The 54964-nt window shown below is 68.1% G+C and carries 58 protein-coding genes and 2 pseudogenes (1 of these 60 cut by a window edge); 27 read left to right on the forward strand and 33 right to left on the reverse strand.

All coding sequences use genetic code 11. The features are described 5' to 3' along the window. From KIK09_RS39970 to KIK09_RS39980, 3 genes and pseudogenes are all read right to left on the reverse strand, one after another. Positions 1 to 860: pseudogene (locus tag KIK09_RS39970) on the reverse strand (peptidase M28); the annotation flags it as partial. A gap of 566 nt (positions 861 to 1426) precedes the next feature. Further along, positions 1427 to 2053 carry a response regulator gene (locus KIK09_RS39975; protein ID WP_214324704.1) on the reverse strand — a complete coding sequence of 209 codons (627 nt, stop codon included), beginning with the start codon at positions 2051 to 2053 and terminating at the stop codon, positions 1427 to 1429. Beyond that, positions 2050 to 3264: a sensor histidine kinase gene (locus tag KIK09_RS39980; protein ID WP_214324705.1), complete on the reverse strand. Its 1215-nt coding sequence runs from the start codon at positions 3262 to 3264 to the stop codon at positions 2050 to 2052. Before KIK09_RS39980 ends, KIK09_RS39975 begins: the two co-directional genes overlap by 4 nt. Before the next feature lie 166 nt (positions 3265 to 3430). Here KIK09_RS39980 and KIK09_RS39985 point away from each other — a divergent pair, with 166 nt between their 5' ends. The 3 genes and pseudogenes from KIK09_RS39985 to KIK09_RS58360 all read left to right on the forward strand — a co-directional run bounded on the left by KIK09_RS39985 (position 3431) and on the right by KIK09_RS58360 (position 4697). Further along, complete coding sequence (locus KIK09_RS39985; RefSeq protein ID WP_214324706.1) at positions 3431 to 4234, forward strand: class I SAM-dependent methyltransferase; 804 nt, start codon at positions 3431 to 3433, stop codon at positions 4232 to 4234. A 129-nt stretch (positions 4235 to 4363) separates the two neighbouring features. Next, positions 4364 to 4564: pseudogene (locus tag KIK09_RS60745) on the forward strand (transposase); the annotation flags it as partial. Next, on the forward strand, positions 4554 to 4697 hold the full coding sequence (locus KIK09_RS58360) for a M15 family metallopeptidase (protein WP_250574570.1): 144 nt from the start codon (positions 4554 to 4556) through the stop codon (positions 4695 to 4697). The pseudogene KIK09_RS60745 and the gene KIK09_RS58360, both read left to right, overlap by 11 nt. A 128-nt stretch (positions 4698 to 4825) precedes the next feature. On the opposite strand, the gene KIK09_RS39995 is transcribed toward KIK09_RS58360, so the two are convergent. From KIK09_RS39995 to KIK09_RS40010, 4 genes are read right to left on the reverse strand one after another with little or no spacing between them, the layout of a single operon-like run. Then, a complete protein-coding gene (locus KIK09_RS39995) occupies positions 4826 to 5782 on the reverse strand; it encodes a glycoside hydrolase family 130 protein (RefSeq protein ID WP_214324708.1) in 957 nt (318 codons plus the stop codon). Continuing rightward, positions 5779 to 6756 carry a serine hydrolase domain-containing protein gene (locus KIK09_RS40000; protein ID WP_308164604.1) on the reverse strand — a complete coding sequence of 326 codons (978 nt, stop codon included), beginning with the start codon at positions 6754 to 6756 and terminating at the stop codon, positions 5779 to 5781. Before KIK09_RS40000 ends, KIK09_RS39995 begins: the two co-directional genes overlap by 4 nt. Continuing rightward, positions 6708 to 7883, reverse strand: a complete 1176-nt coding sequence (locus tag KIK09_RS40005; RefSeq protein WP_214324710.1) for a glycoside hydrolase family 1 protein — start codon at positions 7881 to 7883, stop codon at positions 6708 to 6710. The genes KIK09_RS40000 and KIK09_RS40005 overlap by 49 nt, the downstream gene beginning before the upstream one ends. Next, positions 7880 to 9106: an MFS transporter gene (locus KIK09_RS40010; protein WP_214324711.1), complete on the reverse strand. Its 1227-nt coding sequence runs from the start codon at positions 9104 to 9106 to the stop codon at positions 7880 to 7882. The genes KIK09_RS40005 and KIK09_RS40010 overlap by 4 nt, the downstream gene beginning before the upstream one ends. Before the next feature lie 89 nt (positions 9107 to 9195). On the opposite strand from KIK09_RS40010, the gene KIK09_RS40015 reads away from it, so the two are divergent. From KIK09_RS40015 to KIK09_RS40025, 3 genes are all read left to right on the forward strand, one after another. Then, positions 9196 to 9798, forward strand: coding sequence for a TetR/AcrR family transcriptional regulator (locus KIK09_RS40015; protein ID WP_214324712.1), 603 nt, complete (start codon positions 9196 to 9198; stop codon positions 9796 to 9798). 44 nt (positions 9799 to 9842) lie between these two features. Further along, the gene (locus KIK09_RS40020) at positions 9843 to 10088 is read left to right on the forward strand and encodes a hypothetical protein (RefSeq protein ID WP_214324713.1); all 246 of its coding nucleotides are present in this window, start codon (positions 9843 to 9845) and stop codon (positions 10086 to 10088) included. A 216-nt stretch (positions 10089 to 10304) separates the two neighbouring features. Beyond that, a complete protein-coding gene (locus KIK09_RS40025; protein WP_214324714.1) occupies positions 10305 to 10493 on the forward strand; it encodes a hypothetical protein in 189 nt (62 codons plus the stop codon). 592 nt (positions 10494 to 11085) lie between these two features. On the opposite strand, the gene KIK09_RS40030 is transcribed toward KIK09_RS40025, so the two are convergent. Next, on the reverse strand, positions 11086 to 11991 hold the full coding sequence (locus KIK09_RS40030) for a LysR family transcriptional regulator (RefSeq protein ID WP_214324715.1): 906 nt from the start codon (positions 11989 to 11991) through the stop codon (positions 11086 to 11088). Positions 11992 to 12058: 67 nt separating this feature from the next. On the opposite strand from KIK09_RS40030, the gene KIK09_RS40035 reads away from it, so the two are divergent. Continuing rightward, complete coding sequence (locus tag KIK09_RS40035; RefSeq protein ID WP_214324716.1) at positions 12059 to 12859, forward strand: inositol monophosphatase family protein; 801 nt, start codon at positions 12059 to 12061, stop codon at positions 12857 to 12859. Positions 12860 to 12872: 13 nt separating this feature from the next. Next, complete coding sequence (locus tag KIK09_RS40040; RefSeq protein ID WP_214324717.1) at positions 12873 to 13457, forward strand: NADPH-dependent F420 reductase; 585 nt, start codon at positions 12873 to 12875, stop codon at positions 13455 to 13457. 1512 nt (positions 13458 to 14969) lie between these two features. Here the strand turns inward: KIK09_RS40040 and KIK09_RS40045 are convergent. Further along, the gene (locus KIK09_RS40045) at positions 14970 to 15755 is read right to left on the reverse strand and encodes a helix-turn-helix domain-containing protein (protein WP_214324718.1); all 786 of its coding nucleotides are present in this window, start codon (positions 15753 to 15755) and stop codon (positions 14970 to 14972) included. Between the two features lie 66 nt (positions 15756 to 15821). Here KIK09_RS40045 and KIK09_RS40050 point away from each other — a divergent pair, with 66 nt between their 5' ends. Then, positions 15822 to 16628, forward strand: a complete 807-nt coding sequence (locus tag KIK09_RS40050; RefSeq protein WP_250574571.1) for an SDR family oxidoreductase — start codon at positions 15822 to 15824, stop codon at positions 16626 to 16628. 239 nt (positions 16629 to 16867) lie between these two features. Here KIK09_RS40050 and KIK09_RS40055 read toward each other — a convergent pair whose 3' ends face one another. After that, the gene (locus KIK09_RS40055) at positions 16868 to 17833 is read right to left on the reverse strand and encodes a HAMP domain-containing protein (protein ID WP_214324719.1); all 966 of its coding nucleotides are present in this window, start codon (positions 17831 to 17833) and stop codon (positions 16868 to 16870) included. Positions 17834 to 18241: 408 nt separating this feature from the next. Next, complete coding sequence (locus KIK09_RS40060; RefSeq protein WP_214324720.1) at positions 18242 to 18973, reverse strand: class I SAM-dependent methyltransferase; 732 nt, start codon at positions 18971 to 18973, stop codon at positions 18242 to 18244. 562 nt (positions 18974 to 19535) lie between these two features. On the opposite strand from KIK09_RS40060, the gene KIK09_RS40065 reads away from it, so the two are divergent. The 5 genes from KIK09_RS40065 (at position 19536) to KIK09_RS40085 (ending at position 23811) form a co-directional block, all read left to right on the forward strand. Continuing rightward, positions 19536 to 19997, forward strand: a complete 462-nt coding sequence (locus KIK09_RS40065) for a hypothetical protein (RefSeq protein WP_214324721.1) — start codon at positions 19536 to 19538, stop codon at positions 19995 to 19997. A 9-nt stretch (positions 19998 to 20006) separates the two neighbouring features. Beyond that, entirely contained in the window at positions 20007 to 20177 is a 171-nt protein-coding gene (locus KIK09_RS40070; protein ID WP_214324722.1) for a hypothetical protein, read from the forward strand. 200 nt (positions 20178 to 20377) lie between these two features. Continuing rightward, positions 20378 to 20965 carry an ArsR/SmtB family transcription factor gene (locus tag KIK09_RS40075; protein ID WP_214324723.1) on the forward strand — a complete coding sequence of 196 codons (588 nt, stop codon included), beginning with the start codon at positions 20378 to 20380 and terminating at the stop codon, positions 20963 to 20965. An 849-nt stretch (positions 20966 to 21814) separates the two neighbouring features. Beyond that, positions 21815 to 22636, forward strand: a complete 822-nt coding sequence (locus KIK09_RS40080) for a YwqG family protein (RefSeq protein ID WP_214324724.1) — start codon at positions 21815 to 21817, stop codon at positions 22634 to 22636. A 437-nt stretch (positions 22637 to 23073) separates the two neighbouring features. Then, complete coding sequence (locus tag KIK09_RS40085) at positions 23074 to 23811, forward strand: GNAT family N-acetyltransferase (protein ID WP_214324725.1); 738 nt, start codon at positions 23074 to 23076, stop codon at positions 23809 to 23811. 283 nt (positions 23812 to 24094) lie between these two features. Here the strand turns inward: KIK09_RS40085 and KIK09_RS40090 are convergent, their stop codons facing one another. Both KIK09_RS40090 and KIK09_RS40095 read right to left on the reverse strand, forming a co-directional pair. Then, the gene (locus KIK09_RS40090; RefSeq protein WP_214324726.1) at positions 24095 to 24709 is read right to left on the reverse strand and encodes a DUF6461 domain-containing protein; all 615 of its coding nucleotides are present in this window, start codon (positions 24707 to 24709) and stop codon (positions 24095 to 24097) included. A 223-nt stretch (positions 24710 to 24932) separates the two neighbouring features. Further along, positions 24933 to 26336 carry an MFS transporter gene (locus KIK09_RS40095; RefSeq protein WP_308164606.1) on the reverse strand — a complete coding sequence of 468 codons (1404 nt, stop codon included), beginning with the start codon at positions 26334 to 26336 and terminating at the stop codon, positions 24933 to 24935. 420 nt (positions 26337 to 26756) lie between these two features. Here KIK09_RS40095 and KIK09_RS40100 point away from each other — a divergent pair, with 420 nt between their 5' ends. Further along, a complete protein-coding gene (locus KIK09_RS40100; protein ID WP_214324728.1) occupies positions 26757 to 27203 on the forward strand; it encodes a winged helix-turn-helix domain-containing protein in 447 nt (148 codons plus the stop codon). Positions 27204 to 27526: 323 nt separating this feature from the next. Here KIK09_RS40100 and KIK09_RS60270 read toward each other — a convergent pair whose 3' ends face one another. The 4 genes from KIK09_RS60270 to KIK09_RS40120 all read right to left on the reverse strand — a co-directional run bounded on the left by KIK09_RS60270 (position 27527) and on the right by KIK09_RS40120 (position 30108). Beyond that, positions 27527 to 28198: an integrase core domain-containing protein gene (locus KIK09_RS60270; RefSeq protein ID WP_214324729.1), complete on the reverse strand. Its 672-nt coding sequence runs from the start codon at positions 28196 to 28198 to the stop codon at positions 27527 to 27529. Between the two features lie 187 nt (positions 28199 to 28385). Continuing rightward, positions 28386 to 28598: a hypothetical protein gene (locus KIK09_RS40110; RefSeq protein WP_214324730.1), complete on the reverse strand. Its 213-nt coding sequence runs from the start codon at positions 28596 to 28598 to the stop codon at positions 28386 to 28388. Between the two features lie 277 nt (positions 28599 to 28875). Further along, positions 28876 to 29127 (reverse strand): hypothetical protein, encoded by a 252-nt coding sequence (locus KIK09_RS40115; RefSeq protein WP_214324731.1) that lies wholly within the window; start codon positions 29125 to 29127, stop codon positions 28876 to 28878. A 363-nt stretch (positions 29128 to 29490) separates the two neighbouring features. Next, positions 29491 to 30108 carry a TetR/AcrR family transcriptional regulator gene (locus KIK09_RS40120; RefSeq protein WP_308164609.1) on the reverse strand — a complete coding sequence of 206 codons (618 nt, stop codon included), beginning with the start codon at positions 30106 to 30108 and terminating at the stop codon, positions 29491 to 29493. Positions 30109 to 30236: 128 nt separating this feature from the next. Here KIK09_RS40120 and KIK09_RS40125 point away from each other — a divergent pair, with 128 nt between their 5' ends. The 3 genes from KIK09_RS40125 to KIK09_RS40135 are packed head-to-tail and all read left to right on the forward strand — an operon-like array spanning position 30237 to position 32647. Next, a complete protein-coding gene (locus KIK09_RS40125; RefSeq protein WP_214324732.1) occupies positions 30237 to 31061 on the forward strand; it encodes an enoyl-CoA hydratase/isomerase family protein in 825 nt (274 codons plus the stop codon). 2 nt (positions 31062 to 31063) lie between these two features. Beyond that, positions 31064 to 31984: an MBL fold metallo-hydrolase gene (locus KIK09_RS40130; RefSeq protein ID WP_214324733.1), complete on the forward strand. Its 921-nt coding sequence runs from the start codon at positions 31064 to 31066 to the stop codon at positions 31982 to 31984. A 51-nt stretch (positions 31985 to 32035) separates the two neighbouring features. Then, on the forward strand, positions 32036 to 32647 hold the full coding sequence (locus KIK09_RS40135; RefSeq protein WP_214324734.1) for a cysteine hydrolase family protein: 612 nt from the start codon (positions 32036 to 32038) through the stop codon (positions 32645 to 32647). A 589-nt stretch (positions 32648 to 33236) separates the two neighbouring features. On the opposite strand, the gene KIK09_RS40140 is transcribed toward KIK09_RS40135, so the two are convergent. Then, positions 33237 to 33731, reverse strand: coding sequence for a hypothetical protein (locus tag KIK09_RS40140; protein WP_214324735.1), 495 nt, complete (start codon positions 33729 to 33731; stop codon positions 33237 to 33239). A gap of 14 nt (positions 33732 to 33745) precedes the next feature. Further along, positions 33746 to 34084, reverse strand: a complete 339-nt coding sequence (locus KIK09_RS40145; protein ID WP_308164610.1) for a tyrosine-type recombinase/integrase — start codon at positions 34082 to 34084, stop codon at positions 33746 to 33748. Positions 34085 to 34099: 15 nt separating this feature from the next. On the opposite strand from KIK09_RS40145, the gene KIK09_RS60750 reads away from it, so the two are divergent. From KIK09_RS60750 to KIK09_RS40165, 4 genes are all read left to right on the forward strand, one after another. Continuing rightward, positions 34100 to 34189 carry a hypothetical protein gene (locus KIK09_RS60750; protein WP_372455746.1) on the forward strand — a complete coding sequence of 30 codons (90 nt, stop codon included), beginning with the start codon at positions 34100 to 34102 and terminating at the stop codon, positions 34187 to 34189. 13 nt (positions 34190 to 34202) lie between these two features. Beyond that, positions 34203 to 34508, forward strand: a complete 306-nt coding sequence (locus KIK09_RS60275) for a Tn3 family transposase (protein ID WP_214324737.1) — start codon at positions 34203 to 34205, stop codon at positions 34506 to 34508. A 303-nt stretch (positions 34509 to 34811) separates the two neighbouring features. After that, positions 34812 to 35030: a hypothetical protein gene (locus KIK09_RS40160; RefSeq protein ID WP_214324738.1), complete on the forward strand. Its 219-nt coding sequence runs from the start codon at positions 34812 to 34814 to the stop codon at positions 35028 to 35030. Then, complete coding sequence (locus KIK09_RS40165) at positions 35027 to 35566, forward strand: TetR/AcrR family transcriptional regulator (protein ID WP_214324739.1); 540 nt, start codon at positions 35027 to 35029, stop codon at positions 35564 to 35566. Before KIK09_RS40160 ends, KIK09_RS40165 begins: the two co-directional genes overlap by 4 nt. 128 nt (positions 35567 to 35694) lie before the next feature. Here KIK09_RS40165 and KIK09_RS40170 read toward each other — a convergent pair whose 3' ends face one another. Beyond that, complete coding sequence (locus KIK09_RS40170) at positions 35695 to 36642, reverse strand: enoyl-CoA hydratase/isomerase family protein (RefSeq protein WP_214324740.1); 948 nt, start codon at positions 36640 to 36642, stop codon at positions 35695 to 35697. Between the two features lie 689 nt (positions 36643 to 37331). Here KIK09_RS40170 and KIK09_RS60755 point away from each other — a divergent pair. Together KIK09_RS60755 and KIK09_RS40180 are read left to right on the forward strand one after the other, a co-directional pair. Beyond that, entirely contained in the window at positions 37332 to 37586 is a 255-nt protein-coding gene (locus KIK09_RS60755; RefSeq protein WP_372455747.1) for a helix-turn-helix domain-containing protein, read from the forward strand. A 40-nt stretch (positions 37587 to 37626) separates the two neighbouring features. After that, on the forward strand, positions 37627 to 37791 hold the full coding sequence (locus tag KIK09_RS40180) for a hypothetical protein (protein WP_214324742.1): 165 nt from the start codon (positions 37627 to 37629) through the stop codon (positions 37789 to 37791). On the opposite strand, the gene KIK09_RS40185 is transcribed toward KIK09_RS40180, so the two are convergent. From KIK09_RS40185 to KIK09_RS40195, 3 genes are all read right to left on the reverse strand, one after another. After that, positions 37788 to 38357 (reverse strand): YceI family protein, encoded by a 570-nt coding sequence (locus tag KIK09_RS40185; RefSeq protein WP_214324743.1) that lies wholly within the window; start codon positions 38355 to 38357, stop codon positions 37788 to 37790. The genes KIK09_RS40180 and KIK09_RS40185 overlap by 4 nt on opposite strands. A gap of 397 nt (positions 38358 to 38754) precedes the next feature. Continuing rightward, positions 38755 to 39363: an ester cyclase gene (locus KIK09_RS40190; RefSeq protein WP_214324744.1), complete on the reverse strand. Its 609-nt coding sequence runs from the start codon at positions 39361 to 39363 to the stop codon at positions 38755 to 38757. A 48-nt stretch (positions 39364 to 39411) separates the two neighbouring features. Then, entirely contained in the window at positions 39412 to 39786 is a 375-nt protein-coding gene (locus tag KIK09_RS40195) for a DoxX family protein (protein WP_214324745.1), read from the reverse strand. Between the two features lie 116 nt (positions 39787 to 39902). Here KIK09_RS40195 and KIK09_RS40200 point away from each other — a divergent pair, with 116 nt between their 5' ends. After that, complete coding sequence (locus KIK09_RS40200; RefSeq protein ID WP_214324746.1) at positions 39903 to 40382, forward strand: MarR family winged helix-turn-helix transcriptional regulator; 480 nt, start codon at positions 39903 to 39905, stop codon at positions 40380 to 40382. A gap of 47 nt (positions 40383 to 40429) precedes the next feature. After that, a complete protein-coding gene (locus KIK09_RS40205) occupies positions 40430 to 41311 on the forward strand; it encodes a dioxygenase family protein (protein ID WP_308164611.1) in 882 nt (293 codons plus the stop codon). A gap of 801 nt (positions 41312 to 42112) precedes the next feature. On the opposite strand, the gene KIK09_RS40210 is transcribed toward KIK09_RS40205, so the two are convergent. Beyond that, positions 42113 to 43018, reverse strand: coding sequence for a transposase (locus KIK09_RS40210; RefSeq protein ID WP_214324747.1), 906 nt, complete (start codon positions 43016 to 43018; stop codon positions 42113 to 42115). Between the two features lie 39 nt (positions 43019 to 43057). Beyond that, complete coding sequence (locus KIK09_RS40215) at positions 43058 to 43756, reverse strand: ISL3 family transposase (RefSeq protein ID WP_214324748.1); 699 nt, start codon at positions 43754 to 43756, stop codon at positions 43058 to 43060. 171 nt (positions 43757 to 43927) lie between these two features. Here KIK09_RS40215 and KIK09_RS40220 point away from each other — a divergent pair, with 171 nt between their 5' ends. Beyond that, the gene (locus KIK09_RS40220; protein ID WP_214324749.1) at positions 43928 to 44449 is read left to right on the forward strand and encodes a hypothetical protein; all 522 of its coding nucleotides are present in this window, start codon (positions 43928 to 43930) and stop codon (positions 44447 to 44449) included. Between the two features lie 717 nt (positions 44450 to 45166). On the opposite strand, the gene KIK09_RS40225 is transcribed toward KIK09_RS40220, so the two are convergent. From KIK09_RS40225 to KIK09_RS40260, 8 genes are all read right to left on the reverse strand, one after another. Then, positions 45167 to 47761, reverse strand: coding sequence for an ATP-binding protein (locus KIK09_RS40225; protein ID WP_214324750.1), 2595 nt, complete (start codon positions 47759 to 47761; stop codon positions 45167 to 45169). Between the two features lie 118 nt (positions 47762 to 47879). Then, a complete protein-coding gene (locus tag KIK09_RS40230) occupies positions 47880 to 48791 on the reverse strand; it encodes a hypothetical protein (RefSeq protein WP_214324751.1) in 912 nt (303 codons plus the stop codon). A gap of 296 nt (positions 48792 to 49087) precedes the next feature. Next, positions 49088 to 51133 (reverse strand): methyltransferase, FxLD system, encoded by a 2046-nt coding sequence (gene fxlM, locus KIK09_RS40235; protein WP_214324752.1) that lies wholly within the window; start codon positions 51131 to 51133, stop codon positions 49088 to 49090. Between the two features lie 39 nt (positions 51134 to 51172). Continuing rightward, on the reverse strand, positions 51173 to 52234 hold the full coding sequence (locus KIK09_RS40240; protein ID WP_214324753.1) for a lanthionine synthetase C family protein: 1062 nt from the start codon (positions 52232 to 52234) through the stop codon (positions 51173 to 51175). Beyond that, positions 52231 to 54258 carry a lantibiotic dehydratase family protein gene (locus KIK09_RS40245; RefSeq protein ID WP_214324754.1) on the reverse strand — a complete coding sequence of 676 codons (2028 nt, stop codon included), beginning with the start codon at positions 54256 to 54258 and terminating at the stop codon, positions 52231 to 52233. Before KIK09_RS40245 ends, KIK09_RS40240 begins: the two co-directional genes overlap by 4 nt. Before the next feature lie 59 nt (positions 54259 to 54317). Continuing rightward, positions 54318 to 54491: an FxLD family lanthipeptide gene (locus KIK09_RS40250; RefSeq protein ID WP_214324755.1), complete on the reverse strand. Its 174-nt coding sequence runs from the start codon at positions 54489 to 54491 to the stop codon at positions 54318 to 54320. Positions 54492 to 54623: 132 nt separating this feature from the next. Further along, on the reverse strand, positions 54624 to 54956 hold the full coding sequence (locus KIK09_RS40255) for a hypothetical protein (RefSeq protein WP_214324756.1): 333 nt from the start codon (positions 54954 to 54956) through the stop codon (positions 54624 to 54626). Beyond that, on the reverse strand, positions 54953 to 54964 hold the final stretch of the coding sequence (locus KIK09_RS40260; RefSeq protein ID WP_214324757.1) for a hypothetical protein. 294 nt of this gene lie beyond the right edge of the window; only the last 12 of its 306 coding nucleotides appear in the window; its start codon lies off the right edge, out of view — the gene reads right to left on this strand; it ends in the stop codon at positions 54953 to 54955. The genes KIK09_RS40255 and KIK09_RS40260 overlap by 4 nt, the downstream gene beginning before the upstream one ends.

Genomic DNA, 54964 nt, shown 5'->3' on the forward strand with positions numbered 1-54964 from the left:
TCGATCCCGTTACGCCCGAGCCAGTCGCGGAGCATGTCCCACTCTTTTTGCACGCTGTAGAGCGCGTCCACGCAGGCCGTCTCCAAGTTGGTGCCGGAGTTGTTGCCCCACACGTCGTCCGGCCCGGTGTAGGGCGAGCCGTTCTGCCCGCCGCACTGGATGCCTGGCCTGGAGGTGTCCACCATGCGGTAGGTGGAGCCCGACTGGCTGGTGGAGATCGTGGAGCTCGGGTAGTAGTAGCCGTTGCCGGTGCCCTCGCGCACCTCGTCGTAGGAGTCGGCCACCTTGCCCGTGCGGGCGTCGACGAACACGTGCTGCTTGCTCGGCGTGCCGCCCTTGGCCAGGCCGGTGACCACGCTCTCCCACGCGAGCCTGGGCCGCTGGCCCCAGGCGAGCACGACCAGCCTCGGCGCGGCGCTGTCATCGACCCGGGTGAGCCTGCCCCTGGCCACCTGCGCCGCGCTGTCGGCGCTCACCTTCGGCTGGATGCCCAGACTCGGGGAGGCCGGCCCTGAGGCCGCGCTGGTGTCACGCACGTGACCCTGGGAGTCGGTGACGACGACCGCGTCGCCGCCGACCACCGGCAGGCCCTTGAAGGTGCGCTCGTAGGCGACGTAGAACATGCCGCTGGCGCCGGCCGTCACGGCTCGGCGCCAGTAGGTCTCCTCGGGTCCCTTGCGTAACTGGTCCAGGCCGCTGGAGACCGCCTGGTCGGCCGCGGCCACGGCGCGGCTTTCCGGGTCGGCGGCAAGGCTGTTGTGCGGGTTCGCGCCGGGGGGTGCGGCGGCGGCCGGTGGGCTCACCAGGGCGGCCGTGACGGCCAGTCCGGCGGCTGCCGCGAGAACGGATCTGCGTCTCACGCCAGGTCCTTTCGTACGGGGGGATGGCGGCTTGACACTAGATCCGGACTCGCTGAAAGAACATCCGTATCGATATCGGTGTACGTACGGAAATATGTCTCTACGTACGGCAGGCGCCCGCGTTAACGGACGGCCGCGGGTGAGGAGGCGTTCCTGGCCACGAGCTGGGGTTGAGACCGAGGCCTACACGGGCAGCCGTCCACACTCCCCAATGTCTGAGGTGTTGCACGCGGAGATACTGGACTCTAGGCAGGTTGAGACTCCGGCGATGATGGCAGCCGCAGCACTGTCGCCTGTTCAGGCAGCCCCGTGGGTGGGTGAGACCGTTCGGCAACTTGGGTGCAGTCGACATCACCACCGGAGAACTTCGCATCGGCGAACGAGACTCTGCTACCGGAGAAGATAGCGTCTGCGAAGATGACGCTCGCGCCGGAGAAGACGAGGTCGTCGCCACCGTGGAACGGCTCGTGGACTCAATGCGGCACGCGCGGTAACTCGACGAATTGCTGGACGAGTTGGAGGAGAGGCGCGGGCGACCGGGGGCACGCCGGCTCGTGTTGCCCGCGTCAGGGCAGCAGCCGTCGCTCCTTGGCCACCGCCACTGCGCCCGCCCGGGTCTCCACCCCCAACTTGCCGTAAATCCTCCCGAGATGGGTCTTCACCGTCGCCTCGCTGATGAACAGAGCCCGCCCGATCGCGCGATTGCTCAGGCCGCGGGCGAGGTGGCCGAGGATCTCGTGCTCACGTTCGGAGAGGGAGGGGCGCGGGCTGCGCATTCGGGCCAGGAGGCGGTCGGCCACGGGGGCCGACAGGGCCGTACGGCCGGACGCCGCGCTGTGGATCGCCGTGAAGAGCTCGTCCGGACGTGCCGCCTTCAGCAGATACCCTGTGGCGCCCGCCTCGATCGCGCGCGTGATGTCGGCGTCGGTGTCGAACATGGTCAGCACCAGGACGCGCGGCCCCTCACCCTCGGTCAGCTTCCTCGTGGCCGTCACGCCGTCCATTCCGTCGCCGAGTTGAAGGTCCATCAGCACGACGTCCGGGTGGGTGCGGGCGGCCATGGCGAGTGCCTCATCGCCGCTGCCGGCCTCGCCCACCACCTCGATGCCGTCGGCGCTCGACAGCAGGGCGCGCAGCCCGGCTCGTACGACAGCGTGGTCGTCGCAGAGAAGGAGACGGATCGGCGTGTTCATGCGACCGGCGCCTTGTGAGGGGCGGGCACCAGAAGGATTGCGACCGATACGACCGTGCCTTCGCCCGGCGTGGATTCCACCGTGAGTGTGCCACCGGACTGCCTGGCCCGGATGCGCATGGCCGGCAGCCCGTGGCCGCGTGCCCGGCCTGCGGCCACGGTCGGCAGGGCGGCCACGTCGAAACCCCGGCCGTTGTCGGCGACGTCCAGCGAGATCTGGTCGTCCAGACAGGTCAGGGTGAGCGCGGCGCGAGTCGCGGTGGCGTGTTCGCGTACGTTGGCCAGCGCGCCTTGGGCGATGCGCAGCAGCGTCGCTTCGGTGTGTTCCGGGAGAGGGGGCGGGTCGCCGTCGAGCCGGAACTCCACCGCCAGGCCCAGGCCGCTCTCCCGCTCGGCGAGCGCGCCCAGGGCTTCGGGGAGGGAAAGCTCGGTGAGGTCGGCCGGCGCCAGGTCGTGCACGAAACGGCGGGCCTCGGCGAGGCTGCGCGAGGTAATCCCGGACGCCTTCCGGATGTGCTCGCGGGCGGTGTTCGGGTCCGTCTGCCACACGCGCTCCGCGGCCTGCAGCAGCATCTGCTGGCTGGACAGGCCCTGCGTGAGGGTGTCGTGGATCTCACTGGACAGCCGCTGCCGCTCCGCCAGGACACCCGCCCGCCGCTCGGTGGCCGCCAGGTCACGGCGGGCGCGGACCAGGTCGTCGATCAGCGCGCGCTGCCGGGCCGCCTGCCGCTGGAGATACACCAGCGCGGCGGTGGCGGCCGCGGCGACGGCGATCGGGGCGACGACCATGTTGGGGTTGAGCGTCCCGGCGGCCATGCGTATCTCGGAGGCGACGACCAGAGCGGTGAGTACGGCGGCCAGCGCCACCGCGATCCGTGAGGGCAGCGCGTGCACACCGGCGAACAGCAGAGGCATCGCACACCAGGTGGCGCTCGGCGCGAGTGCGACGAGAAAGATCCAGACGACGGATACAGAGGCCAGCCAGGCCAGATGGCGGGCGGTGGGCGCGGAGCCCGGTCGCGGCCCTGGAGCCAGGAAGTGCCCGAGGATGTAGAACAGGCAGAAGACCACGAACAGTGCAACCACCAAGCCGGTCAGCGCCCCGCCCTGACCGCGGATCAGGAAGCGGGCGAACGAGGAGCCGAGCAGCAGGAAGAACGCGACGTGCACGGTCGTGACCAGCCAGCGTTCGTCCGGGTCGGTGTGGTCCATCCTCCATGCCTAGCGTGACGGACACGGGACCGCATCATCCGATCGGCTGACATCGGGGTCACCTGAACCACCCCCGAACCTGCTCCAGTTGACCGAACCGGACGCCCTGCCCGCGCCCCGAGGCTGGTAGCAAGGATCCGGCCACCTCGGAAAGGCACCGAACTGCATGCCCGCCAAGAACCTCATCGCCGACCGCTCCACCTTCCGCCACCGCCTCGCCTACGCCCTGCGCCACCCCGCCCGGGTGCCCCGCCATCTGGCTCGCGCCACCCGGGACGCCTGGCTGCGCTACCGTCACCCCGACCACATCTCCTATTACCGCGCTGTGATGCGCTCCGACACCCGCGCGGATCCAGACGCGGCAGTCGGCAGCCGCACCCGGGAGCGCTGGCTGGCGCTCGGCGCGATGCAGTTCGACTACCTCCTCGGCCATGGTCTGCGCCCCGAGCACCGCATGCTGGAGATCGGGTGCGGCAACCTGCGTGGCGGCTGGCGGTTCATCCGGCACCTGGAGCCTGGCCACTACTACGGCATCGACATCTCGCCGGACATCCTCTTCGCTGCGCAGGACACGATCGTGGAGATGGGTCTGGAGAAGCGGCTCCCCATGCTGACGCCCGTGCGCGACCTCACCCTGCGGTTCCTGCCCGACGCCCACTTCAACGTCGTCCACGCGCACAGTGTCTTCTCGCACTCGCCGCTCCCGGTCATCGAGGAGTGCCTGGCCAGCGTCGGCCGGGTGCTCGCGCCGGGCGGCTGGTTCGACTTCACCTACGACCGTACAGAGGGAGAGGAACACCACGTCCTGCGGGAGGACTTCTACTACCGCACCGAGACGCTGGTCGCCCTCGCCGAGAAGCACGGCCTGACCGCACAGTTCATGACAGACTGGGAGGAACTCCCGCACGGCCAGTCCAAGCTCCGGGTCACCAACCGGCGTGAGTACTCCAGTGACACATCGCGATCTTGAAGCGTTGGGGTCGTATGGTGGCGGCCACCGCGTGATCATTCGGAGTTTGTGAGGACAACCAAAGATCGTGTGGTGGCCGCGAGCCACAGCGGAGACCCTGACGGCTGGATAGTCATCTTCAACGAGCTGATGGCCCGGATCGCCGGCCGGTTCGACCGCGTCGAACCGCGCCGCACCGCCAGTGCTCATGTCCGCGGGCTGCTGGCCGACATCGACCGCAAGAACTGCTGGAACCTGGCCGAACACGCCGCCGCGAGCGGCCCGCAAACCCTGCAGCGGCTGCCGCGCACCGCCCGCTGGGACGCCGACGCCGTGCGCGATGACGTCCGTGGCCGCCGCCGGCTTCGTCAATTACCCGACCGAGTGGTGGCACTGGTCCTTCGGCGAGCGCTACTGGGCCTTCACCACGAACGCCCGCCACGCGCTGTACGGCCCTCAGGAGTGGTCGTCCCGCACTCGCTGACCCAGGTCGAGGGGGCGGGTCTTCGGCCTCGGGTAGTAGCGCATGACCTCCGGGCTGCCCAGGAGGGCCGCATGTCGTCGAGGTCGCCAGCGGTCAGTTCGCGGAAGCGGAGTCACGGGGCAGGTGGTTCACCATAGGCCTTTCGCCGGGGGCGCGGTACGAGGGTCGCAGACGGCGACGGCGACGGTGGTGTCGCTCTGGCCGTAGTAGGCGAGCCATCGCCCCTCGAAGTGCACCAGGCCCTCGACGAAGGTGACGTTCGCGACCAGGCCGTGGGTGTCCTCGTAGGTCGTCGGCCGCAGCCACGGCTCCGGGGTGCGGGCCACGACGGTCGCCGGGTCGGCGAGGGAGACGGCGATCTGGCCGCATCGGTAGTCGACGTCCTTCGGCGAAGAGGCGGTCGCGCCGTTGGTCAGGAAGACCAGCAGGCCGTCGGGAGTGAGCACCGGGGGAGCGCCGATCTCGACGAGGGAGGCGTCCCACTGGCCGGGGGTGGGGGAGTGCATGGGGTGCTCGTCGTCCGCGACCGGGGTCCAGCGCAGCAGGTCGGTGGAGGTGGCCGCGTGGACGGTGCCCTCGCCGAACCACATCCAGTACCGGCCGCCGATCGGCTCGTCGTGGATCACGCCGGCCTTGCTCCACGGCTGGTCAGGGCCGTACGGCAGGGTCTTCCAGGTGTTGAAGCCGGGGAAGAGCGGTCCGTGCTTGGTCCAGGAACGCAGGTCGGGTGAGGTGGCCAGGCACAGCTGCGCCCGCGTCCCGTCGAACCCGGTGTACGTCAGGTAGTACGTGCCCGCCACCAGCGCGACGCGTGGGTCCTCGCAGCCGGCCCGCTCGTAGTCGTGCTCGGGCACGAGTACCGGGTCGTCCTCGCGGTCGAACCGGACGCCGTCCTCGCTCCAGGCGAGCCCGATCCGGGAGACGCGGTCGGCGGCGTGCGCGCGGTAGAGCAGCGCGACCCGGTCGCCGGCGACGATCGCGGCCGGGTTGTAGACGTTCGCCGACTCCCAGCCGTCGCCGCGCGGGCGCAGGACCGGGTTGGCGGGGTGCGGCTCGAACGGGCCGAGCGGGAAGGAGGCGGTCATGAGGGCGTCCCGGGGTCGAGGAGGGCCTGGGTGATCTTCTGCAGCGGCGGCGCCGCGTTGGACAGGAGCTGGATCATGCCGAGCGGCCGTGCCATTCGCCCCGATCGAGCAGCAGTTGAGCGAACCGCGCGTAGTCGCCGATCGTCGAGACCAGCCCCATCCCGCTCATCGCGGCGGCGGGCAGGGCACTCCAGTCGGGGGCGAGCGGGTTCGGCACCGGCAGCAGCGGGCCGCCTGTGAAGTACAGCGCGGCGCTTGCCGGGCGGGGTGTGGAACGCGGTGTCGGTCATGCCGAGCGGCTCGACGATGTGCTCGCGGAAGAAGTCCGGCAGCGACTGACCGCTGAGGCGTTCGACGATCGCGCCCTGCAGGTCCATGGAGATGCTGTAGCGCCGGCTCGTACCCGGCTGGTAGGCGAGCGGGAGCCGGCTCACGCGGGCGACCAGGTCGTCGAGGTCGCGGGCGCGCAGCGGCCGCTCCTTCCGGTAGAGCGGCCTGAGAGGGTCGGACCTGTCCCGTCCGTACGTGAAACCCGCGGTGTGCGTCATGAGCTCGCGCATGGTCGGCGGGTGGACGGGGTCGGCCAGAATCGGCGCGCCGCGGTCGTCGAAGCCGGTGACGACGCGGAGGTTCCGGAGCTCGGGCAGGTGGTCGGCGACGGCGTCGTCCGGACGCCACAGGCCGCGGTCGGCGAGGATGCCCATGGCCAGGCCGGTGACCGGTTTCGTCATCGAGAAGATGCGGAAGATCGTGTCGGTGCGGATCGGGGTGCGCGGGAAGCGGCGGTCGAGCCCCATCGCGCTGGTGCGTACGATCTTGCCGTCGCGATGACGCCCTCGTCGATCTTCCGCCGTACGGCGGCGTCGACCCGGTCCAGGCCCTCCGGCGAGAGGCCGACCTCCTCGGGCGCGGCGACTCCGACCGGTCACGCGCCCTCCCCGGGCGTCCGCGTCGGTGCGAGCGAGCCCAGCCACGCCAGCGACGGCTTCGGCAGCCGGGCGAAGGTGGCGCGGTCCACGGCGACCAGGCCGAACGTCGGCCCCCAGTGCCCCCACTCCCAGTTGTCCAGCAGGCTCCAGTGGAAGTAGCCGCGGACGTCGGCGCCGTCGTCCATCGCGGCGCGCAGCGACTCCAGCGCGCCCGTCGTGTACACGATCCTGCGGGCGTCGTCGGCGGTCGCGACCCCGTTCTCCGTGACGACGATCGGCACGTCGGGCAGCACGCGGGCCACCCGGCGCACCGCACCGCCCAGCGCGGCCGGGGTGAACTCCCAGCCGGTCTGCGTGCGCTCGGTCGCCCTGTTCCCGGCCACCGAGCCGTCCGCGAGCACCCGTGCGCCGGTGTACGTCTGCACGCCGACGAAGTCGTCCCCGGCGCTCGCGCGCAGGAACATCTGGTCGCGCGGCTCGGCGTACGCCTCCAGCGCCGCCTCGGCGCCCGGCTCGGCCTGGTAGTCCTGGACCGAGACGCCCCAGCCGACCCGCAGGCCGGGATGGTTCGCGCGCAGCCGGGCGACCGTGGCCCGGTGGACCGCGATCATGGCCTCGGCGGTGGCCTCGTCCGGTACGGGCAGGCCGCGGGCCAGCCCGCCGGAGGCGGCCAGCTTCGGGAAGACGGCGACGATGTTGGGCTCGTTGATCGTCTCCACGTACGCGACGCCGGCGTCGAGGACGGGGGCGAGCGCGTCGACATACCGCAGGAACCGGTCGGAGGCGTCGGGGCGCAGCCAGCCGCCGCCGGCGGCGAACCACAACGGCAGCGTGAAGTGGTGCAGCGTCGCCATCGGCCGCAGCCCGCGCGCCACCGCGCCCTCCACCACGCGCCGGTAGTGCGCGACGGCCGCCGGCGACACGTGGCCGTCGGCGGGCTCGATCCGGGACCACTCGACGCCGAACCGGTAGTCGGTGAACCCGGCTCCGGCGGCGAGGTCGAGGTCCTCCGGCCAGCGGTGGTAACTGTCCACGGCGTCGCCGCAGCGCTCGGCGACGTTCGTGCCGGGCCGGTTCTCGCGGTACCACCAGTCGCTGGCGACGTTGCCGCCCTCGGTCTGGTGCGCGCCGGTCGCGACACCCCACAGGAAGCCGGACGGGAAACGGGTCATCGAACACTCCTGATTCCGAGGACGACGGCGGCCGCCGCCACCGCCAGGACGAGGGCGGCCACGAAGACTGCCAGATAGCCGACCGCCCCGGCGAGCGCGCCGCCCACGACGGGCGCGACGACGCCGGGCAGGGTCGAGCCGATGCTCAGCACCCCGAGGTCGCGGGCGGCGGTCTCGCGATCGGGCAGCACCGCGACCATCAGCGCCTGATCGACCGACAGGTACGCTCCCAGCGTCACCCCCACGATCGCGAAGAAGACCAGGTCGGTGGCCAGGCTGGGCGCGGCGAGCAGCGGGACGAGACCGGCCGCCAGCAGCACCGGCGCGCCCCCGACCACGGGCTTCAGCCGCCCCAGCCGGTCGCTCAGCACGCCCGCGACGACCACCGAGACGGCCGACAGCGCGCCCACGAGCAACGTCGCGAGACCGACGACCCGGCCCGCCTCCTCGATGGGCAGCCGCAGGTAGTCGGTGAGCAGGTAGAGCTGGAACACAGTGATCATCAGGATCGCCAGGATGAACAGGAACCGCCCGGCGAAGGCGAGCCAGAAGTCACGGGACGAGGGCGGCAGCAGGTCGCGCGGCACGATCCGGCCGCCCGGGGGCCGCGGCTCGTCCCGGTTGTCCCGGCCGGGCACGGCGAGCGCGACCACGACCGCGGCCACCACCATGATCCACGGTACGACGATCAGCCCGCGTACGGGCGAGGTCACCAACGCGCCGGCCACGATCCCGCCCGCGGTCTGCCCGAGCAGGAAGCCGAACCCAGCGAACGACGACGCCCGGCCCACCGCCCTGGCCGACACGTGGTCGGGGATCAGCGCCGACAGCGCGGCCGTCCAGGCGCCGACGCCGAGCTGGAACACCGCGTTGCAGACCCCGATCAGCACGAGGTCGGTGGTGAGCCCGGCCGCGGTCAGGGCCGCCGCCGAGAGCAGGGCGGACCCGAGCAGCCAGGGCGAGCGCCGGCCCAGGCGGCTGCGCGTGCGGTCGGACAGCAGCCCGCCGAGCACGGTGCCGATCGCGCTGGTCACCGCCCCCGCCACCGAGTACGCGGTGAAGACCGCCACCTTGTGCTCCGGCGCGGCGGTGGCCAGCAACGCGGCGAGCAGGGTGCCGCTCGCCGCACCCGGCAGCGCCCAGGCGAGCTGGCCGAGCAGCAGGAACGGCCCGAGTCTGCCGAGCGGCACCTCGGCACGGGCGACGGTACGGGTCTCGGCCATCGGCGATCTCCTAGCGCGGGGGGCGTGCCGACACGCTAGCACCAAAACCCAGTGATACTGTGTTTTTGATGGCTAGTACTGTCGGGTCCATGGCCCAGACCACTCGCCGCGGCCCGTACGCCAAGGGGATCGCCAAGCGGCAGCAGATCCTGAAGGAGGCGCTCGCCGCCTACGCCGACAGCGACAGCGCCGGGCCGTCCCTGCGGGCGATCGCGCAACGTGCCGAGCTGAGCGAGCGTGGCCTGCTGCACTACTTCCCGGCCCGCGACGAGCTGTTCGTGGCGATCCTCGCCGAGCGCGACGCCGCCGACCGGGCCACCTTCGACCCCGACGGGCCCGTCGACGACCTCGCCGCGGTGACCGCCCACACCGCCAAGACGCCGGGCCTGGTCCGGCTGTTCCTGGAGATGACCGCGGCCGCCCCTGACCCCGGCCACGCGGCCCACCGGTTCTTCACCCGCCGTTACCCCGAACTGCGCGACCTCCTCACCCGCAAGTTCCGGCGCTCGGCCGAGACGCGGCCCGGCGCGCCCGCGCCGCGGGTCGATCCCGCGTTCGCGGCGCGCATCCTGATCGCCGCCTCCGACGGCCTCCAGGCCCAGTGGCTGCTCGACCCCGACGTCGACCTGGAGGGTGACCTCGACCGCCTGGCCCAGCTCCTCCAGGCGGCGACGGCCGCCGCCGCCCAGTAGGTCCCGCCATGCGACGTGGAGCACCGCGTCGCAGCGCCGTGGCGATGAACGAGTACGGGTCGGACACAGCGGCCATGATCGCGCCGACGCTGGGGAACTCGACGTCCATGTCGCCCATGCCCATCGAGACGGGACGCCGCTGGAGGGTGCAGGTTGTGCGCGAACACGAGGGTCGGGCCGCGGTGCCGCTCGACGCCGCGGATCGCCGGCAGGTTCACGGCCATCAGCGCGTCGCGCACGCGCGCGGCGGGCGCACGGTGTGGGGCTCGAATACTCGGTTCATGCGGTGACCAAATATTTGAGCCCCACAGGTTACTGAACGTCAACCGCGACACCCCAGGAGTAGGGCCCGTGATGCGAGGGTGCATCACAGTGGGAGTTCTGTCGAGGCGTTCCGCGGTTGCACGATGAGTAACTCCAGTCCGTCTTCGGGAGGACGATCAGCGCAGCCACAGTGGTGAGTGCGGTGGCGGCGGGTTCGTAGCAGAGGGCGGGTCGCATCAACCATGACCTCGGCCGTCCAGCGCGACGACCTTTCGCCGCTGGAGGAGGCCCAGGCGATCAAGGACATGATCGCCGAGGAGGACATCACCCAGAAGGCAACGGGGATGGTGCTGCGGCAGGCCCTGCGCGAGTACGAGCAGTTCTACAACCGGCACCGAGCCCATCAAGCTCTCGCGCCGTCCCGGATTTGATCACTGATCCCAAGCTTGACCATCCGCCGGCGAGACCGGCTCGGCGGAGTCCTCCACGAGTACTCACATGCCGCTTGAACTGCATGGATGGAATTTTCGGCAGGCGCAGACCCACTGCTCGGTGGGTGCGCTCCGAGCCCACGACCTGGGCGTCCCGCTCCGCCCAAGCGGCGGCGCCAGCACCCGCAGATCAATGGACGCCGAGGCTGATTCCACAAGTGCCGTCTTTCCGCCGGACGCCGAGGAAATTCCACCCAGCACGGAACGATCAAGGTGACACGGAGCGCGGAACCGCCAAAACGTCCAGCTCACAGAGCCAGCATGCGACACCGAAACACGGAACCTACATACGTGTGGGATCCGATTCTCGCTGTCATTTTCCGAGGGCTCGCACCGGGCTCGCCGTCGCCGTGAAGCCACAGGTTAGACGCGAAGACGCGGCGTGCGGAGTGCGGGTGTTGGCGGTGCGGCTCGCTTCGTTGGTGCACGGCCAGGGCGATCGCGCTTCGGGCCCGCACTCATTGGCATCGCCCGCGAGAGGGGTGTCCCGGCCTACTCGAGGCGATGGGGCTAACCGTTGGCCCGCGACTCGCTACCATGCGGCGGCGCACCGCATCGCGCTGCGGGTGAGGTCTCGTAGCCAGGCGTGGGCCCGGTCGTTCTCGTAGCGCTGATGCCAGGACAGGTACAGCGGGATCGGCGGCATCTCGAGGGGGAGCGGGAGGACCCGGAGGCCTAGGTCGGCCACGGCGGAGCGGGCGACGAGCTCGGGCACGGTGACGACGAGGTCGCTGTCGCGGATGAGTTGGAGCGCGGTGGTCCCGGTGGGCGCCGTCGCCACCACCCGGCGGCTCAGGCCGAGTCGGGCAAGTGCCTCGTCCACCGTATCGCTGAGCCGCCCCCGCCGCGAGACCGTGATGTGGTCGGCGACGGACGCATACCGTTCGGCAGTGAGCTCGCTGTGGGTGAGCGGGTGGCCGGGACGCACCGCCAGCGCGAGACGGTCCTCGGCCACCTGCTCATACCGGATCTCAGGGGACGTCGGCTGGTTCGCGTTGAATTCGAGGTCGACTTCACCGCGCCGCAACTCGGGCGTGTCCGTCATGGACTCGGCGACGAATCGCAGCATTACACCCGGAGCCTGCTCGCGCACGGCCGCGAGTAGGGCGGGGCCGCATGTGCCGACGATGGAGTCGTGCCAGCGCAATGTGAAGGTGCGTTCGAGCGTCGACAGGTCGAGCGCGTGCGAGGGTGAGAGCACCAGGTGCGCCTGTTGCAAGAGCTCGTGGACGTGCGAACGCACGGAGATCGCGTAGGGCGTCGGAGTCATCGTACGGCCGGTGCGTACCAGGATCTGATCTCCCGTCGCGCGCCGGATCCGGCCCAGGGTGCGGCTCATCGCAGGCGATGTGACGTGCAGCCGGTCGGCGGCTCCGGCCACGCTGCCCTCCTCCAGCAGGGCGTCCAGGGCGGCGAGCAGGTTCAAATCCAATTGCATACGAGTAATCCTATAGGTGACTTACATGCATTTGAAGTTAACTACTAAGCCTCCTACCGTCGATGCCATGAGCGAAACGAACCAGTATGTGGACACGCTCGCCCAGACCGCGATCGCCGTCCGCGCGGCCGCGGTCGGGCTGCGCGACCGCTTCTCCGCCGACACCCGCCCCGGGACGCTGGATGCCCTGATGTCGATGCTGCGAGCCAACGACGAAGTCGTGCTCGGGGACCTCAAGCCCCGACTGCTTGCAGCCCGGCCTGGCGCCGGGTGGGTCGATCAGGAACTGGAAGGCGGCTCCGTGCCGCCCGGCGAGTGGTGGGTCGTCGATCCGGCCGAGGGCAACGTCAACCACGTCCATGGCATGACGGACTGGGCGGTCACGGCCACCCTGGTGCGGGACAACCGGCCTGAGTTCACCGTTGTGCACCTGCCGCTGACCGGCGAGACCTACACCGCCCTCGCGGGCCAAGGCGCGTATCTCGACGGGCGCCCGCTGCGGGTCTCGGGCAAGACCAGCCTGGGTCTGGGCCTCGTGGGCACCAGCCAGGCCCGGCCGGGCGAGGACCCGGAGACGCTGCGCCGGATCGGTGCCTCGATCACGGCGATGCTCGGCGCCGCGCTGGTGGTGCGGGTCTCGGTTCCGGCGACGCTGCATCTGCTCAACGTGGCCGCGGGGCGGATGGACGCGTTCTGGCAGTTCGCGGGCGCGCGGGCGGATCTGCTACCCGGCGCGCTGCTGGTCGCCGAGGCGGGTGGCGTGATCACAGACGCGGACGGAAAACCGTGGACGCTGGAGAGCGAGACCTTCCTGGCCGCCGCGCCGGGTTTGCACGCAGAGGCCATCGCGACGCTGTCGAACCAGTGAAGGGATCACCACAATGAACATCGGAATACTCGGGGCGGGTCGTGTCGGTACCAACCTCGCGGCGGCGTTCGAGAAGGCCGGGCACGAGGTGGCCGTCGGTCGCCGCGATGCGCTCGACGCGGCGCTGACCGCGCAGGTTGTGATCAACGCGACCCCGGGCGACAGCTCTCTCGAACAGCTTGGCGACCTGCGCGACCGCCTGGACGGCAAGATCCTCATTGACGTCGCCAACGCGACGGTGGACGGCCCGGAGGGACTTCCCGCAGGGCTCTGCTACCCGGGATCGAGCCTCGCCGAGCAGCTGCAGCGGGCCCTGCCGGGCACCCGCGTGGTCAAGACCCTCAACACGATGCTGTTTCCCGTCATGACCGATCCGCGCGCTCTGACCTACCCTCCGACGGCCTTCGTCTCCGGCGAGGACTCAGCGGCAAAGCACCTCGTTCGCGGCCTGCTCGAGGATCTGGGCTGGCCCGGCGAGTGGATCATGGACCTTGGCGGGATCGAGACGGCACGGGCCACAGAGGCGGCGATGCTGTTCGTCCCCCACGTGATCCGTGCCCAGGGATTCCGGCCTTTCGCAGTCTCGATCGCCCGCTGAACCAGGCTCTGGCGATCTTTCTGTCGTGACGTCACCGCTGGCGACGGGCCGCACGCATGCGACTTGCATCGGTATCTGGCGTGATTCGTGCGGCGCTATCTGTCGTGCCTGGTGAGGGCTCTTTGCTTTGGGTGTAGCTCGTTCTCAGACAGTTCGAGTGTGCATAGACCAGTTTCCGGGTCTCATCCGAATGTGCCGGCCCGAGGCGGCAGCTCGACTGCTTGCTGGTCTTGCTCAAGGTCGACTGTCAGGTAGCAGAAGCAGCAGATGGGATTTCGGCTCGTCAAGGTTTCCCTTGTGCCCGGGTCGGTGGTGCCGAGTTAACCCAATGGTGAGGAATCCCCGGGGATCTTCTTTGTGGCTCCCGTCGCTGCCTGTCCCCGACAGTGGGGGTTGTGTCGGGCCAAGTCGGGAAAAAGCCCCGGATCTGGGAGAGCGATACCGCCACCCCGGTCTTGCGACCGTCCATCGCGTAGACGATGTGGTTGAACCCGTCGCTGTGGACACCTGTCCCACCGTGGTGAAGCCGCAGTCTCCCGGGTCCGGGTCCGTGCATACGAAGACGAACGTATCCGGCAGGTCGGGCTCCGGGGCAGGTGAGACGAGGAAAAGACCCCTCCGTTCCACCTCGCCCCGCACGCGACGATCGATCCTCGACACATCCACTGCCGCCATTGCAAGCACCACCATGCTCACTGGGACCACCCCGTTGGTGGCCGATCACAGTCTGGAGGTGGGACGGATGCAACCTCCTGGCCCACCAACGTCACCCCCGAAGCCGCCGCCGCCACCGCTGACAACAAATCGGCGCTCAACACTGGGACTTGGGGATGGGCTTGGCACACAGGCAGCACGCGATGCGAAACTCGGACGCGGCACGCACAACCTCCCAACGATCCGTCATCCGTCACGCCCATGCTGCCGGCGTGGGCGAACCAGGGCGGGGACATCACGTCGCCTTAGCGGGAATTCTCGGCTGGATATGACCACACCCCCGAAGAGAACTTTGGAAGCCCCCGGGGGTGCGCCCACCAAGGGCACAATTGGAGCTTTTGCGTAGGCTACGGCAGGTGACGAAGGCCTCGCCGAGCATGGGTTCTTTCGGCTGGGCGTCCTGGGAAGAGTCCGGCGCTCGGCGCAGGATCGGCCCAACCCGATACCCGGCTCCTCGGCCTGGTCCCGCCCCGGGCCGCGAGGGCAGGCCAGCGCGCGGTGATCGGCGCCCGGACCGGGCCCAGGGCGGCACTGGGCTCCTGGCCATCCGGCCGGGCGAGCTCGGGCCCTTCGGCTCGGCCGTGGTCAACGTCGAGCGCGACTAGTGGCCGATCATCCTTTGGTCGTGCTCCTCGAACGCTCGCTTCGCGGCCACATGAGCCATGAGCGAGCGTCGCGGACGTTGTCGGCGGCTCAGCGCGAATTCCCTGAGTACAGCCGGATACGGTGATCAGCTGCGGCCCGGTCCCTACTATGACCAGATGTGCGGTGCGTAAACACCGCAACGTCAGTGCCGAGCTAGAGCAGCCTTGCCAGGGCATCGGCCGAGGAACTGCCGGGCTCTGGCTGGTAGACGATGATCACCTGGTCCTCCGCTCCGGCGATGGTGAGGGTCTGCCGGCGCAGGGTCAGGCGGCCGGCGTCGGGGTGATCGAACCGCTTGATCTCGTTGCGGGACGGTCGTACGTCGTGTCGGCCCCACAGGCGGCGAAAACCCTCATGGGACTGCAACTCGGCCACGAGCGCGGCGGTCCGTGGGTCGCGCGGATCGGCTGCCGCCCGCAGGGCCGCGACTGTCTGTTCGGCGATGTCCGACCAGTCCGGGAACAAGCTGCGGGCGGCGGGATCGAGGAACACGTCGCGGACAAGGTTGCGACCAGGGTGGTACATCGGGGAGAGCGCCATGGCCGCCTTGTTGGCCATCAGCACGTCGAAACGGCCGTCGCGGACGTACGCAGGAGTGCTGCCCCACGAGTCGAGCAATTGCTGCACCTCGATACTGACCTCGCGGGCCCTGTGTGGTTCAGATGGTGGGGCGGCCAGGACACGCAGGTGAGCGGCTGCGTCCGGGTCGAGGTCCAGCGCCGTCGCCAACGCCTCCAAGACCTGTGGGGACGGACGCCGGTCGACACCCTGTTCCAGCCTTGTCAGGTACTGGACGGAGACGCCGGCCAGCTGCGCGAGCTCGTCGCGGCGCAGCCCGGGCACTCGGCGCCGGCCGTAGGACGCAAGCCCCACCTCACCCGGCCGCACGCGGGCCCGGCGCGCCTGGAGGAACTCTCCGAGAAGATTGTCGCGTGTCATCGCTTGTCGAGGGTATCCCTGCCTGGGTGCTGGCTGGCGATGCTGCGCCGGGGCATCGTCGAGGCCATGAAGACATGGTTCATCACAGGGGCCTCACGCGGCTTCGGACACACGTGGACAGTCGCGGCACTCGAACGCGGTGACCGGGTCGCCGCGACGGCACGCCGGCCCGAGACGCTCAACGACCTGGCCGAGACCTACGGCGACCGCCTCCTGCCGATCGCGCTCGACGTGACCGACCGGGCTCAGGTCTTCGCCGCGGTTGACCGCGCCGCAGAAGCCTTCGACGGCTTGGACGTGGTCGTCAACAACGCCGGCTACGGCCTGTTCGGCATGATCGAGGAGACTACCGAGGAGCAGGCCCGGGCCCAGATCGAGACCAACCTGTTCGGCCCGCTCTGGGTAACCCAAGCCGCTCTGCCGATCATGCGGACGCAGGGTAGCGGGCACCTCGTCCAGGTCTCCAGCATCGGCGGCATCGCCGCATTCCCGACGCTGGGCCTCTACAACGCCTCCAAGTGGGCCCTTGAGGGGATGAGCGAGGCCCTGGCTCAGGAGGTCGGCCCGCTCGGTATCAAGGTGACGATTGTCGAGCCAGGGCCGTACGGCACCGACTGGGCTGGGGCGTCGGCTGCGCACACCACCCCGATCGCGGCCTACGAGCCGATCCGGCAGGCCCGCCGGGCCGGCGCCACCGCCCGCGCGCCGCGCGACCCGTCGGTCACCGCGGAGGTCATCCTCAGCCTGGTCGACGTGCCCGAGCCGCCGCTGCGGCTGTTCCTCGGCAGCTACCCGTACCCGATCGCCGAGAGGGTCTACCAGCAGCGGCTCGCCACCTGGCAACAGTGGCGCGAACTGGCCGAGACGGCGTGACCCTGTCCGACCGCATCCCCACCCACGGGGCGGGGGATCTGCGGCAGCGGCAGGGCGCTCTCCTCCAAGGGTTGGGTCTGGTCAGCGGGGGTCGTTCTCGGCGGCCGCGGCGGCGTGCTGGGTGTCGGCGAGGGTCTTGTGGACGACGCCGATGGAGACTTTGACTCCGGCCGCTATGGTGCGGATGGATTCGCCCCGCCAAGTAAGCCGGAGGGCTGGGGTGAGCGTTAACGAGCGTGTCACCAGCCGCCACAAGGATGATCACGATGGAGTCCGGCTGGTCGCAGGGTTGAGGCTGCGCGCCAGAGCGCGCTCGCGCGCGTAGGCGCGTACCTGCGCGCGTACGTAGTCCCGCGACTGAGAGGCCGGACGCCAGCGTGTGAGCACCTGCGGCCAGTCAGTGGCGAACCGGGGCGGACGGGCGGCGACGGTCGCCGTCGCAGGGCGCGGCGGCCATCGACGACCACGCCGCCGAGCGGCCCGCGGGCTACGAGTGCGAAGACTGCGGAGCCTGGGTCGTCAACGACAACGCCTGGCACTGGACCATGGAGCGCCAATTGCGGCGCGTCAGCATCCGACGCATCGACAACAACGGCAGCAAGCAAGCCGGTAAGCGCCCTACAGCGCGGGCCCCGCCCGAAGGGTTCGGGCCGTGAAACAGGACGCCAGGCGGTCGGCGTTGGCCTCGCCCTCCAGCTCGGCCAGCACGGCGCGCTCGCTGTTGGCACGGACCCGAGTGGAGTGTCGAGGGGCGGGGATGCCTTGGCCAGCTGCCGCTCCACCAGGGTCTGGGTGCGCCGCGACAGGTTGACGAACATGGAGCTGATGTTGCTGCGGAGGTCGGCCTCCTCGCCCGCCAGCCGTACGGCCTGGCGGTGCACCTGGTCGAAGGCCTTGGCGACCTCGCCGATCTCGTCGTTGCCCTCGACGTCGATCGGGTGGATGTCGGGGGCGGCGTCGCCGGAGACGCGCAGCTTGCGCACCACGTCGGGCAGGCGGAAACCGGCGACCTCGAGCGCCTCGGTGCGCAGGCGGCGCAGCGGCGTGACCATCGAGCGCGCGATCGCGACCGTCAGCAACAGGACGAGCAGCAGCAGCGCGAGGATGGCGATTCCGCCGATGATGGCGTTGCGGGTCTCGGTGTTGCGCAGTTCCTGGCCGCGCAGCGCGACCCGGACCTTGAGCGTCTTCTCGACCGAGGCCATCATGCCGATGGTCGCGGTGTTGTCGTCGAACCACTCCTGCGGCTTGGTGCCTGCACGCCCGCACCGGATTTAAGTGATCGGCACCCGGGAGCGCGTCGGCCGCCATCACGGTCTCTGGCGCGACGTCGTACTCATCGAGCGGCGCAGCGCGGTCATCGTCTGAAGGAACCAGCGCCTTCACCAGCCCACTTGCCTGACATGACTGAACGCCCTTCGCGCAGCCGAGCAGCTAGTTCGCTTGACTACCCCAGATAACGATGGACCTGAGAGGCAGCCATCAGTGCGTCACGGATCCGCTGCCACCTGACTGGTTGGAGTCCGGCCTTCCCGAGAACCGATGACAGCCCGCTCATCGCCTACGCCGCAGCCCTCATCTGGCACCGCCGGCTCATCAAATGAGACGATGCCTTAACCGGCGGCTTGCAGATGGAATTGCAGGTCGGAGGCGCCTGGCGTCTCCAGGACCGACACCGCGATCAGGCCGGCGGCTGCGGCAAGGCTCTCGAATTCTGGGCGGGTATACCAGTGCAGTACCCAGGGGCGGTCCACGATGGTGCTCTCGCCGTCGCGGTACCGCTCGTAACGCAACACCGTCGTCTGCGTCCGCGCGGAATCGCTACGCTCCTCGGACAACACCGAGACACGCAACTCAGCACCGTCGTCCGCCGTAGCGGTGCGCACTCGGCCGATCTGTTCGGCAGGTGTGGGCGATGGGACAAACAACGGCACCAGGGCGGTGCCGCCCCCGGCGAGATGATTGCGGATGCGGTGGAGGGCAGCCAGAGCGATGGAGTCGTCGGGAAGCAGGTTGAAGGTCGGCCCGGCAAGAAAGATCGCACGGTAGCGGCGGGGCAGATCAAGCGCCTCCATGCGCTGGTGGTAGACGACGACATCGACGCCTTGCTTCCGCGCCCGGCGACGGCACCGCTGCAGCATGTCCGCCGAGGAATCAACACCCTCGACGTCCAGACCGCGCCGACGCAGGTCGAGCAATGGATCGCCGTCCCCACACCCCAGCTCCAGAGCCGGGGAACCAGCCTCTTGGACAAACGCCGCATAGGGCTCTGGATCTTGGGCGACAGACTTCAGCGGCCCGTATAACTCGGCGACGATGCCTGTGTAGAAATCAGCAGGAAGCACGCCCGCACCTTACGCTTCAGCCGAAGGCTCGGCGACATCATTTCCACTGCCTCGCCACCCGCTCACCAAGTGAACGACACCCTGACGAGCGCACCGGGCATCCACGCGCTTGACCGGCCTGACCGATCAAGCCCGGCCGGAGTCGAAGAGAGGGAACGGCCGCCGCACCACTGAAGATGATCAATACTCGGATCTCGTCCGAGGAAAGCTTCCAAAGCGGCTCACATCCCCATGCAGGCGACTTCGGAAATTGACACGCGCGACAGCGTTCGCCCAGGTCGATCAGTCCCGAAATCCGTCCCAAAACCTTCCTCATCCTTCTTGAGTTTCGGGACGGTCATTGCCTGGGGCATAGCCGCTCCAGGCGCTCTTGACTTCTGAGGTCAGCCCATGTCGCCGGGGGCATCTCGCGGAGCGTGTAGTGCTTGCGCGTCGGGTAGGTGCGTAGACTCAAGATCGACCGATTCGTCACGAACGGGGAATCACAGTGATCGATCGTCTGGCGCGTGCCGTGATCGCATTCCTGGTGTTACCGGCCCTCGGTGCGTGCTCGGCGCCAACTGTGAACCCACTGCTGAAGAACCCGGCCCAGTGGCCGCTGGTCAAGCTGAAGGGCCTGACCAGCCACGGGAAACTGCCCGATGAGGCCGACCGGGCACTGGCGCAGATCACGGTCGGTTCCTACGACATGATCGCGTGGATCCACTCCTCTGGCCGGTGCGGGCTGTCCGGCTCCGGCTGGAGCATGTACGTCGACATGACCAAGTCCGAGGGGAACCCGCAGCGGGAAGAGGGGTTCTCCGGGCCGGTGGAGCCGGCGGTGGGTATTTCCAGAGAGAGCAAGGTCCGCTTGTTCTGCACCCCCACCAGGATGCTGATCAGGGTCGAGGGGCAGATGTCGGAGCCCTCCGTCTCTGGCGACGCGGTCGCGCAACCCGTCAACGGCGGGCTCAACGCCGTCGTCGGCTCGTGGGAAGCTCAGAAGGAGTCGCTGCCCGGCGCGACCGTGACTCCAGGTGGATAGTGGGTCAGCTTGCCCACGACGGCCCCCTCATGCCCCAGCCCGGCCAGGAACACGTGCCGCCAACGTCCCGCCGACTACCTCACCCATGCCGACCTGCGCGGCCCGCACGACCGCCAAGGCCGAAGGCGCGACATCGAACAGGCCATCACCGCGGCGATCGCGAACACCGTCTCGCTGTGAGCGACGGTCGACGGAGCGTAGCCAGGCCCCAAGTCCGTGAAGCGGTGACGGCGTGTGATGACTAGTAGTGGGTGACGACGTCCTCTTCACGGAGCTGGCCCGGTATCTGACCCAGCCGACCTGATCCCTCGACTCGAGATCCGCAAAACAAATTGCGCAAATTTATTGCGCAATTCTTCTTTCGCTTCTACCTTGGATGCATGGCCCGGAGAAAAGTGCGTCGCGTCAGGGACCTCGAAACGCTCAAGGCGCTGGGGCATCCGCTGCGGATGCAGCTCTACCGTGCGCTCAGCGTGGCCCGTCGCGCCACCGCCTCGCAGCTCGCCGACCAGGTCGACGAGGCGGTCTCGCTGGTCAGCTACCATCTGCGCAAGCTGGCCGCGCACGGGCTGATCGAGGAGGCCAAGCAGGGCGGCAAAGACGGGCGCGAACGCTGGTGGCAGATGGCGGTCGGCGGCTTCAGCGCTCAGGACGAGGACTTCAGGGACGCCCCGGAGAGCGAAGGCGCCTACATCGCGCTGTCACGGTTGCACGCTCGGCAGCGCTTCGAGATGTACCAAAGCTACCTCGACACCAAGTCCGCCTGGCCGGACGACTGGCGCGACGCCTCTTTCACCTCCGAATATCTGATGTCGCTCACCCCGGGGGAGTTCTGCCGCCTTAAGGGGGAGATGAATGAGCTCCTCAAGAAGTGGGAGGCGCACAGCGACGCCGCCTATGAAGCTGGCGACTGCGAGGGGCGCGAGAACGTCGCCGTGCACACGAACGGCTTCCCGTTCCGACCGTGACGACCACCCAGGAGATCACGATGCACCCAGACTTATACCTATTCGTGGAGCGCGTGCGAGGCCGGGAGCTGCGGGAGGAGGCTGACCGGCAGCGCACAGCCCGCCTGGTCGTCCCCGCGTCGGTAATCAGCGCCGTCGAGGAGAGGCTCGGCTGGGCGCTGGTGAGGACGGGACTTCGGCTCGTGGACCGCCACGCCTGCACGCCTGCACGCCGCAGCACTGGTCGCCATCCGTGCCGCCTCAATGATTGACGACCTCAGGGGCGACGTGCCGCAGAACCTGGCGGCTCATCGCCAACCCTCCTGCACGGAATACGGCGACTGCGCCTGCTGAAAACCTCATCCACGCAGCTCAGGCGGCATATGAGTATTCGTGGAGGAACCCCGCTGAGCCGGTCTTGTTCCAGATGCCCCAGTTGGCCGCAGTCGGGCATCTCGACATAGCGGCAGCGCGGGATGGCCGCGGCCACCTCTCGGCCCAGCTTCGGCGGGCAGACCCGGTCGTCGCGGAAGGCGAGCACCAGGCAGGGCGGCCACATTCCGCTCAGCGCCCGTCGCCGGTCGGTGAAAGCGCCCATCTGGGCCACAGCGCCTGCCACGTCCTCGGAGCCGTACTCCAATAGGTCCAGCCACATGCGCGCCGACCAGTCGTCGTCCCAGCGTCACCGGCGACAGCGACTCCATCGCCCCGTTCACGGCACGGAACGGCTTGTGCAACTCGAAGCAGGACTCCGCGAGGTCGAGCGCCGCCTGGAACTGCGCCCGGCGTGCCGCGTTGAACCTGGTCCGGCTGTGCGCCTGCGGGCGCGCTGCTCGTGCGCTGTTCCGGTCGAGATCAGATTCGGGCAGGATGGGCGACATGCAGGACTGGGCGCTTGATTTCGCCGAGTATGTCCGGGAGCTGTTACCCGACGAGTTCGCCGAGCCGTTCATTGCCCTGGCTCGTCCGGCCATCAGGTTGTCGATCGCCGAGGAGGGCGAGACCGTGGTCGGCCGGCTGGGCGGCCTGCCTCGGCTTCCTGAGGGGGTGTCGTGGCCGTGCGCCGACGATGGTGGTCCCGCGATGCGGTTCCTCGCCGAGCTGGACTGCGCGGAGCTCGCGGCCTACGAGTCGGACATCGGCCTGCCCGTCGAGGGCGCGTTGTTGTTCTTCGCCACCTGGGACAGCACGCTCGCGCAGGTGATCCTGCTGCCTGCTGGGGCCAGACGTGTGCCCGATCGCGAGGTGCCCGTCGGCGGGGAGATGCGGGTGTTCCCCGAGGTTCCGCTTGCCGCCGAGACCGTGGCCAGCTGGCCGACGCGTGGCCACGACGACCTGGTCAAGCTGGGCGATGAGTTCTGGGATCGTGTCGTGGGGGAGGATCCTTGGGAGGTGTTCGCCGACATGCTCGCAGAGTTCGCCGAAGCGGAGGGCGGCCGTGCGCACCAGGTGGGCGGCTACTCTGACGCCCTGCACTGGCCAGTCGAAGCCGCGGCCGCTTACGCGGCTGGGCTGAACCCGAAGGATCCCGGCTTCGCGGCGGAGGCCTCCCAATGGGTCAACTTGCTCCAGCTCGACGAGGACAATGGGATGATCTTCGGAGATGGAGCCATCCTGATCTTCGGCATCCGCCGGGACCGGCTTGCCGCCCGCGACTTCAGCCAGATCTTCCCTTACGTCCAAGGGCACTAAATGACTCTCCGCCGGGTGTCCCTCGACTTCGCCGAGGCGGGTTCCCTGCTCGAGTCATCCAACTGCCGGCCTGTGCGCCCGAGCTGAATCCGGTCGAGGGTGTCTGGGCGCACCTGAAGCGATCGCTGGTCAACCTGGCGAAGAAGACCCTCGCCGAGCTCGCCCGGCTGATCAAGACGAGGTTGAGGAGGATGCAGTACCGACCTCAGCTGATCAGCGGCTTCATCGCCAAAACCGACCTCGACCCCGACCCGAAGCCGCCATAACCTCAGCCTTTGAACCTTTCTAATATCTGTTGCGGCGGCGAAACTCGGTTCGCAACGATGCGGGTCGTGAAGCGACAAACGTGTAGCGGCCCGCTCGCGCTGCGAGCTATGCGAGAGCCTCGCAAGCCGGATTGTCCCAGTTACGCACTGGCGACACAGCGGTGATCTCACGTGGGGCTGGTGCCTCAGTCTCACGCGGATCCGACCGCGGTATGGACTGAGGACGGCCTCACCCTCGCGTGGGGATGGCTGGACCAATCGAACGACCTGTCACTCCAGCTCGATCCGGCTTGCCCCGACCTGGCCGACGATGTCCTGGCCTGGGCGGAGCAGGTGGCCGGCGGCCCGGTGACGGTGACGATCTCCGAAGCCGAACAACATGTGGCGGACGCCCTTGTCCGACGCGGTTTCGTCCCCGCGCACGAGGGCCCGTTCTTCGCCTGCCTCACCCGTGCCCTTGAGGATGTGCCGGACGTTCCACCGATGCCGCCCGGCTACACGATCCGTGCCCAGTACAACGACGTCGACGTTGCCCGACGTGTTGCGGTGCACCGAGCGGCCTGGAGTTCAGAGGACATCACCGTCGAACGCCACATGCGGATGCGGGAGACCTGGCCATATCGGGGTGAGTTCGACCTGATGGCGGTGTCTCCGGAGGGCCAGGCCGTCGCCTACTGCCAAGGCTGGTACGACGAGACCAACGGCATAGGGCTGTTCGAACCAGTAGGCACCCACCCCGACCACCGCCGTCTGGGCTTGGCCCGCGCGGTGGGCACCGCTGTACTGCGCGCGTTTGCAGCCGCCGGCGGTCGCTCCGCGATGGTCTGTCCCCGCGGCGACGCGGACTACCCAGTCCCCAAGCTCATTTACGAGTCTCTGGGCGTCCGATCAGCGCCAAGGCCGAGCTGATGCTGTCCTTCAGTTCCACGCGATCATCCGGGTTATCTGAATCAGTGATCTGGAAGCGCAGTCTGGCCATCAGGTGATCGAGTGCGTGCGGATCGTCGCCGAACGGCTCTACGTTCGCCGACCCCGACCTGGTGGGCGTGACCTGGACTTGCCTGACCCACAGCCATCCAGAGCATGATCTGCGGGTCGCTGATCTGCAATGGCATGCAACGGCGGGCTACCGGCTGCTGGCGGTTATGTAGGGCCGGGGGTCAGTCGAGCTCTCGCGCCGATCGAGAACCGGTCAACGCGTGCGAGGGATCACGAACCGCTCGTGCCGGGAGTCCAGCCAATCCGCGTTGATCTCCTCGCCGGTCAATCGGCCCGCCAGCACGAACGCCGAAGAGATGCTCTCCTCGATCGATTCACCGTTCTCGTCCAGACGGAACCTCAGCCCGTTCATGACGGGGTCCAGAACGGTGACGTCGGCTCCTGTCCGGGACTCGGGGAAGGTGAAGGACAAGCGCACCATCAACTCGCCGTCCGCCGCGTAGCCGATCTCCTCGTTGCCGCCTATGTCCCAGCTCACGCTTAGCGCCCGGTGCCCGTCCCGAGAGAGTCTCATAAGGCTGTCTTCGAGCACGGCGTTGTGGCCTTCCACCTGGATGACCAGGCTCCATCCGCCGGCTGGCCCGGCCAGGATCACGCCGTCACCGGGCTGGACGTGCAGGTCCTCGCCAATCTGGGTGAGCGTGCATGGTCGGGCGGACGTGAGGTCGGCGCCGAGCAGGGCGGCGGTCGCACGAGGATCTCGGCCCTCGCACCACAGGGCGGCGAATCGCTCAAACGGGGTTTCTTCGTCGTCGTATAGCTCTGCGTAGGAGAAGAGCAGGTCGTACAGTCGCGTGCCCGAGTTCATGAAGCCTCTTTCGCTGATAGGGGACGCGTGGCGGAACGACCGGAGCCGCTCCGCCACGCCGCATCAAGGAGCCCTTTCCAACCTGATGATGCGGGTCAGTAGCGGTAGGTGCAGGGCGGGCGGGATAAGAAGACGGTTCCGGTAAGACTGCAGTCGAACATGATCCGATCCCCCATCGGCAGCCTCGTTGCGGCCTTACCCGGTTGCCGTTGCCGCTGCCTCATCACACCGTGGTCCGGGTGGCTGCGTCTGAGGCGTGTGGCAGTCGGCGCACGGCGGCGGAGGCCAGCGGTAGGACGGCCGCGACAGCGTAGATGAGGCCGGCAGTCGCGGCTACCTGGAAGCCGCCGAACCTGTCGGCCAGCAATCCCACGCCCAGCTGGCCGATCGGGATCGCGATGTAGGACAGCAGGTCGTCGTAAGACGAGACGCGCGAGAGCATATGCGCGGGGATGTGCTCCTGCAGCGAGGTTTCCCAGCCAACGGCGGCGATCGAGGATCCCAATCCGGCGACCAAGGCGACGGCGATCAGCCAGGGCGCGGGCAGGCGCGCGCCGAGTGCGAGCAGGGGGAGCGCGCCGAGCACACTCATCAGTTGGCCCAGCCGCAGCAGGTGCCTGACCACCAGCCGGTACATCAGGGCGCTCATCACCAGCATGCCGATGCCACGGGCACTGAGCACGAACCCCCAGGCCTCCTCGCCACTGAGCTGCCTGGTCAGCACAGGCCCCAGGATCTGCCAGGTGCCGACCTGCACCAGGTTGATCACGCAGAAGCACAGGGACACCGTCCACACCCAGCGGACATGCCGGAACGCGGTCCAGCCGTCGCGGATGTCAGCCAGCATCCTGGAGGAGGGCCGCGGCGAGGTCGGAGCCGCAGCGAGGGACAATCGAGCGAGGAAGCCCGCAGCCAGGAGGTAGGTCAGCGCGTCGAAGGCGATGGCGGGACCGCCACCGGCAACCGCGACCACGATCCCAGACAGGCTCGGTCCGAGAATCTTCGTGGAGTTTCTCACCGATGCCAGCAAAGCGTTCGCCTGCCGTACCCGAACCCCGGGGACAAGCTGGGGCACGATGCCGCGCAGAGCCGGCGTGGTGAATGCGGCGAGGACGCCGCCGAGGAACGCCAAGGCGGCCACCGGCAGCAGCGCGTACCTCCCGGTGAGCAGGAGAGCGGCAACGCCGCCCCGAGCGAGGGCTGAACCCAGGTGGGCGGCCACCAGGACCGTTCGGCGCGGGAGCCGGTCGGCCACCGCCCCGCCCACCAGGAGGAAGGCCAGCAACGGCACCATGTGAGCGGTCAGGACGACACCGAGGTCGCTGGTGCTACCCGATGCGTCCAGTACCCCGAACGCCAGCGCAACCGGTGCCATGGAACTGCCCAGCAGGGACACCACTTGTGCGGAGAGGAACCAGCGGAAATCGGCCAGTTGCATGAGAGTCGAGCGCATGGGCCGGGAGTGTGCAGGAGCACCGAAGCGGACACTATCGTTTCGGCAGGAGGCGAAAGATAATGCTGTTGCGGTTGAGCACCCTGGCCCTGTCACGGTCCCGGTTCGCGCTGTCCCCGCTCGCCGAGACACTGGGGTCGATGATGGTGCTCGGCAAGCCCTGCACCGATCCATGGCTGGCCTCCTGGCATGCCCGCCACCACGGCACGTTCCGTGCCGCTCTCGAGGCGGACCCCTTCGCCGAGGGCCTGGTCAGGTTGCTGGGTTCGACCAAGTGGCTGCCGAGTTACGTCGTGACCCCGCCGCCGGGCGGCATGCGCACCACCCTGGAAGACGAGCTCGCGCAGGTCAGCCGGGCGCCCGATGAAGAGGTGCGCGCTGAGTTGGATGAATCAGTGGCACGCAGCTGGAAGCAGCACAATCTGGACTGGCTGACCGGACGAGGCTGGGCGGCCCGCACCGCCGACCTGCTCAAGTACACATGGCAGGCCCACGTGGCCTCCGACTGGCCCCGCCGGCGGGCTCTACTGGAACGCGATATCACCTACCGGGCGGGGCTGCTGGCAGCCTACGGCTGGCCGCGCGCTGCAGCACATGAGCCGCCGCAGCGCCTGGGTCGGCAACGACGCCATCCGCTTCAGCGACCAAGCCCTCCCGGACCGCGTCGTCGGCGACGAGGGCATGTTGTTCGTCCCGGTCAGTGTGCTGAGCAGCGGCACGTGGCTGTGCGAGGCACCGCCGACGTCGTATGCACTGGTCTACCCGGCCCGTGGATCCGCCGACGGCGCGGCGCGAACCCGGCTCGCCCGCTCGCTGGAGCGGCTCATGGGTGCCGGCCGCGCGGCCATCCTCCACGAACTCGAACACCCCGCGACCAGCAGCGAACTCGCCGCACACCTGGGCCTGTCACTTGGCACTGTTGGCGGCCACCTGACCATCCTGCGCGATGCGGACCTCGTCGTCGGCACGCGGGTCAGTCGGCGCATGGTCTACCGGCGCACCGAGACCGGTCACCTGCTCGCCGGCCGAGGGGAGGACTGAACAGCTCCCGCAGAGGCAACCGGTATCACGTCCTGTTCGGGGCAGCTCAAGATCTTCGCCGACAGGAAGTACCTGAGCTCGGAGCGGATCGCCGCGATCGTCTACGAGAGGGCCTGGCCGGCATGCTGGTGATGGCCTCGGTCCACAAGGAGATCCGCCGGCCCGCCCCCGGCCGCGGCAGGCACCGGGTCCTGCTCGCCAGCCACGACCACGGACAACTCCACTTCCGCAACCTGTGGGTGCCAAGAACTCTGTGCCTGCCGATAATGTCATCCGTGCAGGTCATTCGGCTTTGCGCTTGCCGAAAACTCCATCCATCCAGGTCAAGCGGCATGTGAGTATTCGTGGAGAACCCCTCCGAGTCGATCTCGCCGGCGTACGCTCAGGTTGGCGATACGGCTCGGATCTGTGATCAGATCCGGGACGGCGCGTAGGGGAGCTGCTTGGGCCAGGCCTTGATGGGCGCGGTGCTGGTTGTAGAACTCTTCGTACTCGCGCAGGGCATGACGCAGGTGGCGTTCGTTCCAGATCAGGCAGCGGTGCACCAGCTCGCGGCGGCACGACTGCACCCATCGCTCCATGACCGAGTTCATCCGCGGCATCCGGATACCGGTGAGCACGGTCTGGATGCCGATTTCTGCGAGGATCTCGTCCATGAGGGCCGGGAACTTCGCATCCCGGTCTCGGATCAGACAGCACGCCCGGCAGCCGGCATCGGACAAGTCCATCAAGAGATTCTTGATCGCCTGGATGACCCAGCTCGCGGACGCGTCTGGTGGAATGCTCGATGACCGACAGAATGTACTGGCGTTGCCCGTCGAGGGTGACGGTTTCGATGAAATCGCAGGCCAGAAGAGCGTCGCCTGCGAGCGCAGAAAGTCGGCCCACGTGGTCGACGCCCGCTCAGGCGCCGGATCAAGCCCTTCCTGCTTGAGGATCTCCCAGACCGTCGACGGAGCCACCTTGATACCGAGCGTGGCGAGCTCGCCATGCACCCGTCGATATCCCCACGACGGATTCTCGCGAGCAAGACGCAGGATGAGGACACGGATGGACCGCAACGTGGGTGGGCGCCCACGCCGGTTCGGCCGGCAGGTACGGGCATGATGCCGCTTCACCAGATCGCGATGCCAGCGCGGAACGGTATCTGGGCGGACGAGGAGCCGCAGTTGGCACAGGACTTCACGAGGCAGTGGTGCCAGGAGCGCGGCGAGAAATGCCCGGGTCCTCGGCGGCGGATCTCACGCGGGCGTCGGCGCCGAGCTGCCGTTGAAGGACGGTGATTTGGTGGCGCAGGTCGAGAATCTCGACGTCCTTGTCCCGATCGCTCATCGGCAGCAACCGCAGCGCGGCGAAGGTGTTCGTGACGGCGAGATAGGCCAGGCGAAGGAGCACGGCTGATCATCATGCCGCACAGGTTGTCTCTCCTGGTGACCGGAGATTGCCCACGCCAGGAGAAGACCTGCAAGGCCAGCGACCTGCCCGGATGACATTTTCGGCAGGCACAATCGAATACAGCGCCGGATCGGCCCCCCGACCTGATTCATGTGTTTTGCCCGAGCTACCTGGTAATGGGGGGATAACGCAGATCAGCACACGCGACGGTTTTGCCGCTGGGGCGGCCTACGCTGGACTCGGCACTCATCAGTCGAGGTCGAGAAATTGATTGACCTTAGATGGCCAATCTTCGGAAGCTAGTCCAGCGGCAACAAGTAGATCGCGCCATCAAGCTCCATGAGATCGACTGCCCCATAAATCGATCCACGCTTCCCTGTGCGATCATAATAACCGCTGCCAGGGTGCGTTCGCTCGCGTTACCGTCGAACACCTTATTGTCGACTTCATGAAGCATCGAGCAGATAGTAGCAGAATCTTCCGGAAAGTCCTGTTTGATTTTCTCTGTCAGACGCTTCGTGACGGGCATCCATGCCTCCAAGGATCCATTAATTACATTGAGAGGCGGGTATGGGAGTGGTGTCTATCTCGAGGGGAACATTGCGCCTGCCGAAAACTCCATCCATGCAGTTCAGCCCCGTGTGAGTACTCGGGGAGGATGCCACCGAGCCGGTCTCGTCGGCGCCTGTTCAAGGCGACGATTCGCGCTGGATCCGTGATTGGTCCGAGGCAGGCCGGACAGGGACGAGCCCGTCACCCTCAACCACCCCTCAGCGTGACAGCCCGGCACCCTCCGTCACCATCGAAAGAGCGACAGAGTCGTTACCTGGACAGACCCGGCTGGCCGCCGGAGCGTCTGGCACGAGCTGGGCTGAGCCTCGGGTTGGGTGCGTCAGGTCGCGGGGGAGAAGCCGGGTGGTGGAGCCGTCTGCATTCGGAGGCCGTCCATGAGCAGTGAAAGTAGCTGGTCGGCTTCGCCTGGCGTGTGTTCGGTAGCCAGGGCGATCGCGTGGGTGAGCCTGAGCAGTTGTGAGGTGCCGACGTCAGGACGGACAGCTCCGGATTGTTGGGCCCGGATGAGCAGGGATTTTCCAGCCGCGCGTATCAACTCCTGGCATGAGGCCGGGGACTGTTCTTGTCCGGTCGCGGTGGACATGAGCCAGGCTGCCAGGCCTCGATAGGTGGTGACGTGTGCGACGAGGGCCCGTAGCCAGGTGACCAGCGCGTCATCGGGTGACTCGCGGCCGAGCAACTCCTCCGCCTGAGCGCACAGCGCCTGGACTCGGTCCCGGAAGACCGCGTCCAGCAGGGCCTCCCGGCTGGGGAAATGCCGGTACAGCGTAGCGTTGCCGACTCCCGCGTCACGGGCGATGTCGTCCAGGGAGGCATCGGCTCCGTAGGCGGCGAAGGCGTCCCTCGCCGCCGCGAGGAGCCGATCGTAGTTGCGGCGTGCATCGGCGCGCATGGGGCGTTGTGCCGCTTCAGGCGCGCCGGTCTCCGGCTTGATCACGTACGGTCCCTCGGTCGATGGTTGCAAATCGGGGAGTATCCCCGTATCGTACCCGTACCGAACCGGGGACAGTCCCCGATTATGCCTCTCGTGTCTGCGAGGGGCGTCGGGTTGGGAGGTGCGAACCGATGTCCAAGGAACTGGATGAGTGGCATAACCGTCTGGGCGGATTCGTCAGGCGGCCGACGTTGGAGGCGTATGCAGATAAGTACTCCGACCATTTCGTCATAGAGCGCAACGGCGGGGTCATAGAGCTACGAATGCACTCCAAGGGCGGCCCCGCCGTCTACTCCCTGGGGCTTCACAACGCTTGGGGCCAGGCGTGGCAGGAGATCGGCAACGACCCCCGCAACGAGGTCGTGATCCTGACGGGAACCGGTAACGCGTGGCTGGCCGGCGTCGACCCTGCCTCCTTCGCCCAGCCGTTTCATGAATGGCCCGGCGATGTCGCCCACGAACTCTACTACGACGCGATGAAGCTCCTGGAGAACCTTGTCTTCGGAGTCGATGTCCCCACCATCGGGGTGGTCAACGGTCCCGGCTTCCACACCGAGCTCGCCCTATTCTGTGACATCACACTCGCCGCCGAGGACGCGGTCTTCTCCGACGGGCACTTCGCCGCTGGGCAGGCGCCGGGCGACGGTCTGCAACTGGCCTTCCAATCCCTGCTGGGGCCCAAACGGGCCGCTCATGCCTTGTACACCAGCGAGCGGATCGATGCTCGCAAGGCGCTGGACCTGGGACTGGTCAACGAGGTGCTGCCCACCGACGAGCTGCTGCCTCGCGCACGACAGATCGCCCAGACGATGATGGACAGGCCCCGATCCACGCGACGCCTGACCCACGCCATCGTGCAGCGCCCCTTCCGGCGGCAATTGCTGGAGGATCATGGATTCGGCATGGCCCATGAGCTCTTCGGCGTCTTTACCGACCGTCCCGGCAACCGGGGTTAGCAGTGGCCGGCAATGACGGCGGCACCGCCGAGACGACCCTGGATTGGTACGGCTGCGCGACCTTCCGCCTGACCATCGGCGAGCTGGTCGTCTTCCTCGATGCCTACATCGATCGGTTTCCCGGTGCGCCGGGACCCGACGTGCGCACCGACGATATCGACAGAGCCGACTGGATCGTGATCGGCCACTCCCATTTCGATCATTTGTGGGGCGCGGAACGCATTGCCCGGCGCACCGGCGCCACGATCATCGGCAGCCACGAAACCATCCGGATCATGGAACGAGAGGGCGTTCCCGACGACCAACTGCTACCGGTCAGCGGAGGCGAACGCATCCGCCTGTCGGCCGACGTGACCGTCGCGGTCTACCCCAGCTTGCATTCCTCGGTCTGGACCCACCAATTCCCCGCATCCGACGAAGCATGCCTGGGCGATCTGTGGCTCACCTACCAGGAACGCCAGGTCCGTCAGGCTGAACGCCCCCCGGCCACCGGGCTGGCCGGCCTCTCTGCCCAGATGCTCGCCCACTTCCAACGCAGCAACCAGCACCCGCGCGGCGATGGCGGCGCACTTGTCTACCTGTTCGAAACCAGCCAAGGCAGCCTGCTGTTCCAAGACACCTCCGGACACTGGAGCGGCATCCTGCGCAACCTACACCCCGACGTGGCCATCCTCGCCGCAACCGGCAGGCCCACCCTCGACGGCGAACCGATCCAGGGCAGCCTCGCCGACTTCATCGCCCTGCAAGCCCAACTCCTCCATCCCGCACGAGTGATTCTCAGCCACCACGACGACTTCCTGCCCGGCCGCACCATCCCCGCCGACATCGGCCCGATCCGCGCCGCACTGGCCCGCGCAGCCCCCCGTACCGAACTGATCGAACTGACCTACACCAGCGGCTACCCGCTGTTCGCCGAATCGTGACAGCAATCCGAACCGGTCGATTGCCAGAATTTGAATGCGTATAGGTGCATTGTGACTTTTCATCACGACCCAGCGAGGACCGGCCTGCTGCTGGTCGACCCCTACAACGACTTCCTCAGCGAGGGCGGCAAACTGTGGCCGCGGCTCAAGGAAGTTGCCGAGGAAGTGCATGCGCTGGGCCATCTGCGCACCATCGTGGACATAGCTCGGCGGGTCGGTGTCCAGGTCTTCTTCGTGCCCCATCACCGCTGGGAACCGGGCGACTACGAGGATTGGAAGTTCCCGACCCCCACCCAGGTGGCCTCTGCCGAGCTTCAGGCCTTCGCCGAGGGCACCTGGGGCGGCGCCTTCCACGACGATTTCCAGGTCCAGCCGGGCGACGTCGTCATCAAGGAGCACTGGGCGCAGAGTGGTTTCGCCAACACTGATCTGGACCACCAACTCAGGCAGCGCGGGATCGACCACGTCGTGACCGTCGGCATGCTCGCCAACACCTGCATCGAGTCCACCTCGCGTTCTGCGACGGAGCTGGGCTACCACACGACCCTGGTCAGGGATGCGACTGCTGCCCTCAGTCGTGAGGCGATGCACACCGCCCACGAGATCAACGGGCCCACCTTCGCACATGCGATCGTGACCACCGACGAACTCGTCACCGCTTGAAGAGTCGGGGGTCGATACTGGCAGGAGCCGTTGATCGAGTGATCTGTGTTCTCTGCGGCCGAGCCTGCACTGGTTACCGTTCGTAATCACTGGGGGCGTAGCGGTTCCCTGTACCGCGTCAAAACGCCGTTGTGGTCCTCTGCGCTGCGGTTTGACTGAGTTTGTTAGGGCGGACAAGATCACGCCTTGTGCCTGTTCGCCCGCTCTATCTGATCACGGTTCGGGTGTTCGGCTGACTGATGTTGCTGGGGCGCAGCCAAGCGTCGAAGAACGTTGAGATCATGGTGCTGTGTCACGAGGTGGCGGTGCTACGGCGTCAGGTCGCGCGCCCGAAGCCGGACTGGGCAGATCGGACCATTCTCGCGGCGCCGGCCCGGTGGTTGCCGACGGTGTCGCGCGCCCATCGGCTTGTCACCCCGGCGACCTTGCTGGCCTGGCATCGTCGTCTACTCCGCCGGACCTGGACCTACCCGCATCGGCTCGGACGTCCAAGGACGAGCCGGGAGATCCGGGACTTGATCATCCGTCTGGCGCGGGGGAACCCCGCGTGGGGCTACCGTCGCGTGCATGGGGAACTGGGGCGGCTCGGCTACCAGGGGTCGTGGTCATTTTCCAACGAGACTTCTCGATAAGCGCTGAGCCGCAGGTCAGCGGGGTTCGTCTCAGGTGGTCCAGCCGTGTTTGGTGATGAGCTTGGCCAGGGCGTGGCGGAGTTGGTTGATGCGGTCGAGATGCCGATGGTGATGGTGGTGTCGGTGGCGTGGTAGACGGTCTGGCGTCCTTCCGCAGCGGTGCGGGCGCCGGCGTGGATGCGGCCGTGCAGCGCAATGAGCTTGCGTGGATCGCTGTGCTCAAGGCCGTCGATGGTGAGGTAGCACAGGAACGGGCCGCACTCGGTGAGCGGTCCTTCGGGCAGCCCGGCTTCGAGGGCTTTGCGGATCTTAGCCCTGTCGTCGCTGGTCATGGGACGTCGTCCGAGCCAGTCCGGCCAGCCGTCGGGCCGGACAGGCACGGTGTGGGTGCTGGGGCCTTGAGCTTGTTGATTCTGCTCGGCGGGTTTGGTGTCGTCCGGGTCGATGGTCATCTCGCCCAAGCTGGCTAGCGGTCAACGGTGAGGTGGCGCAGGGCGGCCCGTTTGTCGTCGTCGGTGGGCCGGCTGTAGATACGCAGCGCGTCGAGGCGGGAGTGGCCGGCCAGTTCAGCGACGGTGACGAGGTCTTCGCCGCCGCGAATCAGCTGGGTGACGAAGGTGTGGCGGCCGATGTGGGCGGTGGTGGGGTCCTCCAAACCGGCGGCCTGGGCGATGGCGGTGAAGATGGCCGAGGCGGCGCGGGTGGACAGGCGCCCGCCGCGGCGGTTGAGGAACAGGGCTCGCTGGGTGGCGGCGCCAGGCCAGGTTAGGCGTTCTTGTCGCGCTTCACCCGCACCGCCTCGCACCCGGCCTACCAGGCGATGTTGGAGATCGGGTGTACGGCGCGCACCACGTTCGTCGCCCGCTACTTACACGACCGCGACCTGCAGCGGAAATCGAGGAAGGGCTGAACGTGGTAGAGGCGTGGAACCGCGCCGACTCGGTGATCTGCTACGGCCGCGGGGCGAGATTTCCACCAACCGGCGCGATGAGGTGGGGATGACGGCGCTGTGTCTTCGGATCTTGCAGGCCTCGCTCGGCATGGTGAATGTCCTCATGCTGCAAGACGTGCTCGCCGATCCCGAGTGGGCCGCCCTGCTGACCCCGGTCGACCGGCGCGGTCTGACCCCGCTGTTCTGGCTGCGCGTCCGCCCGTATGGCGAGGTACGCCTGGACCTGAACACGCGGCTGACTATCGGCAGCCTCGGCTCGCTCGGAGGAGTGGGATGAGCCGTAATGCACAGCATGGCCGAGATGGCAGGGAGTGCCTATGGGATCTTCTTCAGATCGATGGCGATTCGCTCGGCGCTCAGTTCGTAGCTCACCAGTCTGCCGTTGGTGGCGAGCCAGAAAATGGCCAGCGTGCCAGCCGGGCCGTCGTAGTCTACTTGTCGAATGCGGAGTCATCATGGAGGCGGTGTGACCTGGCGGGCGATGCGCTGGCGCGGGGAGCGCGAGTTTCCTCGACGCGCTCTGTACTCCGGCTGGATACGGCGACGACGGGCCGCGCCGGATCCGCGGCAGCATCGGCGGTTGCTCGACGCCGGCTCCACGCTCGTTGATCTGGCCATGTTCGCGTCCCTGCTCGACCAGCGGGTGCCGGACCGGCCCGGCGGGCGGCCGGTGCCGAGTCGCTACGCGATGACGCTATGCGTCACCCGCGTGCACCTCGCCGGCCACCTCATCGGGGACGTTACCGCGATTAGCGACCGCATTGTCGCGCTCGTTGGCGACGCGAAAGCGCCCGCATGACCACGGACCGGCGGGTCCGGCGGACGCGATCGCTGCTGCGCCAGGCGGCCATCGAGGTCATCCGTGAGAAGGGCTTTCGCGCAGCCCGGGTAGGCGACATCACCGAGCGCGCAGACGTCAACCGAGCCACCTTCTACGCGCACTACGCCGACAAGTACGCGTTCGCCGAGGCGATGGTGCGCGATGAGATCCGGCACCGGTTCGCCACCCGGCTCCCGGCTGCGCCTGCGCCGGTCGCCGACCTCGTCCACGCCCTGGCGGTGCTGCTGTGGAAGGATTCCAGCCGGGCGGACGGCTGCCGGCGGAACATCGACGTTCTGCGCCCGCTGATCCAGCGCGCGGTGCGTACCGAGGTGTCTGGCTTGCTCGTCGAACGGTACGCGTACGAGTCGGCCGTGGCGGCGCACATCGTCGGCTCGACGATCGTTGGCGCGGTTTGCTGGTGGCGGGAGAACGGGTTGCCGGACACCCCACCCGACCAGGTGGCCGACGAGGTGACCCGAGCGGTGTTGTACGGGCTAAGGCCGACACCATAGTGACCTGGGTACTTCTGCGGTCATGAGCTGCTCACCGTTCGGCACCATGCTCGCCTGCGGGCGGCGTACAGGATGCCGCTGAACGCCGCCACCTCGCAGCCGCGCACCATGCCCGTCCACCAGCGGGCTCACCACCGAAGCTCCTCCCCGACCGGTGGTCGGCCCGCCCGCGGGCCGTCGAGGAACAGCGCCGCAGCCTGGCTGTGCAGCTGGAATGGAAAGTCATTGACGACCCGCTGCTTCCACGGTCGGCTGACGATGGCGTGCGTCATCCGTCGCGCGCCACGCGGACGTCGCATGATCATGTCAGCGAGCTCCCACGCCCGGTCCACCAGGCGCTCGCGCGGCACGATCTCCGACACCATGCCGTACTCGAGTGCCTGCCGCGCATCCACCGCCTGGCCGGTGTAGATGTGGTACGCGGCTCGCTTGGTGCCCATCAGTTCCTGGAACGTGAGGCTTTGCCCGTCGCCGGGCGCGGTCGACACCAGGAAGTGCGGGTCGAAGAAGCGTGCGTCCTCGGTGCAGATCGTGATGTCACAGGCGAGCGCGATCTCGGTGTGCGGTCCGGGCCCGTTGACAGCGGCGATCGTCGGGACGTCGACGCCGAAGACGAAGTTCTGCACCAGCTTCGCCGCGTCCTCGTACATCTTGGCAATGTCGTCAACCGTCCGATCGAAATGCCCCTCGGCGCTGCGCCGCGCGTCCAGCCAGTGGTCGCCGGTACCCGTGAGGATGAGCACCTCATTCTCCGGATCGTTACCGACCTCCAGCCATGCCTGCCCCCAGGCGTTGTGACCGGCAAACGTCTGGACGTACGAGTCGCCGTCGGTGTGCATGCGGAGCTCGATGATGCCGTCGCGGCGGCGCATCACGAAGAAGTCGCGGTACTTCTCCGCGTACTCGGCGAAGTCGGGGCGGCTGACAAGCCCCGCCCAGCTGGCTGTGTTCAACTGATCGGTCATGCGATCATGCTCCTCGCGTGCCGCAGCCGGCTCAATCCTCAAAAACCGGCCCGTGATGGATACCCGACAAACCACAGAAAACGTCGGATTCGGGCCGAGCGGCTTCGCCATCACACCTCCTTCTCAGCGTTATACCGAGAGCCGCCTCGCGCGGCCTTCAGCACCGACATCTCCCGGTTGACGGTGTCGGCGTCGACGTGCCCCACTCGGATCCATGTCATCAGCCGCAGAGCGCGAGGTTGGTCATCTCGATGTCGAATAACGTTCGATTCTCAACACCCTGGCCGGAGGCCTCTTCATTCCTCGAACTGGAGGAGTCTGCCGCCCGCAACCACGTAGCCCGCTGCCGCGCCTGCAGGCATCGCCTTCGCACACCAGTTTCTCGGTATCGGACCTGGAGCGCGCGTCCCGACTTGGTAGCGCGCCCAAGACCAGACACCCGGATCTCGGGCGTCCCGCGATGGTGGGAGATTGAGGGGCAGGCCGATCTGCCGGAGGACCCCTTATGACCACTCACCGCTGCGACCGCCCAGACTCGGCAACCACCGAGCCATGGAGATGCCCCGAGTGCGGCCTGCTGTGGGAAGCGCTGCCCACCTCACCCGTAAGACAGCTCAGGCAGAAGCTCAAAGTCGGCAAGCTCCGCTTGTTAGGCGTCGTGGCTCAATGCGTCCTAGCGCTGGCCGTGGGCTGGATCATCCGGTCCCCGAGGTTCATGCTCCTCGTGTGCGCGGTGTGCGTCTTAATCCTCGCGTCCTGGTACTGGCAGGAACGCCGGGAGATGAGACGACTGGCCGTGAATGAGGACCAGGCCAACCAAGCAGAGGGCGCATTCGAGGCCTGACAAAGCGACTCCCTCGAAGACCGCAGCACCGCCTCCGCTGGATCAGTTGCAGCTCTACACCATCCCAGAGGCCGCCAGGCTGCTCCGTGTTTCCAGAGCACACGCATACCGCCTGATCGCAGTTGGCGATCTCCGCTCTGTGGACGTCAGCCTTCGCGGCTCAGTGCCACATGATTTCCGCAGGTTGCTGGCCGCCGAGCTGGTCAAATAACGGGCTCCCCATCCACATCGGCGCCGCCCTCCGTGGACATGTGAACCTGCAAACGACTCGGGGATACGTCGCGGCGTTCAACGAAGACCTCGTCCGCCACTACCAGGCCTACCTCGACCGCCGCCGCCAGGCCGATGAGTACCGCCCAGTGACCGAATCCGAATGGCTCGGGTTCGAAGAACACTTCGACGCAAAGTCGAGCTAGGAGGATGCGCCCGGTCCTACGGGACCCCTTGCCAGCATGAACACGCCTGCCTGAGACGCCCCATGATCAACATTAACCCAAAGATGCTGCCCCGACTCGACGAGATCGAACTCGATCTTCTGGCCCGCCGAGCCCGCGCCGAAGCCGCCGACGGAAGCGACGCGGGCGGTGAAGGTGAGCGGGCGGGTCGTCCCGAGCACAGTGAGGCGGCCAGTGACCTTGGCGGTTCCGGCGCCGTCGGCGACGACGCCGGTGGCGGTAAAGGTGAACGTCGGGTACCTCTCGACATCGAAGAAGTCCGCGGAGCGCAGGTGGGTGTCGAGCTTGGCCTGCTTGCTGAGGATCGACGCGGCCTCGATGGTCAGCGTGCCGTGCGCGGAACCGTCGGGGCCGATCTCCCCTTCGCCGCTGAATTCGGTGAAGGCGGCCCTGATCGTGGCCAGCCCCCACATCGACTTGTGGTTGATTTCCACTGAGGACTTGGTCGCGTTCAGGACCCAGGACCCGGCGGTGAGGTCGGACAGTCCGGTGGAGGGCTGGGCGGGGTTGATGGTGTGGTTCGCCATGGCGATCGCCTTTCACGGAGAGACAGGGGGTGAGTAGCTATTTGATAGGGGCGTTCTGCTCGGATTCGGGCGGCGCGATGGAAGGCGTGTTCAAGCTGCTGGGCAGGCCTGGTCGTCGCCTCACTGATGGGCGGGCGGTCCGGCCTCTTCGAGTGCTGTCCGGCCGACTCGCCGAGTTGCCCGCCGAGGGCCTCGTCCTGCGGGGGCGAGGCCTGACCTGACAGAGCAGGGCCAGGCTGCGGCCCGCACTTGTCGAACTCGGACGCTAGGCCGAGACATGCCTGCCCAACCGTTCGATGCCCCGCTCCGGGCTTCGCGGTCCAGCTCACGACCGCGCGGCGCTTCAGGGTGTCTGTGCGTGGCCCGGCGGTTTCCGCACCGCCGGACCACACGCGGGTCAGGCGAGGCCGAGCTGCTGGTAGAAGGTGTTGTTGTCCCAGAAGAGGAACTCCTCCTGCATCACGCCGTCCTTGTTCCAGATGCCGACCGTGACCATGTTGATGGAGAACTTCTTGCCCGTCGGCTGGATGAAGCCGCCCTTGCCGTCCGGCATGGGCTTCGTGAAGGTGCCCTGCATGACGCCGGTCACCGAGGTCAGGTTGCCCTTGGCGATGCGGTTCGGGTGCTCGGTTATGCGCGTGTCCGGCGCCCAGACGAACTGGCTCTTCATGTCGGCGATGTGCTGGGCGAGGCCGTCCGTGTAGTGGCCGTCAGGCCAGTGGACGCGGATGTTCCGCGCGTGGCTCTCACCGATCCGGTCCCACTGCTGACCGGAGTAGACGTCGAAGTCCAGGTCGTCGAAGGTCTCCAGGTTCTTGCGCTCCTCATGGGTCAGGTTGGTCGGCCAGGACGACTCGGCCTGCGAGGTGGCGGCCGGGTTTCCGAGCGGTTCCGGGCTGCTCGTGGCCGAGGCTGCCAGGCCGGTTCCGGTGGCTACCGCGGTGAAGACGAGGGCGCCCAGGGCGACGGCGCCCGCGCCCTTCAGGACGTTGCGGCGGTTGATCATGTCGAAACTCCTTGTCTGCAAGATCACGCTGAGGGGAGGGGATGGGGTTCAGAAGGCGTAGGGGCCGAAGCGGCCCCAGGCCACCTCGGCGGCTAGGACGAACAGGACCAGGGCGACCGGGAGGGCTGTCGCCTCCTTGCGGCGCAGGTGCAACACGATGGCGCCGAGCATGGTCGCCGCGAGTCCGAGGGCGGCCCAGGCCGCCACGGTCGGCGCGATGCCGAGCGCGGCCGGGACGATCAGCCCCATGGCGCCGAGCACCTCGACGGCGCCGACCGTCTTGACGGTCCCCGGGGAGAAGTCCGCGGTCCAGGCCATGCCGGAGGCGGCCAGCTTCTCGCGCGGCTGGCTGATCTTCATCAGCCCGGCCGCCAGAAACACGAGCGCGAGGACGCCGGCAATGACCCACAGGGCGGTGTTCATCAGGGGACTTCCCATCCGTTGACTTGAATCTTCAAGCTCGAAGCTAGCGCGCGACACTTGAAGCGTCAAGTTCGGAGGATTGGATTTGACTTGAAGAATCAAGTTAGGATGCGGTCATGGACGCGCAAGAACCCCGCTGGCTGAACGCCGAGGAGAGGCAGACCTGGCTCTCCCTGACCGCCATGGTCATCAACCTGTCGAACGCGCTGGACACCCAGTTGCAGCGCGACGCCAGCATCAGCCACTTCGAGTACCAGGTCCTCGCCACCCTGTCCGAGGCCACCGAACGCACCATGCGCATGAGCGACCTGGCGATCCTCACCAACGGCTCGCTCTCCCGCCTGTCCCACGTGGTCAAGCGCCTGGAGAAGCAAGGCTGGGTACGCCGCACCCCCGATCCCGACAACGGCCGCTACACCCTGGCCGTCCTCACCGAAGCCGGCTGGGACAAGGTCGTCGCCACCGCCCCGGGCCACGTCGAGGAGGTCCGCCGCCTCGTCTTCGACCCGCTCACCCAGGCCCAGCAGCGCACCCTGCGCACCATCGGCCACCGCGTCAACCAGGCCATCGACCCCGCCGACGCCTGCCCGCAGTGACGATGTACCCCACCCGCAACTCCGGCCCGCCCCGCAGAAGGCTCACCGTGACCTCGATACTCGCTCCCGTCGTGCCCGCCGGCGCCTACGACGACTTCCTGCCCGGCGCCCTGCGCCGAGCCCGCGCCCAGCGCGACTGGACCCCCGCCGACGGCCCCCTGCCCGCCCTCTACGTCAGCCACGGCGCCCCACCACTACTCGACGACGGCCCCTGGATGCGCCAGCTCCTCGATTGGTCCCAGAACCTGCCCAAACCCAGGGCCGTCCTGATCGTCTCCGCCCACTGGGAACACGCGCCGCTGTCCCTGTCGGCACCCGCCGCCCACACGCCGCTGGTCTACGACTTCGCCGGCTTCCACCCCCGCTACCGCCAGGTCCGCTACGACACCCCCGACTCGAGCGCCCTGGCCCGGCGGGTAGCGGCGATGATGCCGCACGACGAGCCCGTCCACCAGCACCCCAGCCGCGGCCTGGACCACGGGTCCTGGCTCCCGTTGACGGCCATGTTCCCGCTCGCCGATATCCCCGTGCTCCAGCTGTCCATGCCCACCCACGACCCCGCCCGGCTACTGGAACTCGGCGCCCGGCTGGCCCCCCTGCGCGAGGAAGGAATCCTCGTCATCGGCTCCGGGTTCATGACCCATGGCCTCCACGCGATCACCCCCGACATGCTCCGCAAGGGCACCGTTCCCGCCTGGTCCTCCGACTTCGACACCTGGGCCGCCGACGCCCTGGCCCGCGGCGACGTCGAGGAACTCGCCGCCTGGCGCGACCGCGCACCCGGCATGCCCCACGCCCACCCCACCCCCGACCACTACACCCCGCTGTTCATCACTCTCGGCGCCGGCGGCGACCCCGAACGACCCGTGCAGACCGCCATCGACGGCTACGTCCTCGGCTTCGCCAAACGCTCCTTCCAGACCACCTGACACCCCAGCGACAGAGCGTGAGCGGAAGATCGTGCAAATCCTTGATGCGACAGGCCGGCGACCCGGCCTCGGTCATCTGGCCAGCCGGACGCCATAGCGGACAGGACGCAGAAGCCGGTCGTCCAACCGGCGGAAGACGCGCTGCCGGACGGGACCGTCAAGCGGCTGACGGACCGCGCCGACGCCTCCGGGCAGTCCCGACTAGGGCGAGCCGGAGGTCACCCGGGGCGTACGGGCCCCGCAAGTAGAGATGACCGAGCACCCCGGCCAGGAGGAGCACAGCCCCGTAGGTCGCGGGCCAGGCAGCTCCCGCAACGGCGACTTCGAACCGCAGCTGGTGCATATGCCCCGGCGGCGGGCTCGCCGCGTCCCGTCGCTCCACGCGCGGGATGTCGATGCGTCCCGGTGCTCGGCCAGCCAAAGTCGGATACTCGTCATGCCCCGTCTAGGTCGACGCCGCTCGAAGTGATCGTCACGCGACTCTCGGCCTGACCATATGTAAGCGGGTGCGGAGACATGTCTCCGCACCCGCTTACATATGGTCAGGCCTGGCGGGCAGGTCTCTCACCGCCGTAGGCCTCAGGAGCCTGACCTCCGCACCTGAACGGCCTCGGTCAGGGCAGACAGTGACGCTGGTCTTCCTGGCGAGCATCTGAGCGAATGACGGGCGCAGATCAGCCGCCTTGAAAGCATGTCGAGGCAGGAAAACCATCGGTGAGCTACTGACAGAACTTGTCGCCGACCACTGTCAGTTTCTGGCTCTAGCTCACTCTCGATGATCTCGGTGACAGAGCGTGAGAGTCAGGAGTAGCGGAGGACGCGGGCCCTTAGAAGGTCGAAGTTAGCGCGGCCGAACATTTGCCGCTTCAAGAATTTGATCTTGTTCACGGTTCCCTCGACGGCGCCGCTGCTGTGGGGCAGTGCCAGCCCGGCTTGCACTGCGGCGTGGTCGCGTCGGAGTCCGGTGGCGAAGGCGGCCAGGTAGGGCGAGGCTCCGGCTTCGGCGGCGGCGATCCAGTCGTCGAGCAGGTGGCCGTCTCGGTTGGTCATCATCGTGGCGAAGCTGCGGACCAGCCTGGCGGTCTCGAGAAGCTCGGGGCAGCGGGCAAGGATCTGCTCCAGTCCGGCTTTCTTCTCGGTGTCCAGACGGTCGGGATGGGTCATGATCCAGCCGGTGACGCGGCGGGGCTTGGGTGGTGGACATGGCTCTTGCCGCACGTCCTGGTGGCCGCGTAGTGGTTTGAGCCAGCCCTGGACGGCGCGTGGGCTGCCGGTGAATCCTTGGGCCTTGATCTCGGAGTGGAGCTGGACGGCGTTGGTGCAGCCCTCGTTCCACCGGCGGGTGAGGTAGGGCTTGAACTCATCCAGCTTGCTCGAGCGATCGAGCGTCGGGGCCAGGAGTTCGTCGATGCTGGTGGCGTTGGCGAACTTGCGGACGGTGCGGAAGGCCAGGCCGAGTTCGCGGCTGATGGCGTTCAACGACTCGCCCTTGGCCCGCAGCGCCCGGACCCGGGCGTAGCGTTCGTATGTCCGTGTCACCATCGGCCGTTCGTTGCCGTAGGAGTCCAGGGTCTTGGACCGCTCGACGGGCTCGGTCTCGCTGCCGGCTTCGTCCTTGATCGTGGTGTCTTGGTCGGGGACTTCCTGCAGGCAGGATCGGTGCGCGCGGATCGTCTTCTCCAGCGCCGCGGCGAGGTTGTGCCACAAATGGAAGCGATCGGCGACTTGGATGGCCTCGGGGCGCCCTCACGGGGCGCCGTCGGCGTAGGAGCCGACCCTGTCCCGGCAGATCACCTGCACCTCGGGATGGTCCTTCAACCAGGTGGCCAAGTCGTTGGCGGTCCGGCCGTCCAGCAGATCGACAGGACGGTGGGTATCCATGTCCACCAGGACGGTGCCGTAGGAGTTTCCGCGCCTCTTCGCGAAGTCGTCGACGCCCAGCATCGTGACCTGCCCTATCTCCGGATCGGGCAGGGCCCGCAGCATCCGCAGCAGTGTTGACCTGCTGACCGGCGCGCCGACCAGGCAGGCCATGCGGGCACCGGCTCGTCCGGCCAGTGCTATCGCGATCGAGGTGAGGAGACCGCGTAAGGCGTTGCTGCGACGGGCATGCCGCTGAGTCAGCCCGTCAACCTGCTCGGCGAAGATCTCCCGATCACAAGGGGGCTCGCGACAGAAGAAGCGGCGCACCTCCAACTCGACCTTGACCGGCCGCCCGCACGTCGCCAGATCCCACACGGTCCGGCGATACCGGCTGTGCACCCGGGTCGAGAGCAGCCCACACTCCGGGCACGGGGCCTCGGTCGCCGCGGTGCGCGCCGCGATCAGCACGGTATCGCCGAGGTCCTCAACATCCAGAACATCCACGTCCTTGAGGGCAGGGCAGAACAAACGAAGGCAGCAGGCATCTTCGCCCGCCAGCACATGCAGCACAATGAACTCCACGGCCGCTCGTTGAAGATCAGGTTCTCGACAAACCAGATCGTTGACGGGCGGCCACCTCCGCGTGAGGCTCTTTACAAGATCGCGATGATCTGGGAACGCGCCAGCGTGTGCCACGGCATGCCGGCCCAGTCGCCGACGACCCGATCACCCCTCGTCCCTCAGGAGAAGGCCATGGCTGTCACCCTCTACGAGACCTCCAGCGGCTTGCTTGTCCTCGAGCGCTGGGACGAGGTGGCCTGGTCCCCCCAGATCGCCGACCGGACGCACCTGAAGGGCAGATTCGCCGAGCACGCCGAGGCTTGGACCAGCGGCGATTGGGAGCCGAACGAGGCCGACGGCTGGCATCCCGCGAACGTCGACGACCTCACGGTGATAGCAACGTGGGATGCCGTCCACGGCGTGACGATCCAGGTCCGTCGTCACGAGCTTGGCGGCGCGGCGCAGGACTACCTGCCCTCCCTCATCGTGAAAGGCTTCACCTACACCCGTGAAAACGCCAACCCGGCCTGGGGCGCCGACGCCATCACCATCACAGCCTCCGGCACCGAGGTCACCGAAGAACACACCGTCGACGGCGTTACGCGCAGCGATAGTCATTGCCGGAGCTTCGTCGATGAGTTCGACTTGGAGATGCACTTACGCAGGCGCGACCTCGATTTCGCCCGCGAGGGCTACGAGGGTCGCCAGACCTGAACTTCGATAGGGAGTAGCGGATCTACTGACAACCCGTGTCATCCCGACTGTCAGCCGGCACCGTTTCCCACTGACATCACGTGACGCTCACACCGCGCGAGGCTCACCCTGAGTAACTGATCATCGAGAGTGGGTCAGAGCCCAGTTTCTCGACGCTCAACAGCTATTGGCCGTACTGTCGGCAGCCGATCATCCGGTTCATCAACGGTAAGCCGTACATGAATCTCGAGATCGCCCACATCAACGCAGCCGAGAAGAACGGCCCCCGCTACGACCCGGACATGACCGACGACGAGCGCCGTGCGCTCGGGAACCTCCTGCTGCACTGTCACCCGCACCTTGTTGCGGGACGGCGCGGCGGAAACTTGGGGCCGCCACCTCAAACGACCTTGAAAAAGTGGAACCCCCGGCGGACACCTGTACGACGGTTGAAGGACCGGCCGGAAGCAGCAGAGGAAGGGCCAGGAAGCGGCCGGGACCACCATCGCTATCGCTGCCGCTCGCCAGGCAGAACCGCGGCCTGACCCGGACGAGCAGGCCCGCACAGGAGGGGTGCCGGGCTCGGACACCCATCCCCTACCCCGGACGGGGACCCCGAGAGATGGGTGTCCGAGCCCGGCACCACCACCGAGGGACATCCCTGTGACCGGTACCGTGACGTATTCCGCAGTGTCATATTCGCCAGCCACCCACGAGGGGAAGGCAGGTGCCAGAACGCTATCCGTCGGAGTGCAGTCGCAGGACCTCTTCGAGGTTGGCCTGTGCGAAGTCACGGCTGTGCTCGTCCGCCAGGGACTCAAAGATGCCTGTCGCCTGCTCGAACGCGGTGATCGCCTCCTCGAAGCGCCGTACCTGGAGCAGGACGACGCCAAGGTTGTTCAGCGCCATACCTTCGCGGTGGCGGTCGCCGAGGTCGCGATAGATGGCGGCGGCGTTTTGGTGGGCGGCGATGGCTTCATCGAAACGCCCGACCTCGCGCAGGGCGCCAGCGAGACTGCCCAGCGCCAAGCCTTCGCCGCCGCGGTCGCCGAGGTCGCGGAAGATGGCGGCGGCGTTTTGGTGGCCGGCGATGGCCTCATCGAAACGCCCCACCTCGCGCAGGGCGCCAGCGAGACTGCCCAGCGCCAAACCTTCGCTGTGAACGTCGCCGAGGTCGCGGAAGATGGCGGCGGCGTTTTGGTGGGCGGCGATGGCCTCATCGAAACGCCCCACCTGGCACAGGACGATGCCAAAGTTGTTTTGCGCAATGCTTTCGCCGCCGCGGTCGCCGAGGTCGCGGAAGATGGCGGCGGCGTTTTGGTGGGCGGCGATGGCCTCATCGAAACGCCCCACCTCGCGCAGGACGATGCCAAGGTTGTTCAGCGCCGCGCCTTCGCCACCACGATCGCCGGGCTCGCCGCCGCGGTCGCCGAGTTCGCGGAAGATAGCGGCGGCGTTTTGGTGGGCGGCGATGGCCTCATCGAAACGCCGCGCCCCCCTGAGGGCGTTGCCCAGGCTGGTGAGCGCCCGAGCTTCCGCGTTGCGGTCGCCGAGACGCGTACTGGCGGTCAACGCAATGGTGTTGACCGTCACGAGATCGTTGAGGGCGCGGCGCCAGGACAGGTATGTGTTCAGGCAAGCTGGCAGCTCGCTGGCGATGAGATGTCGGTCGGCGGATTGGGCGAGAACGACGGCGGCGACGAGGTTGGCGCGTTCGGCGTCGAACCAAGCCAGTGCATTCTCTCGCTCGTTGAAGCTGCCATCGCGCAGGTCACTCTGGTAGACGCCGGCGATGAACACGTAGAAGTTCAGCAATCGATCCAACGCCTGTCCACGGTCGTCGACGGCTGCTTGAACATGTCCGTGCTCATCAGCGTACAAACGGAGCAGGTCGTGCATGCCCCACCGGTCGCCGTTGGGCGAGGTGAGCAGGTGGGCGCGGGCCAACGCGGCCAATTGGCGGCGCACCTGTAGTTCTGGCGTGCCAGTGAGAGCGGCGGCGGCATCGAGGGAAAGGTCGGGGCCGGGGTTGAGCGGCAGCAGCCGAAACAGCCGGGCCTGTTCCGGCTCTGCAGCCAAGAGGTGGTGGTAGGACAAGTCGAACGCTGCCCGCACGGCTACCGGACGTCCGTGCGCATCAAAGTCGCCGCTTTCAAGGACGTTGAGCCGCTGACGAGCATCAGCAAGCTCGGCCGCCATGTCGACCAGCGAACGACTCGGTTCAGCACGCAGCAAAGCCGCGATGATCTGCAACGCCAGCGGCAGGTGCCCGCACAACCCGACGATAGCCGCCGCCTGCTCTGGTTCGGCTTCGACGCGTCGATCGGCTCCGCCAACTTGTAGGGCGGTGCGCAGCAAGTCGAGAGCCTCGGCTTCGGACAGGATGGCCAGGTCGATCAGGTGGGCACGCAGGGTGAGAGTGTGGCGGGAGGTGACTAGGAGCCGGTGACACGGCTGGGCCGGCAGCAGTGGCTCGACCTGGCCAGTGACAGCGGCGTTGTCGGCCACCACCAGCACTGGCAGCCTCTGGCGGGCTCGTTCGGCCAGCACCGACCGATATAGGCCTAGCAGTTCCTCGTCAGTAGGCGGGAGATCGGTGTCACGGGTTCCCATGGCCCGCAGCAGTTGCCCAGCCGCGGCAGCAGCCGATACGCGTCCGGCAGGGTTGGGGTCATAGCCGTGTAGGGACATGAAGAATACCCCGCCGCTGAACCATCCCTTGCGCATCGCCTGATGAGCCGCCATCAGCGCCAGAGCGGTCTTGCCGATCCCGGCCATCCCTGCCACCGCCGACACCACTACTCCTGGCTCGCCTTCACCTGTGGGGTCCAGGAATGCGAGCACGTTCCGGAGGGTCTCGGCGCGGCCCACGAAGCCGATCGGTGCGGCTGGAAGGCCCTCCAGGGCGCGCGGGGCGGGGCCAGCGACGTGCATGGTGATGTCGCGCCCCATCGTCACGGACCCCTGGAAAGTACTGCCTTCAATTGTGTTATGGGTGTCGCCTGCCCCAGTCGTGCTGTGCGCAGTGTCTCCGGTCTGGATCACACCGGAGTTGTCTCGAACTGCGACCGATCGCTTCCCCCGCGCTTTAATGGTGTCCCCGGCAGGAGGTGACGTGGTTGTCGGGGAAGAGATCGGGTTCGGCGTTTCGCTACGGCGGGCCAAAACCACTCCGTAGACCGAGATTCCGAGCCCGGCCAAGGCGACGAACACGCTGGCCAGCTGATCGGCCTGTTTCAGATCCAGCACGATGAAGATCACACCCAGCGCGCCGGCCATCAGACCACCAACCGTCAGCGAGATCCACACCCAGGGGCTCTTCCGCGTCGCCATGCCGCCCATGGTGAACCTGCGCACCGCGTGCCGCCACTGGATGTGTACAAACTGCAACGAAGCCAGCTACGTGGCCGCGTGCGGACAGCGTTGAGAGTTGCCGTGGATGCGGCGAGTTCTAGATGGGGCGTGTCGAGTCGGGTAAACCACAGGGCAAGCCCGAGCGCGGGTCAGAAAGCAAGCCTGATCTGCTCAGCTGGGTGCGGTCGGTAGTGGCGAGCAGGGTTCGCAGGCGGCCCTCGGCATGCTGGACCGCCGCAGTGAGGGTGTCCAGGTGGACGGTGGGGAGGCTGGCGGCGCCGAGCCCCGCGGCGGCGAGCATGGCCGCGATTTGCTTTTGTTGCTCGTGGGTCATCTGGGAGCGCAGCTCGTGGTGGTCCAGGGCGTCGCGGGCGGCGTAGGCGTCGCCGGATGCTACGTCGATGATCGCAGCGCGCAGGGAGGAGACGTCTTTCGGGGGCTGGTCAGCGGCCAGGTCGAGCGCGGTCAAGCCGAGGCGGGCCCGGAATACTGCCGTGAGTGGGTCAGGCTGGGTGACCAGTGCGAGCGTCTCCCGCACGGCATGATCCAGTTCCTGCCGTGATGGTGGTGAGGTGGTCGGCCGGCAGGCGATGCGCAGGATTGCTGCGACGGTGTGCTCCCATGGCTCGCCCGGGATGGTGGAGTCGATCATGGCGGTGGCCTCGCCGGTGAGGCCCTGTTCGATCAAGGCCATGATCTTGATTTGGCGTCCGTCGAGGAGTCGGTTGCCGATGCCGCGGTGGGCGGCCATGGCGTCGGCGGCCTGGCTCCAGTGGCCTTGGCGGGCGAGGGCTCTGGCCCCGTCGACGAGGAGGGTGACCCACAGTTCCGTGCAGAGTTTGCGGTGGTCGTCGTCGGTCTGGATCAGGGGCGCTAGGTCGACGTCGTGGTCGTGGATCACGGCAGCTCCCCGCAGTTGGGCGGCGCGGTACAGCTGCTGGAGCAGCGCGTAGGCGGCCTGGCCGTCGCCCTCACGGGTGAGCAGGCGGGCGATGTTGACCAGCGGCATCAGTGACATGACGGCGATGTCGTGGCTGAGCTTGCCCGCTTTGGCGAAGATCGTGTGCTGCCTCCAGCACAGTTCGGCGGCCAGATCGGGCAGGCCGACGTCGGAGGCGATGAGTGCGGCGAAAGTTGAGGACTCCGCTGGCGCGGGCGACCAACTGCTGGTGGCCCGCGTCGGCCGGTTCGATGGTCAGCGCGGTGAGCTCGGCGATGCGCGTTGCCAAGGAAGTCCCGGGAGGTTTGGGCCGGCAGACCAGCGGGAGGCGTGCGGCGATCGCGGGGTTCATTACGCTGTTCCCTTCAGGGCCAGTCGACGACGAGTCGGCTGTTGGCCTTGTCGATGATGAAGCGCGGGTCGGTGGCCTTCAGCAGGTCGCGGCTGGTGCTGGTGGCCATGCGGAAGCCGGGCGCGGGGGCGTTGTTGCCGTAGTCGCGGTCCCATTCGTGGATCGCGGTGGTGACGTGCTCGGTGAGGGAGGCGGCGGCCGGGCCGTGGCCGATGACGCCGATCTCCCAGAACCGGCCCTGGCCGTCTTCGCCTTCGCGGACGGTCAGGTAGGCCAGGGTGTCGCCGTCGAGCGCGGCCATGGAACCCCACGCGAAGTGCGGCGTGAACCCGGGCCGCTGGCCGGGCATCCGGGACAGGCCGTTGGGCAGCACGCACGCCAGCCACAGATACAGCCACTCCCAGTTGGAGCCCTGCCGGAACTTCACCCCGGTGTAGATCTTGTGGGCGGGCTCGTCCAGGACGGTCCGCATCGCCTCGCGGTCGACGAGCTGCTCGCTGAAGGTCTCCAGCCGCACGTTGCCTTCCCCGGCGATGGCGACACGTGTGTAGACGTCGTCGCAGATGCCCTTGCGCAGCGGGACGAACGTGGCCATCTCGCAAGAGACGGTCTTCCAGGTCTGGCCGTCGCGCTCGAAGGCGAAGGAGCGGGAGATGCTGCCGCGGATCCGCATCGGGATGACCAGACGGCCGCCCGGCGCGAGCTGCTCCAGCACGTTGGTGGGGACGTCGCCGGCGCCCACGGTGAAGTGGATCCGGTCGAAGGGGGCGTGCTCGGGCAGCCCCGCGGCGCCGTCAGCCAGGACGACGGTCACGTTCGCGGCCCCGGCTTCCTTCAGGTGCTCGCGGGCGGTGTTGACGAGGTCGGTGTCGACGTCCACGGTCCATATGCGCCCGCCGGGAGCGACCAGGCGGCCGAGGAGCGCGGCGTTGTAGCCGGTGGCGGCCCCGGCCTCCAGCACCTTATGGCCTTGTTGGGCGCCCAGTTGCTCCAGTTGGGTGGCGACGATGGACGGCGCGGAGATGCAGGAGATCATCTCACCGCTGGTGTCGTGCTTGATCGACACGGCGTCATCGGCGTAGGCGGCCTCGACGTCGGCGTCGGGGATGAACCGGTGGCGCTCGACCGTGCGAAAGGCGTCGATGATCGCGGGGGTGCGCAGGTGGCCGGAGTCGGTGAACCTGGCGACCATGGCCTGACGCAGTTCGGTGGGATCGACGGTCGTGGTGATGGCGTTCTCCATCCTCTCGAAGCTAGGTGTTACTGATACGGATCGGCTGGTGGACACGGCGGCTGGTGCGTCATCTCCGAAGGCGACGTGCCAGCCGAGCCAGGCCGCCGCGGCCTGCTCGGCCACGGATACGGCGGCGCGGTTGAAAGCGAAGATCGCGTGGTGGGCGAGTACCGCGCGAAGGCCTCGCCGCAGTTCCCCCGCGCCGGCGAGCTGGGCCAGGCGTCGGCCGGCGTCCTCGAACGCGGCGACACGGTCGTCCCAGCCCGGCTCAGGGGTGTCCCGCTGCGCGGCGTCGACGTTCATGAGGCGCCGCATGGCGGAGATCGCACTCGCCCGGTAGGCCGCGTCAGGAGGGTCGATCGAGGACCGGAGTTTCCTGATCTTCGCCCACACGTCGCCGACCTCGAACGGGTCAAGACCGGCGGCGCGGGTCATGGCAGAGATCAGCAGGATCGCCCGCTCTCGGGCGAGAGGGCTGCCGGTCTCGCGCAAAGCAGCGGGGCTGTCGGCGCAGAACACATCGTGCGCGATGGCCATGCCCTCCTCGCCGCCGAACGCGTCGCTCTCGGGCTCGTAGATACCGCCGACCCAGCCAGCCGCGAGCTCGTCGGCGACGAGCCGGTCGAGCAGATCGGCCGCGGGCCGGTCAGTGCGCAGCCGAACCTTTCCTTGCTTGCGCAGGAAGTGGAAGCGGTGCCCCGACAGCGAGGCCACCAGCGCGGTCGCGGCTTTCGGGCTCGCTCCGACCTCGCCGGGGAAGCTGATGGTGGCCTGCCACCAGTCCGGTTCGGCCGGGGGCGCCAGGTTGTCCTCGTTCAGGTTCATGTCCTCGTGTTCGCTCCTGCTCGGTCGTGGGGCCCGGGGTCAGTCGAGTAACAGGGCGCTGGTCCAGCCCGTGATGTTGGAGCCCTCCAGCGCCAGTTGCGCCCCCGCCCGGCCCTCCATAAACCCCGGTTTCGGCAGCGCGGCGACCCCGGCGGCCAGGCGCCGGTGGATGTGCCGGACGCTCACCGTGAACTGGTCGGGGGCGGCGCTGTCGGCGGCGATTGCGGTGGTAGTGGTCAGCATGCCCGCCCAACCGTGACAGAGGGACGCATCAGCGACCTGGCTCACGCGGGCCGGGTCGGCGAGGGCGGCCTGGGCGATCTTCTCAGCCGTCTTCCGCCGGACGGGGTTGCAGAGCGCCAGCCCGGCAAGCTGCAAAGCGCGGGCGATCCCGAGGTCCCCGTAGCACCAGGACGGCCGCAGGGCAGCCACAAGAGGCGGCCCGTCATTGCCGAGTTGGCCGAGGGTGATCCAGTAGAAGGCGCTGAACCGTTCCAGCCAGTCTGCGTATACCTCGATCGCCTCGCTCTGGCCCTCCACGTGGATGCCGCGGCGGGCGGCGAGCGATAGCAGCGCGAGCGGGCCCGCGATGCCGTGCGCCATGCCGTTGTTGCCGTGGCCACCGTCCATCTGTTCATGGGTGGGGCTGTCCGGCGACCACCATCCGGGCATCGCACGATCTCGGGCTTTGACCGGGCGGGCCAGCGACACCAGATGAGCCAGCACCTCCTCCAGCAGCGGCAAGGAGCGTGGACGGGCGAGCAGCACCACCCCTAGCCCGGTCAGGCCTCGGATCAGCTCGAACTCCGACAGGCTGGGCAGCCGCTGTGACTCCCGCCGCTGGCGGGCGGCGGCCAGGCGGACGGCCACGACGTGGTCGACGGCGGCCTGGAGGTCGCGGTCGATGCGCCCGGCACGGCCGAGCACGAACTCCAGCGCGGGGGCGCCGTGGAACAGGCAGGCGTTGGCTCCGGAGCTAACCCCGCCGTCGACCGCCTCGGCCAGCAGGGGGCGGGCGGCGGCGAGGTTGCCGCGCTCGATGTGCAGCAGCGCCACGCCGAGCGGGCCCTCGGCCAGGGCCTGGGTCTTGGGCGGGTTCATCGGCGGGCCTCCACTGAGACGACGATGCTGTGCGCTCTGCCGCTGATCCAGCCATCGGCATCTGGGGGCGGCGCCTCATGCAGCGTGGCGACCGGCGAGCCGCCCAGGTGCGCGCGCAGCAGCTCCATATCCATGGCTCGGGTGAGGTCCAGCGGGAGTTGCTGGTCGTCGACGGCCAGCAACACCCGATCGGGCACGCCTGCCCGGTTGCGCCAGGCGTGCAACTGCTCGGCCCACTCCTGCAGGCGTGCCGTACGGCCGGGCAGCCAGCGGGCGCGCAGTTGCCAGCGTGCGGCGGCCAGGATGCTGCGCCGGTAGTGCAGCGCCGGGGTGAACGGCAGAGTCCAGGCGGCGCCCCAGTCGAACCAGGTCACCTGCGGGGTGGCGGCGCGGCTGATCTCGGCCAGAAAGCGGACCAGCGGCGGGGTGAAGTGGTTCCACACGAAGTTGATCGCGGTGGGGGCCAGCAGCTCCACACGCTGCCCGGTCGCGGCGACGGCCAGGTAGAGATGGCCGCCGCTTAGGCCGACGACCAGATCGGACGGCAGGAGCGTCTTCTCGCCAGCCGCCCGGAACTCGCCGACGCTGACCAGCCGCGGCAGCACCTGCGGCGCCCGCGTGAGCAGGTCGGCCTCGACGCGGGAGGGATGGAACGACAACTGCGCTAGCTCCGCCCCGGGCGCGACGTTGGGAAGAGCGCCGTATCCGGCGGCCAGGTCCGGCAGCAGGTGCCAGAACCGTCCGGTCATGGTGCCGGCCGAGCGGGAGACGGTGTGGATGCGCAGCCGGAAGTCGCCCTTGTCGAGCGCTGGTAGCGAGCGGGCCTGGACCTGCGCGCACAGCTCGAAGTGGGGCGCCAGGACCGGGTTCGGCGCGCCTGCGGCGGCCTGTAGTTCCTCGATCACCGCCTCGGACACGTTCACCGTCCGGCGGCCCTCGACGGCGGCGGTCCCGGCCATCTCCAGCAGCAGCCGGTCGCGGCGCGACATCGGCCTCGGCGGTTGCGACAGCACGCCGAACCCATCCGGCAGGCCCAACCCGGTGACGGGATCGGTGAGTTGCTCCAGGGCGACCTCGACACCCTGTCCGTAGCGGTCGGCGAACCGCTCGGCGTAGCGCCGCCACGCCGCGGTCCCGGCCGGGCAGGGCGAGAGCCGAGCCAGCACGGTCGCCGCGGTCTCCATCTCGACCCCGACCGGCTCGGGCAGGCGCACCGCGGCGTCCAGCCGTACGTCGGCCGCCACCCGAATGCCGGTGGCCAGGACAGCGCGGGGCAGGGCGTCGGCCGGATCGGTGACGGTGGCGGCGGCCCGCAGCGCCGACCGCAGCAGACGCGTCCGCAGCAGCTCGGCGACCATCGCTTGCTGGCGGCGGGGGTCCGTCTGCGGGAACTCGGCGGCGAGCTTGCCGAGCAAGGCCGCGTACGGGATCGGCGACCCGGCCGCCTCCAGCACCAACGACAGCGCGGGAGTCAGCGCCAGCGAGAACTCCGATGCCCCCTCGGCGGGGACGTGGACGCGGCCATCGCGCACGCGGGCCAGGTTGTTGACGCACACCTCGACGTCGGCCATCGGCTCGCCGCACGTCTCGTAGGTGCTGATCGCCGCGTCCAGCGCCGCAGGGTCGGGCCGGACGACGACCTCGTGCGCATCCCCGACGCGCACGAGGGACTTCTCGCCGAACTCGACCAAGCCGACGCCCGCGAACAGGCCGAACGGTGTGGACCGGCGCGCGTAGCGCAGCACGTATCGGGCAACGGAAAGAGCGGCACGACGGGCTCGGCGCGGGTTCGCCACCCGCCCGTCCAGGATCGCCGCCACCTGGTCGGCGAGGTTGGGGCTTGCGCTGGTGATCGCCTGCCGGAAGGACTCATCAGCCCACACCGGCGCAAGCCACGCACGCCACTGCTCGGTCGAGGCGCCGGGCCTCGGCCACTGCGGAAGGGCGGGAGCGGTAGGGCTCACCGCGGCGCGCAGCATCCCGGTGCCGACGCGCCGATAGAGCCTGATCCGCGTCCGCGTCATCACTGTCACTCCTCTCCTACAAGCCCATCCGGGGAAGCCGAGGCCCGAGCGGTCCGGGTCTACGAGGTGGTGCAGGCGCTCGGGCAGGAGGTCCCGCAGTTGTCGCCGGTGCTGCACATCAACACCGTGTCGGCCGCCGGGGTGTTCTCGATGAAGGTGATGTCGAGCTCGAACGGGTCGACACCTCTTTCCGCGCTGGCCTTGGCGGTCTGCCCGATGGTCGGAGTAGCCATGTCTGTGCTCCTTGTCCTGAGTTGGGGGCGATGATCTACGAGATGAGCGACGGCTGCCCGGGAGGCTCGACCCCGGGGGTGGGTCGACTCGGACCACGTGGGTGTGGCGGAAGACCGGGCAGCCGTGCTTCGTCATCGCCGTCCCGTTCCCGGGGGTTGGGCGGCGATGAGTTCGGTGTAGCGGGCGACGATAAGGCGCGCGGCAGTGGCCGCATTGACGGTGGGAGCGCAGGCGTAGATCCACCGCCCTTTGCTGGTGGTCTGGCCGCTCCACCAACGCCACCAGGAGGCATAACCCCAGACGGGCAGCCTCCCTTCGATGAGAAGGACCACCGTGTCTACCTCGGAGTACACCCTCGAGTCGAGCTCATGCACGGTGGCGAGCTCAATCCGGAGCCGCTCGGCGGCGTCCTTGGCGGGGAACAGGTCGAAGATGAACGAGGGGGAGCGGGCCGGCACCGTCACGCCTCCTG

The organism is Nonomuraea sediminis, assembly GCF_018531495.1.
GTDB classification, from domain to species: Bacteria; Actinomycetota; Actinomycetes; order Streptosporangiales; family Streptosporangiaceae; genus Nonomuraea; species Nonomuraea sediminis.

What these genes read in the sequence shown, in the direction of transcription:
- KIK09_RS40245 (WP_214324754.1), bottom strand. Translation starts at nt 54,258, where the DNA reads ATGACGCGGACGCGGATCAGGCTCTATCGGCGCGTCGGCACCGGGATG.
- KIK09_RS40020 (WP_214324713.1), top strand. Translation starts at nt 9,843, where the DNA reads ATGAACGAGTACGGGTCGGACACAGCGGCCATGATCGCGCCGACGCTG.
- KIK09_RS40140 (WP_214324735.1), bottom strand. Translation starts at nt 33,731, where the DNA reads ATGACCATCGACCCGGACGACACCAAACCCGCCGAGCAGAATCAACAA.
- KIK09_RS40165 (WP_214324739.1), top strand. Translation starts at nt 35,027, where the DNA reads ATGACCACGGACCGGCGGGTCCGGCGGACGCGATCGCTGCTGCGCCAG.
- KIK09_RS40225 (WP_214324750.1), bottom strand. Translation starts at nt 47,761, where the DNA reads ATGGCGACGCGGAAGAGCCCCTGGGTGTGGATCTCGCTGACGGTTGGT.
- KIK09_RS40090 (WP_214324726.1), bottom strand. Translation starts at nt 24,709, where the DNA reads ATGAACTCGGGCACGCGACTGTACGACCTGCTCTTCTCCTACGCAGAG.
- KIK09_RS40200 (WP_214324746.1), top strand. Translation starts at nt 39,903, where the DNA reads ATGGACGCGCAAGAACCCCGCTGGCTGAACGCCGAGGAGAGGCAGACC.
- KIK09_RS40100 (WP_214324728.1), top strand. Translation starts at nt 26,757, where the DNA reads ATGAGCCGCCGCAGCGCCTGGGTCGGCAACGACGCCATCCGCTTCAGC.
- KIK09_RS40010 (WP_214324711.1), bottom strand. Translation starts at nt 9,106, where the DNA reads ATGGCCGAGACCCGTACCGTCGCCCGTGCCGAGGTGCCGCTCGGCAGA.
- KIK09_RS40195 (WP_214324745.1), bottom strand. Translation starts at nt 39,786, where the DNA reads ATGAACACCGCCCTGTGGGTCATTGCCGGCGTCCTCGCGCTCGTGTTT.
- KIK09_RS40095 (WP_308164606.1), bottom strand. Translation starts at nt 26,336, where the DNA reads ATGGATCGGTGCAGGGCTTGCCGAGCACCATCATCGACCCCAGTGTCT.
- fxlM (WP_214324752.1), bottom strand. Translation starts at nt 51,133, where the DNA reads ATGAACCTGAACGAGGACAACCTGGCGCCCCCGGCCGAACCGGACTGG.
- KIK09_RS39980 (WP_214324705.1), bottom strand. Translation starts at nt 3,264, where the DNA reads ATGGACCACACCGACCCGGACGAACGCTGGCTGGTCACGACCGTGCAC.
- KIK09_RS40015 (WP_214324712.1), top strand. Translation starts at nt 9,196, where the DNA reads ATGGCCCAGACCACTCGCCGCGGCCCGTACGCCAAGGGGATCGCCAAG.
- KIK09_RS40170 (WP_214324740.1), bottom strand. Translation starts at nt 36,642, where the DNA reads ATGGCGAAGCCGCTCGGCCCGAATCCGACGTTTTCTGTGGTTTGTCGG.
- KIK09_RS60750 (WP_372455746.1), top strand. Translation starts at nt 34,100, where the DNA reads ATGTTGGAGATCGGGTGTACGGCGCGCACCACGTTCGTCGCCCGCTAC.
- KIK09_RS40250 (WP_214324755.1), bottom strand. Translation starts at nt 54,491, where the DNA reads ATGGCTACTCCGACCATCGGGCAGACCGCCAAGGCCAGCGCGGAAAGA.
- KIK09_RS40030 (WP_214324715.1), bottom strand. Translation starts at nt 11,991, where the DNA reads ATGCAATTGGATTTGAACCTGCTCGCCGCCCTGGACGCCCTGCTGGAG.
- KIK09_RS39995 (WP_214324708.1), bottom strand. Translation starts at nt 5,782, where the DNA reads ATGACCGCCTCCTTCCCGCTCGGCCCGTTCGAGCCGCACCCCGCCAAC.
- KIK09_RS40045 (WP_214324718.1), bottom strand. Translation starts at nt 15,755, where the DNA reads ATGACACGCGACAATCTTCTCGGAGAGTTCCTCCAGGCGCGCCGGGCC.
- KIK09_RS40190 (WP_214324744.1), bottom strand. Translation starts at nt 39,363, where the DNA reads ATGATCAACCGCCGCAACGTCCTGAAGGGCGCGGGCGCCGTCGCCCTG.
- KIK09_RS40025 (WP_214324714.1), top strand. Translation starts at nt 10,305, where the DNA reads ATGACCTCGGCCGTCCAGCGCGACGACCTTTCGCCGCTGGAGGAGGCC.
- KIK09_RS40035 (WP_214324716.1), top strand. Translation starts at nt 12,059, where the DNA reads ATGAGCGAAACGAACCAGTATGTGGACACGCTCGCCCAGACCGCGATC.
- KIK09_RS40040 (WP_214324717.1), top strand. Translation starts at nt 12,873, where the DNA reads ATGAACATCGGAATACTCGGGGCGGGTCGTGTCGGTACCAACCTCGCG.
- KIK09_RS40055 (WP_214324719.1), bottom strand. Translation starts at nt 17,833, where the DNA reads ATGGCCTCGGTCGAGAAGACGCTCAAGGTCCGGGTCGCGCTGCGCGGC.
- KIK09_RS40230 (WP_214324751.1), bottom strand. Translation starts at nt 48,791, where the DNA reads ATGCCGCTGGTCAACATCGCCCGCCTGCTCACCCGTGAGGGCGACGGC.
- KIK09_RS60755 (WP_372455747.1), top strand. Translation starts at nt 37,332, where the DNA reads ATGAGGACCAGGCCAACCAAGCAGAGGGCGCATTCGAGGCCTGACAAA.
- KIK09_RS58360 (WP_250574570.1), top strand. Translation starts at nt 4,554, where the DNA reads ATGACGTCCGTGGCCGCCGCCGGCTTCGTCAATTACCCGACCGAGTGG.
- KIK09_RS40115 (WP_214324731.1), bottom strand. Translation starts at nt 29,127, where the DNA reads ATGCCCGTCACGAAGCGTCTGACAGAGAAAATCAAACAGGACTTTCCG.
- KIK09_RS39985 (WP_214324706.1), top strand. Translation starts at nt 3,431, where the DNA reads ATGCCCGCCAAGAACCTCATCGCCGACCGCTCCACCTTCCGCCACCGC.
- KIK09_RS40220 (WP_214324749.1), top strand. Translation starts at nt 43,928, where the DNA reads ATGGCTGTCACCCTCTACGAGACCTCCAGCGGCTTGCTTGTCCTCGAG.
- KIK09_RS40050 (WP_250574571.1), top strand. Translation starts at nt 15,822, where the DNA reads ATGAAGACATGGTTCATCACAGGGGCCTCACGCGGCTTCGGACACACG.
- KIK09_RS40125 (WP_214324732.1), top strand. Translation starts at nt 30,237, where the DNA reads ATGTCCAAGGAACTGGATGAGTGGCATAACCGTCTGGGCGGATTCGTC.
- KIK09_RS40185 (WP_214324743.1), bottom strand. Translation starts at nt 38,357, where the DNA reads ATGGCGAACCACACCATCAACCCCGCCCAGCCCTCCACCGGACTGTCC.
- KIK09_RS40080 (WP_214324724.1), top strand. Translation starts at nt 21,815, where the DNA reads ATGGGCGACATGCAGGACTGGGCGCTTGATTTCGCCGAGTATGTCCGG.
- KIK09_RS40240 (WP_214324753.1), bottom strand. Translation starts at nt 52,234, where the DNA reads ATGAACCCGCCCAAGACCCAGGCCCTGGCCGAGGGCCCGCTCGGCGTG.
- KIK09_RS40075 (WP_214324723.1), top strand. Translation starts at nt 20,378, where the DNA reads ATGGCCCGGAGAAAAGTGCGTCGCGTCAGGGACCTCGAAACGCTCAAG.
- KIK09_RS39975 (WP_214324704.1), bottom strand. Translation starts at nt 2,053, where the DNA reads ATGAACACGCCGATCCGTCTCCTTCTCTGCGACGACCACGCTGTCGTA.
- KIK09_RS40005 (WP_214324710.1), bottom strand. Translation starts at nt 7,883, where the DNA reads ATGACCCGTTTCCCGTCCGGCTTCCTGTGGGGTGTCGCGACCGGCGCG.